Consider the following 57671-nt stretch of genomic DNA (forward strand, 5'->3'; position numbering starts at 1 on the left):
TCCTTCTATGGTGAGATGAAGTGGTCGGGAAACCAACTTTATCCTACCATGAAGTGAGGTTTTTTTATTACCACGCTATAAGCTCTCTGGAACCCCCGGCATAGCCAGGGGTTTTCTAAACCATTAATAAAAAACAGCTAAGCATAGCGCTTAGCTGTTAACATTTCATCCATTATTATTTGTTTCGATTGCGGTTTCTTAAAAATGTTGGGATATCTAATGTATCGCCAGTATCGTTTATTGAAGTTGAAAATTTGTTAGGTTGTTCATTTGAGGCCTGTTCTTCTTTTTGTCCACTGTTACTACCTTGAGATGAAGCTTGAGATGGTTTTGGCTGAAGTTTTGGCCTTACAGCATTTGCTTTTTGAGCATTTACATTTTCATTTTCATCAAAACCTGTTGCAATGACTGTTACGAGAATTTCCTCTTTTAACTCTTCATTAATAACGGAACCAAAAATCATATTTACTTCTTGATCGGAAGCAGAAGAAACAATATCAGCCGCTTCATTTACTTCATATAAACTTAAATTAGAACCACCTGTAATGTTCATTAATACGCCCTTTGCTCCGTCAATTGATGTTTCTAATAACGGACTGGAGATCGCCTTTTTTGCAGCCTCAGCAGCACGGTTTTCTCCAGTAGCAATACCAATCCCCATTAAAGCAGAACCTTTTTCTGTCATAATTGTTTTTACATCTGCAAAGTCTAAGTTAATAAGACCTGGAACTGCAATTAAATCGGAAATCCCTTGTACACCTTGACGAAGAACATTATCCGCTTCACGGAACGCCTCAAGCATTGGTGTGTTTTTATCGACAATTTCTAATAAGCGGTCATTAGGAATTACAATTAATGTGTCAACTTTTTCTTTTAACACACTAATACCGCCATTTGCTTGAGTTGATCTTTTTCGTCCTTCAAAAGTAAATGGTTTTGTCACAACACCAACAGTGAGTGCACCAATTTCTTTCGCAATTTGCGCAATAACCGGAGCGGCACCTGTTCCTGTTCCACCACCCATTCCAGCCGTAACAAAGACCATATCTGCCCCTTTTAATGCTTCTTCAATTTGTTCTTTACTTTCTTCAGCTGCTTTCTTACCAATTTCAGGATTAGCCCCTGCTCCAAGACCTCTTGTGAGCTTACCACCAATTTGTAATTTTGCTTCAGCCTTTGAAAGGTTAAGTGCCTGTGCATCTGTGTTTACAGCAATAAATTCAACACCCTGTACTCCATGTTCAATCATACGATTGACAGCATTGCTCCCTCCGCCACCAACACCAATGACTTTTATTTGAGCTAATTGTTCCATATCCATGTCAAACTCTAACATAATAAGATCCTCCTAATTTTCAAAATACGCTCTCATTTTAATCTTTAGTCAAAAAAATAGCCAAACCATTCTTTAACTTTTTTTACTACACCTGGATTATTATTTATCTCTTGTTTTGTTTGTTTCTTTGCAGGTTCTACTTTCTTCTTTTGAAATTGAGGTTCAGGTGCTGTTTCTTGAACAGAAGGTGCTACCTCTTTTCCTTGAATCTTTACATTTCGATAAGTAAATTGAATAAGACCGACACCTGTTGTATATTGAGGTTCACGTACCCCAATATAATCAGGAATCGCAATTCGCACATTATGACGCGTTACTTCCTGAGCTAATTCTAAAACACCAGGCATCGCCACAACACCTCCTGTTAACACATAACCACCAGGAATATCGTGGAAGCCTAACTTTTTTAACTCACCTTCTACTAATTCTAACATTTCAGCAGTACGTGCTTCTATAATATGAGCTAATTCAAATTGATTAAATTCTTCTTCAGAGGAACTGCCAATACGACTCACCGTAAATGACTCCTCTTCGGATGCCATTTCAATAAAAGCGTGTCCATGTTTTATTTTTACACGCTCAGCTTCCTCTGTTGTTGTTCGCAGACCAATTGAAATATCTTTAGTAATATGGTCTCCTCCAACTGGTATAACTGCTGTACCTTGTAATGTTCCATGTTGGAAAAACGATACGGTTGTAGAACCGCCTCCAATATTAACAAGGGCAACACCTAAATTCTTTTCATCTTTGGAAAGTGCTACCTCTCCTGCAGCAAGCGGCTGAAGACAAATATCAGCAATCTGCAGACCGGCTTTTTCAACACATCTCAATAGATTATGTAGAATTGTTTTAGATCCTGTGATAATGGTACCTTCCATTTCTAATCGAACACCAATCATTCCTCTTGGATCACTAATATCTTCTAGGCCATCTACAATAAACTGACGCGGAATTACATCAATAATTTCCCGTTCAGGAGGAATTGACACAACTTGGGCTGCATCAATAACTCTTGCAACATCCTCATTTCCAATTTCCCTATCCTCACTTGAAACCGCTACAACTCCATGACATCGTTGAAGCTGTATATGATTACCTGTTATTCCTACAATAACAGAGTTAATTTTTAACCCTACCATTCTTTCTGCTTGTTCAACAGCTTTTTTTATAGAACGAACAGTTTCATCTATGTCAACAATAGAACCTTTTTTTATTCCATCTGAGACCGCATTTCCCACTCCAATAATATTTAATGAGTCATTAACCATTTCTCCAATAATTACTTTAATATTGGACGTACCGATGTCTAGACTCACGTAAATTTCATTGCTGTTCATTCTTTGGCACCTCCTTTTATCTCAATCTTAATCTATGTAGTTTCATTATAGTTCCTTTCAAAATATTAGATGGACTAACAATTGTATTCAACACCTAAATTTCATTCCCTTTTTTTCAAAGTAAATTTCCGTCTTTTTTCTTATTTACAAACCACTTAGTTAGCAATTCGCGGCGAATGATGGCCATGTTATTAAACAGCCGAACCCCGAATGCAAAAATGGCCGCTAAATATAAGTCTACACCAAGATGCACACCGAGAAAAGCTAAACCTGCAGCTAATAATATATTAAAAATAAAACCTGTTACAAAAACACCTTCATCGAATATATTCTGCAGGTGTGCACGTATTCCTCCAAACAGTGTATCGAGCGTGGAAAGAACCGCAATTGACAAATAATTTGAGTACTCTTCAGGAATACTTAATTCCGTTGACAAGCCAAACAATATACCAATTAACAGACCAACAATTGGAAGCCACACTACGATTCCTCCTTTACTTGCTTCATATATTTAACAGTTACATGTTGTTCATATGCAGGCAGCTTTATCTCTTCTTTTTTTTCTGGAATTAAGCTTAAATTTTCTTTTGCGAAATCATCTGCTGATTGAGATCCAACCATTTTATTATACAATTTTTCAGGATTCTTTGTGATTACTTTCACTTTTAATGGAAACGGAGAAATCGGTCGATTATTTACATAAGTTTGTCCGTTCACTTCACGTATTGCTGATGTAGTAATAATTCGCTCATCTCCTACCGCAATGGCTTCTGCTTGATAGGCATTCACTTCATTAATTAACCTAGTTAAAAGCTGAGGACCTAACTGTGGCAGTGGTTGACCAACTAATTCCATATTAAACAGTGGTTCAATGGTTAAAATAATTCCAGATCCTTCTCGTTCAATTAATCCTGCCTCTTTTTTTAAGTCTTTCAATACTTTTTTCATCGTTTCGATGCGATCAGCTTCTTCACTTTGATAATATTGATTTAATAATGCTTCATACTTATTAATTTCTTCATTTAATTGTTGATGACGTTTTTTTTCTTTATCAAGATCGGTTCTTAACTGCCAAACATCCCTTGTATCTCGTACAACTGGCTGCTGTGTAGTATGGAACTGAATAGCAAGGATAATTCCTAAAGTAAATGTCACAACTGTAAACACAAGGATTCGAAGATTCAATGGACTCATCCTTCCTTACTTAAATAAGGGTTCATAATGATTTCGCTTTTTTTAGTAATCTTTACCTCTATCCCGTCCTGTACTAGTTGATCTTTTATGTTTCCTGTTAAATTAAGAGAAGCAGTCAATTTTTCAACATCTCCAATTGCAGAAACTTCAAACGGGGCAAAAAATTGCTTTCCATCTACTTCAACCACTGGACCTATACAATATATATAGGAATTATGAGAAATTCGCTGACCATTCACAGCGATTGCTTCGGCACCCGTTATTAATAATTCATAAATAACCTTTTGAATATCCTGTTCATGGACAATATAATTATTAGGATTATCCTCATTTGGAACATAAGAAGAATCTAAAAGAGACACAATAACACCTGGTCCTTGAACCTTTACATCCCCAGTTATCATCCTAAGCTTTTCAATATCCTCGACTAAGTTGTATGAAATTTGTTCTTGCTGTGCTTGTGATTGCTCAATTTTTTGTACCTGCTCTTGAATTGCTTTAAGCTCTTCTAGCAATTCTCTATTTTCCTGCTGTTCGTTAATAATTTCATTTCTTAATTTATTTTCCTTTTCCCACTGCTTTTCTCCCACCTGCACGGGTACTTTTTGTTTTAATGTAAATTGAAAGGAAAAAGCAACCAAAAAACCAATCCCCAAAAACACAAGTGAAAGCACGACATGATTACCCTTCACTTTCACGCTCTAATGCCTCCTCAGTTTCATAGGCTTTAAAATAAGACCCAACATTAATATAAATAATTCCCTGCTGCTCTGAACCTAACTCTTGAACGATTGCGGGATACGCTGTGATTTTATCGGCAAAATCTTGAATTGTAGAATGCACTTCAAAACCATCTGTCATATACAGTATTAGTCTTAACGGGTCACTTTCTAACGGTGCTAAGTGAATTTCTGAAATTCTTTGGATAATACTTTGTGGAACACGATTTAATTCATAGGCCATTTCTTGAAGTTCTTTTTCTTTGTCCTGCCAATTTAATAGAAGCGGCGCATTAATTGGGACTTCATGTTTTTTTAATGCCGGGAGTACTTTTCCATTTTCTAAAATAGGATAGTATTTTTCCCCACTATTTAAATACCCAACTCGATTATATTCATTAATAATGATGGTAATGGAGTTCGGAAATTTTTTTTCAATATCAGCAGAAGAGATTTGATCAATCTCTTCAATTTTTGAAATTACTTTTTCTTTATTTAAATTCCAAAAGCTTGTCTCATTTGTTAAACCGCTCGTGCTTATTATATTCTCTTGGTTTGCATAATGAGATCCTTGGACATGAATATTCTTAATACGGCTTAACGGGGACTGAAAATAAATAATAACTAAAATTAATAAGAAAAAGAATGACAAATAAATAACAAAGCGTCGATTTGCTTTACGTTTACGCTCTGTTTTTAACTTTGGGATTCTATCTTCCACTGTAACAATTTTTCCTTTTCCCATAACTTTTCCTCCGCTGTTTATCGCCTTAATAATTCCTTTATAACATTCGGAAAACGGCATAATATTATGCCGTTTCTGCTTTAAACTCTCTTTTATCCAGCCTAGCTATCTAGGCTTTCATTATAACACAATTATTTTTTAGAAAAATCCATTTTCAAGCAGTTTTTAATCTTTTTTTCCATGTAAAAACAACATTCAGCAGCAAGATGCTGAATGTTTAACAATTAAGCATTACTCTCCTATTATTTCCACTTCTGTTTTCAATTCAACGTTATATTTTTTAACAATTGTTGATTTAATAAACGCAATAAGGTCTAATACATTTTTTGCGGTCGCATTTCCCGTATTTACAATAAAATTGGCATGCATTTCTGAAATTTGCGCACCGCCAATCTGATGGCCTTTTAAACCAGCTTTTTCAATTAATGCTCCTGCATGGTTAGGAAGTGGATTGCGAAACACACTGCCGCAGCAAGGATAATTCCATGGCTGGGTCTCACGTCTATAGTCTTTATTTTTTTGCATTTCCGCGACAATTGTGTCTCGATCACCTTTTTTAAGTTCAATCTCCGCTTCTAAAACAACTGCTTGCTCATTTTGCAAAATAGAGGTTCGATAAGAAAATTGCATTTCCTCATTCGTAAGCCACTTCATCTCTCCATTATGAAATAAAATGTGAGCCCGTTTTAAAATTTTCGACATATCTGAACCATGGGCTCCTGCATTCATATAAACAGCGCCACCAACAGATCCAGGTATTCCACCAGCAAACTCTAAACCTGACAATCCTTGTCTGCTTAATAATGTTACAAGTTTAATTAATGAATATCCCCCGCCGACACGAACCGTTTCACCGTCCACTTCTAAGTGATCTGTTCCTTTTTCAAGTTTTATGACAATTCCCTTTACACCTTTATCTTTTACTAAAAGGTTAGATCCCCTGCCAATCACCCTCCAAGGAACACCTGTCTCTTTTACAATTTCCATCATTCTTTTTACTGCTTCTATATCTTTTGGCTCAACAAAAAGCTCAGCAGGACCACCGATTTTCATTGTTGTATGGTTTGCTAGTGGCTCATGCTGTTTTACAATACCAACATCTGATGCTTTCAGCTTTCTTGCTAATGTTTCCATAAAAAAACCTCCTCTTTTACCAAACACTTTAGGCTCTATTGTATTTATCATATGTTTTATATATTATAGTGGCTACATCTCTAATAAACTTAACGAGGGACTAAGGTCTTACATACGTTAAATAAGTCTTCAGCAGCATGTGGCATGCCCAGCTCTTTTGATGCCTTTTTCATTGCAGTGAAACAACTGTTGTCTAGTAATACCGTATCAATATCTTTTAATAAAAGTTGACTCGTTAATTCATTTTCTAATCGTACAATGCAGGCTCCATTCTTTTCAAGAGCACGAGCATTTTTCTCCTGGTGATTATTTGTTACATAAGGGCTTGGTATTAAAATGCTTGGCAAACCTAAAGCTGTAATTTCAGCAAGTGTTGTTGCGCCAGCACGCGCTACAACTAAGTCCATACCAGCAAGAACTTCAGGCATATTATGGATAAATGGTTTTATAATAATATTCTCTGGACTTCCTACCTTTTTAACTTCTTCCATCACTTTATCATAATGGACTTCCCCTGTTACATATAAAAATTGATAATTTCGTTTTCCCGCTTCCTTTAAACTTGAAAGAAAGGCATCATTAATAGGTTTAGCCCCTCGACTTCCACCCACAATTAATACAGCTTTTTCTTTTTCATTTAAGCCAACTGATCCTCTCCCTTTGCGAGCATCTTGATTTAATACTTCTGATGCTCTAGGATTTCCTGTTAAAATAACTTTCTTTTCTGGAAAATAGGATCTTGATTGTTCAAACGAAATTGCCACTTTATCGACATAACGACTTAAAAACTTATTTGTTAAACCCGGCACACTATTTTGCTCATGAATAATCGTCGGAATGCCTAATTTAGCTGCAGCGTACACTACGGGACCTGCAACATAACCACCCGTGCCAATTACAACGTCTGCTTTAAAAGACTTGATCATCTTTTTACAGTCGGATACTCCTTTTACAAAGCGCAAAACGGTTTTTACATTTTCAACCGAAATCTTTCTTCTAAAACCGGTGATCGTAATTGCTTGAAAAGGAATTCCCTCTCTTGGAACTAGTTTGCTTTCAAGTCCTTTCTTTGTTCCTATGTATAAAAATTCAGCTTCCGAATTTAACTTCTTAATTTCCTTAATTAGGGCGAGAGCAGGGTAAATATGGCCTCCTGTTCCGCCTCCACTCACTACTATTTTCATCGTGCACCTCCAATAGAATCATATAAAAGAGTATTAAAAGAACAAACCCTGTTAGGATAAGGAGAAATCACCTTGTTATCCTACAGGGCAGTTATGTTACAATTACACTAACCAATTGATATTATTAATATCTTGCATAACGACTGATATTTAATAAAACCCCGATTGCCACTAACATTAAGGTTAGTGAGGAACCACCATAGCTTAAAAATGGAAGGGTAATTCCTGTAACAGGCATGAGACCTGTTACTACGCCAATATTAATCATAACTTGAATGGCCACCATTCCAATAATGCCTACAGCTAATAGACTACCAAATAAATCTGGAGCACCAATTGCAATACGTATCCCCCGCCAAAGCAGAAGCGCAAATAATAATATAACAAAAGAACCTCCAATAAAGCCGAGTTCTTCAGACAAGATAGCAAAAATAAAGTCGGTCTGCGGTTCTGGCAAATAGTAAAACTTTTGTCTGCTTTGTCCTAACCCTAATCCCATCAAACCACCAGGGCCAATGGCATATAAAGATTGAATAATTTGAAATCCGCTTCCTAAAGGATCGCTCCAAGGATCAAGAAAAGAAGTGATACGCTTCATTCGATAAGGAGCTGAAATAATCAGCCCTGCAAAACCAATTAATCCGAGCACTCCTAAGCCAATAAAGTGTGATACCTTTGCTCCTGATATGTAAATCATAATCACACACGTACCAACCATCACTGCTCCTGTACCTAAATCCGGCTGCATCATAATCATCCCAAATGCTAAAAAGACAAGTGCCAGAGATGGCAGCAATCCTTTTTTAAACGATGTAATATATTTTTGCTTTTCTGATAAATATTTTGCTAAAAAGGCGATCATGGCAAGTTTCATAAATTCAGATGGCTGGATTGAAAAAGCACCAATTCCTAACCAACTTCTTGCCCCTCCACGAACAAGCCCAACTCCTGGAATTAACACAATAATCAATAAGAAAAAGCAAATTAACACGAGAACTTTTGACCATTTTCGCCATGTCCAATAGTCAATGTTCATAATAAAAAACATCGCCGCCACACCAACACCAGCAAAAAGAAATTGTCTTTTTGCAAAAAAGAACGAATCATCAAACTTGTAAGAAGCCCAAACAGCACTAGCACTATAAACCATAATCATTCCAACCGATAATAACAATAATGTTGTTAAAATAAGCCAAAAATCTGGAGCTGACTTTGCTTTTGGCATGCAGAACACCTCAATTGCATAATAATAGCACGTCCTATAGTACTAGCTTATGCACCTGGTTAACAAAGATGTCTCCTCTTTGCTCAAAAGATTTATACTGATCCCAGCTTGCACATGCTGGAGAAAGCAAAATCACATCACCGCTAGTGGAGTGCTGATAAGCAGATGAAACTGCTTGTTCCACATTATTGACTTTTTCAATCACATTAATTCCTGCTTTTTCTCCTGCTTCCTTTAATTTTTCTGCCGTCTGCCCATACGTAATTAATGCTTTTACTTTTTTATTTAATGATGAGACGAGATCATCAAACCCATTTCCTCGATCTAATCCGCCGGCAATTAAAACAACAGGTTCTGAAAATGCCTCGATTGCTGTTTTTGTTGCTAAGATATTTGTTGCTTTCGAATCATTATAAAACTTTCGCCCATTAATTTCAGTCACATATTGTAAACGATGCTTTACACCTGTAAATGTTGTCAACACTTGATGAATCCAGTCATTTGATACGTATAGAAGTTTAGCAACTGCCACAGCAGCAAGAATATTTTCTAAGTTGTGTTTACCTGGCAGTACAATATCGTTCACTTCTAGTACTGCTTCACCCTTAAAATAAACTTTTCCTTCTTTTACATAAACACCATTGTCTAAGGTTTTCATTCGCGAAAACGGAATCATTTGCGCTTTACTCGTTTTCACCATTTCACATACAAGCGAGTCATCAGCATTATAAACTGTATAATCCATGTTTGTTTGATTTGCAAACAATTTCGCCTTTGCTTTCATATACTCCTCTTTTGTGCCGTGGTAATCAAGATGGGCATCAAAAATATTAAGCAAAACTGAAATTTTAGGTTGAAATCTTCTTATACCTAACAGCTGAAAACTTGAAAGTTCGGTTACAATAATTTCATCCTCTGATGATGATGCTGCCACTTCGCATACAACCGTCCCAATATTTCCAGCTACAACTGGTTTTTTATTACTTCCTTTTAACATTTCACCAATTAATGTTGTAGTCGTTGTTTTTCCATTTGACCCTGTAATCCCGACAAACTCAGCTTTGGAAATAAGCCCAGCAATTTCAACTTCTGTAATAACTGGAATGTCTCTTTCAATTGCTCCGTTAACCAGCTGATTACTATAAGGAATCCCTGGATTTTTCACGACATAATCCAACTTGCGATCCAATAAAGACATTGGATGACTTCCTGTCACAACCTCGATGCCCTCTTTTTGAAGCTCTTGAGCACTTTCATTTTCCTCAAGCGGCTTTAAATCATTTACAACAACTTCAGCTCCTAATTTCTTAAGAAGTTTTGCAGCTGCATAACCGCTTTTAGCAATTCCTAACACTAATACATTTTTATTAGAAAAATCAGCATATTTTTTCAAATTAACTCCACACCTCTAAATAGATTCCAATTGCAGCAAAAAGTAAGCCCACAACCCAAAATGTTACAACTACACGCCATTCTGACCACCCTGACAACTCATAATGATGATGAATAGGGCTCATTTTAAATACCCGTTTTCCTCGCGTTTTAAACGAAATAACTTGAATCATAACAGATAATGTTTCAATTACAAATACTCCTCCAACAACGACAAGCAGCAATTCTAGTTTTGTTAAAATGGCAATCGCTGCAAGAGCCCCTCCTAATGCAAGAGATCCGGTATCACCCATAAATACTTTTGCAGGATGCGCATTGAAAACTAAGAAACCAAGAACGGCGCCGACAACAGCAACTGAAAAAATCGCAACCTCAAACTGAAACATATGCCAGCTTAATATCGCAAATGCACCAAATGATACAGCTGCAGAACCTGCTACAAGCCCATCAAGACCATCGGTTAAGTTAACAGCATTAGAAGTGCCAACCAACATAAAAATAATAAGGAAAATATAAAACCAACCTAGTTCAAAAGACAAAGCTGTTCCTGGTATGTGCAGCGATGTATCAAATCCAACTTGTGTTAAACCAAAATAAAAAATACCTGAAATAATAAGCTGTCCGAGCAGTTTCTGCTTTGATGTTAAACCAAGATTTCGTTTTAATACAACTTTAATAAAATCATCAATAAATCCAATAATTCCAAAACCAAGTGTTACTAAAAATAATAAATACGTTTGAGGCTTAAAACCTGAAAATTTTACTGTTAAAATGCTTGTTGCTGCAACAATTGCTATGACGATAATAATCCCCCCCATTGTTGGGGTACCGGATTTCTTTTGGTGGGATTTCGGTCCCTCGTCTCGAATACTTTGCCCAAATTTTAATCGGCGTAAAAAGGGAATAAAAATTGGTCCTAATAATACAGAAACTAAAAATGCAGTAACGAGCGTAAATAATAATACTTGTTCAAGCATAGTGGTGCCTCCTTTTTCAATCAACTAGTGCCTCGATTAGTGTCTCTAATTTTAGTCCTCTTGATGCTTTAAATAATACAACTGTGTTAGGAGATAGTAATGATTCAACTTTAGATTGTGCTTCTTCTTTTGTTGTGTAAAAGCTTATGGGAATATTGTTGTTATCTCGGTCTATAACTGCTTCTCCAATCCACCTGCCTTTTTTACCTACTGCAATCACATTGGTAATCGGTGATTCAATACTATCTGCAACACTGCGATGAAGCCGCTCTTCATCGCTGCCTAACTCATACATATCGCCTAAAACAAGCACTTTTTCTTTATAATCCTCTAAAAATTTTACTGCTTCAACCGCTGCTTTCATAGAAGTAGGGCTAGCATTGTATGCATCATTAATTAGTAATGCACCTTGTTTTCCTTTTAACTTTTCAAGACGCATATTCGTCATAACTAATGAGGACAATCCTTTGTATATTTCATCAAAGGATAGATTCATCTGCTGTGCTGCTGCTATTGCGTAAACCGCATTTTTAACATTATGTTTTCCGATAATTGGTAAAAAGAAACGTTCATTATTGTTAATTATAAAATAAAGGCCGTTCTCATTACCGGTTACTTCAGTTATCTGATACTTATTTTCATTGCCATAACCACAAGTAAGTACATTTTTATTAAGACGTAATTTTAATAAAGGCTCATCCCCGTCTATAATCACCGTTCCATTTCTTTTTAAGCCATCTACAATTTCCATTTTTGCTTTTGCAATTCCTTCACGGCTTTTTAGCTGTTCTAAGTGTGACTCTCCAATGTTCGTAATAATGGCTAAATCAGGAGAGGCTAGCTGACTTAAAAATGATATTTCTCCAAATCCACTCATTCCCATTTCTAAAATAAGTGCTTCACACGCTTCGTCCATTGCAAGAATTGTAAGTGGTAAACCAATATGATTGTTGTAATTTCCTTGTGTTTTAAACACGTTAAATCGCTGCTCCAGCACACCAGCCAATATATCTTTTGTCGTTGTCTTTCCATTACTTCCTGTAACAGCTAATACAATTGGCTTGACATGCTGCAAGTATTTCTTTGCCAGCTGCTGCAAAGCTTCTAACGTATCTTTTACATAAAAAAGCAGAAAATCATCTGGCAGCTCTTTTGGAACCTCTTTATCCTGCTGCCAAAATGCTGCACAAGCTCCATTCTTAACAGCATCTAAAAGAAATTCATGCCCATCAAACCGCTCTCCCACAATCGGAATAAACAAGCCGTTTTGAACATTCTTTCTGCTATCTATAAAAATCTCTTTAATAATAACGTTATTTGAACTATTTACTCTTTGACCTGTGCTTAACGATTCAAAAAATGAATAAGGTTGTTTCATGATTTTAACTCCTTTATTGCTTGTTCAGCAACGAGACGATCATCAAAGTCATGTACTTTATCTCCAATAATTTGATAAGTTTCATGCCCTTTTCCAGCAATTATGATTACATCGTCCTGCTTCGCATGGTGAATTGCTTCGCAGATCGCTTTTTTGCGGTCTACGATTACACTATATTCTCCTGTAAGGTTATTTGTCATATCGCGCAAAATCTGCTCTGGCTCTTCACTGCGCGGATTATCAGAGGTAAAGAACGCATAATCAGCATGTTCCACTGCGATATTAGCCATTAAAGGACGTTTTGTTCGATCACGGTCTCCTCCACAGCCTACGACAACATAAACTTTTCCAACCGCAAATTCTTTTGCCGTTAAAAGCACATTTTCTAAACTATCTGGCGTGTGTGCATAATCAACAATCACTGTAAAAGGTTGATCCGTTTTTACAACTTCAAAACGCCCTGGTACACCTTGTACTTTTTCTAAACTTGCTTTAATTTGTTGAAGTGAAACACCTGAGGCTAAACAAGCACTTGCTGCAGCTAAAGCATTGTAAATACTAAATTTCCCAACCATATGAAGGTTAATGTTTACTTTATCATTCTTCGTTTGTAAAACAAATTTTGTTTTATCTCCTGACAATACAATATTAACAGCCATTATATCTGCCTCATTTTCAATACCGTATGTTAAAACTTGTGCAGACGTTACCCTTTCAAGTGTTTTTGAAGCGGAATCGTCTACATTTAAGACAGCGACTTTTGACCTGTTTTTATCATATGTATTGCCAAGCTGTGAAAAAAGAAGCGCTTTTGCCTGCAAATAGGTTTCCATATTTTGATGGTAGTCAAGATGATCTTGTGTTAAATTTGTAAAAACAGCGACATCAAAATCACAGCCCCTTACTCGACCTAAATCTAAAGCATGTGAGGAAACTTCCATTACTGCTGTCTCAACATGTTCAGTAATCATATCATGAAAAGCTTTTTGGAGAAATAAGGATTCTGGTGTTGTATTTTTCATTTCAAATTCTTTATCGTTTATTTTCATATTAATTGTACCAATACGCCCCGTGTTCCGACCACTATCTTCCATAATTTGATCAATTAAATAAGTTGTTGTCGTTTTTCCATTTGTTCCAGTCACGCCAATTAGATGCATGTGATGTGTTGGGTGATTGTAATAGACATCAGCTAATAAGGCCATTGCACGCTTTGTATCACTTACTACAATAACCGGAATTTTTGCCTCAATTTCTTTTTCAGCAAGAATAGCTGCAGCACCTTTTTCAATCGCCTGATTCACAAAATTATGTCCGTCTACCGTAAAGCCTTTAATACAAATGAATAAACTGCCGGATTTCACTTCTCTTGAATCCATTTCAATGGATGTAATAGCTGGATTTCCTTCTCCAAGCACCTGATAGCTTAATAAATACTGAGTTAAATTATGTAGTTTCATGAAATTCATTCCCCCTTTTTTATATGAACGATCATCAGAAAAAGAAGCCAAAGCAGAACGCTTGGCTTTACGCATACAGCTTTATGTTCATTCTAATATGTTTATTTGTCACCTAAATATAATCGAATTGTTGAACCTTCTTTTATCTTTACTCCCGCCTTTGGAGATTGGTGTACAATAATGTCTCCTTCTCCTGCAGCATCAATTTTTAAATTATAGTAAGATTCACGAATATCCTGCTTCGTTTTACCAACTAAATTTGGCATTTCAATTAACTCTTCATCATTCCATGCTTTTTCTTTTTCAATTTGTGTTGTTCGTTTTTTAACTCCCATTGCTTGTAAACTATCACCGATAATCGTTCCAACAATCGGAGCTGCAACGACTCCACCAAATTGAAGGGTACCTTTTGGATTATCAATGGCTACATAAACGACAATTTGCGGATCATCACTTGGCGCTATCCCAATAAAAGAAACAATATGATTATCCTTTAAATACTGGCCATTCACTGCCTTCTGCGCTGTACCTGTTTTCCCGCCAACGCGATAACCATCCACAAAGGCATTTTTCCCCGTTCCTTTTGCTACCACACTTTCTAACGCTTCGCGTACTTTTTTAGAGGTTTCTTCTGAAATAACTTGTGTTTTCATGTTGGGCTGCACCCGCTCTACTATTTCTTCTGACTCAGGGTCCACCCATTCTTTTGCAAGATACGGCTCATACAAGTATCCACCATTCACGGCAGCTGATACAGCAGCAACTTGTTGAAGAGGCGTGACCGCAACACCTTGACCAAAAGCCGTAGTAGCTAGTTCAACCGCCCCTACCTTTTCTAAAGGAAATAAAATTCCAGTTCCCTCTCCTTGTAAATCAATCCCGGTTTTCTTGCCAAACCCAAATTTATCAATATACGAAAACAATGTCTCTTTACCTAAGCGCTGACCTAATACAACAAAGCCAGGATTACAGGAGTTTTCAACCACTTCTAAAAAAGTTTGATGACCATGTCCACCTTTCTTCCAACAGCGCAGTCTTGTTCCCGCAACTTCAATTGAGCCTGGATCATTAAACTCTTCTTCCTCTAAATCCACTTTTCCTTCTTCTAATGCCGCGGCAAGCGTAATTATCTTAAAGGTTGAGCCTGGTTCATACTGACTCCACACAGGCTTATTTTGATTGTATACTTCCGGAGGTACATTTCGAAAATCTTCAGGATTAAAATCTGGTCTGCTTGACATTCCGAGAATTTCTCCTGTGTTTGGGTTCATTGCAATTGCAATGGCTCCGTCCGGGTTATAAGTTGCTTCTGCAATATCAAGCTCTCTTTCCATAATCGTTTGAATATCAGTATCAATTGTTAACTTTAAATTCAAACCATCGACTGGAGGTGTATAATCATCTGATAAAAAAGGCATTCGATTTCCTTTTGCATCTGCATAAAACTCTACTCCGCCTTTTTCTCCTTTTAATCTTTCATCATAATACTTTTCAAGTCCTGTTAATCCTTGATTATCAATCCCCGCAAAACCAAGCACATGTGATAAATAACTACCAAAGGGATAGTGGCGTTTATTATCTTCTGCAATATAAACCCCCGGAATACGCAGACTTCTAATTTCATTCGCTTTTTCGTTTGTTAACTTCCGTCCTTCAGGATGAATCCATTGTGTGGAAGCTTTCTTCGTTAAAATAGTATACACTTTCTTCTGATCCATATTAAGGGCAGCAGCAAGTTTTTCACTAGCGGCGGCTGGATCTTCAATTTGCCTTGGGACGACTAATACAGAAGGAGCACTTATATTTGTTGCTAATGGTACGCCATTACGGTCTAATATCTCGCCTCTTTTCGCTTCAAAAGGGATATTTCGACTCCACGAATCTTTCGCCTTATCTGTTAACCAATCACCCATTACAAATTGAACATAACCGAGTCGTACAATTAGAACAAGAAAAAAGATAAAACCGATTAAGAACGCAAAAACTAACCGTTTCCGTACTGTTACATTTGAAACACGCACGATTGGGACCTCCCCTATCATAAACTCGTTTCATGTATATGCTTGTACAGAAACAGTTAGAACGCCGCTAATCCTTAACGACAGGCTCATCTGTTTGAATGGAAACATGCGGTTCTAAATCATTTGGATTTGGTGTTTCAAGTTCTACTACTAAATAATCTTCTTTCTTAACAAATTGTCCAGGTGCAATGCTTTGCTTTGTTGCATAACCTGAACCAATTAAACTGACTTTTACATCTAATGCAGAGGCTGCCTTCATCACATCTGCGATTGACCAATTTGTTAAATCTGGCATTGTCATTTTCCCATTAGACGTTAAGATAATTCGTTCTCCATCTAAAATTTTTGTCCCTGAAAAAGGAATTTGATTTATAATTTCTTTTCCATCTCCAATTATTTCAACTTTAAAACCTTGACTTATAAGCTCTTTCTTAGCACTTTGTACGGATTTCCCCTGATAATTTTTCAACTCGATTCCAAGACTTTTTTGAGCTGTGTTACTTGTTTTATTTTTTTCATTTGGCTTAATATTTAAGTACTGCAAACTATTTTTCATTACATACGTAAAAATTTGAGAGGTTACAGTAGAATCTACTTCATATGGCTCCAAATGAGGACGGTCCACTGCAACATACACAATCAGTTCAGGCTTATCCTTTGGTGCAAGACCTAAAAATGAATACACATAGTTCCCTTTTCCTGTTAAATATTTTCCATTTTCAGCAATTTGAGCTGTACCTGTTTTTCCTGCTACATCATATCCTTCAATTTCAAAGAGCGTTCCTGTTCCATCTGTTACAACCGTTCTAAGAATATCACGAACTTCTTGAGCTGTTTCTTTGGAAATTGGTTCACCTTTTACTGTTGGCTTACTTTCCTTTACTGCATCTCCGGTAACAGGATCAACTATTTTATCGATAACATAAGGCTGCATCATTTTCCCACCATTTGCAACGGCTGTAAAGGCTTGAACTTGCTGAATTGGTGTAATAATGGAGCCTTGTCCAAATCCTGTCGTCACTTTGTCTCTTGGCCACTTATCAAGAATGGTACTATTTTGTTCTCCTGGTAAGTCAATACCCGTTTTTTCTCGCAAACCAAACTTTTCAATATATTCATAATAACGGTCAACACCGAGTTTTTCATTAACTAAAATAGAGATCGCTACATTGGAAGAGTTTTGAATTCCTTCATTAAACGTAATGGTCCCCCATCCTCTTCCATAGTTGTGATCTTGAATTGGTTTTGTGTTAGGGATTTTATTATAGCTTCCCGATTGAAACTGCTCATTTCCATTATACACCCCTGCTTCAATAGCTGCGGCAAGCGTGAAAACTTTCATCGTAGAGCCAGGTTCAAAGGCCCATGATACACCATAGTTTGTATAATCGGTTATATTTCTTTGATTTGGATCAAAACTCGGATAACTGCTCATCCCTAAGATTTGACCAGTAGTTGGATCTGCTACAATTCCTATCATTCTTTCCGGTTTATATTGTTCGTCCGCTTTTTTTAGCGCTGTTTCTAAAAACAGCTGTATCTTTTCATCAAGCGTTAAATAGACGTCTTTTCCATTTTTCGGTTCGGTAATGGCTGCCTCTTCGTCTGGAAGAATAATTCCTTTTCGATCACTTTGAAAAGTAACAGATCCATTTTGCTCTGACAGGTGTTTATTTAAACTTTGTTCTAGTCCCATCACACCTTCTTCAATTTCTTTCTCAGTATTCGTATTCGTAAATCCAAGAATATGGGACGCAAATACTTGGTCTGGATAAAAACGTTTCTTCTCACGGATAAAACCAATTCCAGGTAACTTTAACTTTTCAATCGCTTCTTTTTGACTATGGGTAATTTTTCGCCCGCTCGAACCAAACTCAACTTGAAAGCGGTCTTGTTCTAAAATTTGTTTAAACTTTTCTTTAGAGCCTCCTAAAACTTTGGCAAGCTTTTCAGCTGTATCGTTAGGATCTTTTACATGGTTTGGATAATTTTCATCTAGAACAGCATAAACCGTATAAGCCGGAATATCCTGAGCAAGCGGCTGACCTGTACGGTCATAGATTGTTCCCCGATTTGCATCAATGATTTGTGTTTTCGTCCACTTATCTTCCGCCAGTTCCTCTAAGTACTCGCCTTCTATTTTTTTAGTAACCTGAATATAGAAAAATCTCCCTATTAATAAAAAAAAGAGCAGTATAAAAATAACCGATAAAACAGCTGCTCCTTTGTTTATGTTTGGATTTTTTTTAACTTCCATAACCATCACTCTCACGTTGTAAGCTTTCTATAACACCCTTTAACTAGAACCGTTTTACTGAATAACTTTTATGCTCTTCTCATTAATTGTCATTCCTAATTGCTCTTCTGCAATCTCTCTAATGCGTTCAGGTGCTTGAAGTTCAGCCACCTGCAGGCGCAAATCATTATTAATTTTCGATTGATTTTCAACCGTATTTTCTAATTGTACCAAACCATGGTTCACATTATAAATGGCAGCATAATTTGAAACCATTATAATAGCAGCAGCTAGGACTCCAATAAACATGCCGAACCATAACAATTTTTCACCTTTCGTAATTCTACCAGTTTGAATAATAACTTTCGGTTGTTTGTTAAGGTTTTGTTGAGACTGTTTCCTTACTTTTCTTTGAATTTGATACGCTAAATTACCCAACCGGTTTCCCTCCTTTGTTCTTTTTATTGTTTTTCGGCAACTCTTAATTTAGCTGAGCGTGCCCGACGATTTCCCTCTAACTCTTCATCGCTAGGAAGAATGGGCTTTCTCGTTACTAATTTTAAAATTGGTTTATACTCGTCAGGAATAACCGGTAAACCTGGCGGCAGTTCCGGTCCTGTACTTTCTTTTTTAAAAACTTGTTTACAAATTCGATCTTCTAATGAATGAAAAGTAATTACCGCAATACGGCCGCTTGATTTTGTGATAGAAATGGCATCTTGCAGTGCATCTTCAAAAGCCTTTAACTCATCATTTACAGCAATCCGAATCGCTTGGAAGATTCGCTTGGCAGGATGACCGCCTTTTCTTCTAGCAGGCGCAGGTATTCCTTCTTTAATCAAATCAACTAATTCACCAGTTGTTTCAATTGGGTTTTTTTCACGATACGCTTCAATCTTACGGGCCACTTGTTTCGAAAATTTTTCTTCTCCATAATGAAAAAAGATGGATACAAGCTGCTCATAGCTCCACTCATTGACAACTTCATATGCTGACAATGCTGATGTGCGATCCATCCTCATATCAAGAGGAGCATCATGTTGATAACTAAACCCTCTTTCACCTTCATCAAGCTGAGGTGAGGATACCCCTAGATCAAATAAAACACCATCTACTTTGTTAACACCAAGCTCTTCTAATTTAGAGCGAATATAGCGAAAATTGCTATGTATAATTGTAAATTTACCCTCATATGCTTTTAATTGTTGTACGGCATGATCAATGGCCGTTTGATCTTGATCAAATGCAAAAAGATGCCCAGTGTCTGATAGCTGCTTCACAATGTGCAAACTATGACCAGCACCTCCTAATGTACAATCAACATAAATACCATCTTTCTTTATATTTAAAGAATCAACTGCTTCTTGTTTTAATACTGTTTCATGTTCAAACATACTATCACTTCTCGTTCCTTTACATTGTAGTGAAAGTGGAGGTAAAAAGAAAACAAATGAACAATTCATATTCATGAGCGGTTTTGCCATATTCTTAAATGAATGCTCTGCTTTCTCCTCATACATTTCCCATCTGCTTTGACTCCAAACTTCAATTCGGTTTGATACGCCCATTATTACACATTTCTTTTCTAAAAAGCGTAATGTCTTCATGCTTGGTTAATAGTACGTTTCCCCTGCCTGTCGAGTTAACACTTTTTAAGCATTAGAAAAAAGAACCTTATAAACGCTTTTACATCCTTGTTCATAACCGATCATACTTTGCGCTTTTATTCTAATAGGTTCTATTCCTTTAAAGGATAACCAAAGACACAGTGATCTAACCTTCGAGTCAAACAAAACGAAGAGCCCAATTCATCGCGGAACTTAACAGGAATAATTAATCTTCCTTTATTCTCACTATTATGCCGATATTCCCCCATGAATAAGGCCCTTCACCACTTACCTCACATTCCTTTTTAAATTTACCACATCCCCCCACTTTTCACCACTAAAAATAGTATTCGTGTCCATAAAAAAAAATCCTGCCGTCAATGCAGGACTTTTTTTCTTATAAAAATATGATTTTATGTTTGTCGTTAAACTGATAATCCATTTCAAGAAGACGATCTATTAAATCGCTGCCATACTCATTTAAATAATAATAAATATTCCACTTGCGTTCCTGTAATCCGTTATCTGGATGAAGGGCCATTTCGACAGCATCAAATTTATTTAATTCATTTTTATAGCGCTTCTCAATTGTAGAGTGAATTTTTTTTTCAAGAAAACCTACTTGATTTTGAATAATCGTTATATTTTTCTCTGCCAATTTTTTTAACGAGGGATCGACATCAACCGCTAAAAGACGAAATGACTGATGAACCTCATCAATTTGCTGTTTTGTTTTTTCACTCACCTCTTCAACATCCCACTGCTTCTTTTGATTAAACCAATTTTGTTTTTTCGCTTTTGTTCCATGTACAAGGACTTCTTCTAACGGGATGTTTAATTCCTGCAGGTGCTTCTCAACTGTTCGATCAACAAAGGTAATATTTAAACGAGGCACAACAGGAGGTACCTTCATATTAAAAAGGTGAAAAGCTTTTTTTAATATTCCCCAATAAGCAATTTCTCCTGGACCTGCAACAAAAGCAACAGTAGGAAATAAATAATCCTGCATAAGCGGACGAGTAATCACGTTATTGCTTAATTTTTCTGGGAAATACAATGCCATATTTTTTAACTCTTTTTTACTAAATAAACACTCATTGTTTTTACCATAAAATTCACTGTTTTCATTTTGATATAGTAAGATCCGCTGCTCCTCATGATGATAGAACAAATGAGCATTGTTTTTATCTGTTTCAATTGGTTTTTCATAGCCTAAAGCTTTAACATAATCTAACTGCTCATTGACACATTGTTGAAGAGAGGGGTTATGCGTAATGATTTCATTAAATAAAGAGCTTTCAATTTTTCTTAAGTCTTTATCCCCTGAATCTACAAGAACTAATCCGAACTTACTAAAAAGTTCAGTCATAAGGTGAGCAAAAAAGTCAACAAATGTTTCCGACTGCTCTATTTTTATGTATAAACTGTCTGCTAGTCCATTCGTATAATTAGTTTCTCCAAAATAGTAAAGAACCATGTCGATCCATTTCCGGACCTTTATCTTATCCATTTTCATTTGCGACATTGTTTGTTTTGTTGTTTGTGTTTGGGAAATTGAAACTTTCTTATTTTTCATTTCATCTGATACAAAAATATGATTGATTTCATCAAAATCATGATCTTCTCCAGCAATCCAAAATACTGGAATAACAGGAATACCTAACTCTTTTTCTTGTTTCTTAGCAAGTTGGATAATCGATATTGCTTTATGTATCGTATAGAGCGGCCCTGTAAGAAGTCCTGCTTGCTGCCCCCCAATTACAACAAGAGAATTTTCATTTGTAAGTTTTTCAATATTTATTAATGTCTTCTCATGAGGAGCAAACTGTTTATTAAATTGTTTTAAGTGGGTAACAAGTTCCCTTCTTGGAAACTGCCGCTTTTGCAGCTCTTCCTGACGCTTTTTATACGTATCCTTTGTTCGGTAATGATAATCAAATAGTTCTCGAACGAGCTGTTTGTCAGCAAGATAGTCAAAAGCTAATCTATTAGTTTGAGGAAGAGTACATTCATACATTTTCATATCGTTCTTCCTTTCTTCTTTTGCAATCATTTTTCTCTCTGAGTAGTATAGCAAAATTTTACGGCTGCGGAAAAGAAGTTGCTTACAAATTTAAATAACGGAAATACGATGAGTTAACCCCAACATTAATAACAGCAGATAACTAATACTAAAAAGCAAAAAGTTAAACCGCCAAACCCCTTTCATTATTTTAAAGAATTTCAATTCCTCTTTTGTTTTCCAATGCAGGAAACTAAATAATACTCCAGTTAAAATAAGTGTAATAATAATAACCCATAAAAAAGATTTTCCGCTTATTTCATAAAGTAAATAATGGCAGGCAATAATTAATAAAAAGGTAGTAAAATCCACAGAAATTTTAAATGCTTTCTTTTTATCCTTTGTAATTTTTAGTGATAATGCATAACATACAATCCATCCTAATAATGGAAGTGTTACAAAAGTTGCAATTAAAGAAGCTATTATATTTCCCATCATTGTTTTCACCTCATTTCATTATTTCTATACCTTTAATGCTTTTGTAAAGAAAACTTGTTAAAGAAAGCGTCCTATTTTGTCTATTTGCTTCAGCAAGTATGTAGCCACTAATAGCATCAATTTCAGTTGTATAACCTTTTTCAATATCGCAAAGCATGGAAGAACGATTTTCTGCAGTTTTTTTACAAATCATTTCTACGGTGCTCCACAGCTGATGACGATTTACCTCAAGAACACTTACTGCTTCATTAAATAATAACTTCATATTATGAAGAAAATAGGGGTTTTTTAATAATTCGCCATTTTTTACGCGATATAAAGCTGTAAGAGGATTGATAACCGCATTTACAACTAGTTTATTTGCCATGATTTCATACCAATCCTCCACCTTTTCAATAGGAAATCCATTTTTATTAAATGTTTCCAGAGAGGTATTAAAATAAGGGTCTTTACCCCTATACAAAGCAACTTTCAATGTACCTTCTCCTGTATGAATTACTTCATAATCAGAAGTTTTCAAAGCGCCATGCTCTACAATACCAATTAATACATTATACTTTGTTAACTTGTCCAATAAGGAAAGATGTCCCATGCCATTTTGTAAAAACAGTAACGTTCCTTTTTCTAATTTAATACTTATCTCCTTTAATACTTCTTCAAGCTGATATTGCTTAACAGCTAATATTACGAGTCCCCCGTGTGAACGAAACTCTGAAATTGGTGAAGCATTGATTGAAAAATGATGACTCTCTCTATTTTTATAAAGGGTTAATCCCTTTGATACAATTTCACTTGCCTGCTCCTCTCTCCTTGTATACAAAGTAACCTCTTCTCCAAGTGAGCAAAAGTACGCACTGCACAGAAGCCCGATTGAACCTCCTCCTATAATAGATATTTTCAACAAAAAAACTCCTTTCCTCTAACCTGTTCACTTTTATTATAATTTTATATTAGACCAATTGGACTATATAAAACAACAAAATCCCTTTCATCATTTTAATGAAAGGGATGATATCATATCAGTAATCATCATGGATCTTTTCAGAAATGAAGATAAGAATGAAGAAATAATGCAGAAAAATTTAAAAATTTATTATATAATAAAGGTGAAGCGGTATTAGGGAGGGTATACAATGATTGAAGAAAATATTGTCCAAAGGTTACTAGTAAATTTCAAAACATTAGAAGAGTTTAAGAAATTTAAAGAATACGGTATTCAAGAACTTTCTATGCTTGATGAATTACAAGAGAATATTATTGAAAACGACAGTGAGTCTCCTTTTTATGGAATTTATTATGGAGATAAGCTTGTTGCAAGAATGAGCTTATATCGAATTGACCATAAATATGACCGTTACTTTGAGCCTGCCCAAGATTATTATGAATTATGGAAACTTGAAGTACTCCCTCAATATCGAGGACGTGGGTATGGAAGTTCACTCGTTAATTTTGCAAAAACACTCAACCTTCCAATCAAAACAAATGCTCGTCAAGGTTCAAAAGAATTTTGGGAAAAGCAAGGTTTTGAAGCGGTCACTTATAATCCAACACGTGACCGTGGTGAAAACCCTTATGTTTGGTATCCTGAAGGTGTTTCTGAACAAGATCCTTACTAAACTAACGTTCAATACAATCATATACTTATTTTTAAAGTCCTTCATTTCTTAGGGACTTTATTTTTTTACCTTCTCTAAGTTTCCGTTTAAATCCATATGAAAAGTAATATTTTCATTATCTTCTCCTTCAAACACAATCATTTTCCTGGCTCTTTCCATTATAGAAATTAATGCCTTATAATCTTCTCGAACAGTTTGATACTTTTCATTAATAAGCTGAAGCTCTTTGTTTAGGGCCCCGTTATTCGTTTTTAATTCTTCCACTTCTTTCGTTAATCTAGCATTTTCTTTTTTTATTATATCAAGCTGTTTTTGCTCTTTTTGTAGAAGTTTCAAATAAGAAATAACATCAACCATTTTAATTGCATTGTTATGATCGTTTTCGTTAGAGAAACTTTTTTGCTCTTCTTTTATTTCATTACTTATTTCATCCGTTACTTGCTGCTTTTTTAATTCTTTACGCTGCTGCTTAGCAATCTCAATTGCACTTTGATAGCTCTTCCGAATAAGGGAGTTCCATCGAAAGCCGCAAGCTGCAGGTGTTCTTGATAACTGTTCAGCCACTTCCTTAAATGCTTCAAGTTGGGTACTTCCTTCTCTAATATGACGCAGAACCATTTCAGCCAATACCATATCTTCATCTGAATTCCAAGCATCTTGACGTACTGAATTCACTCTAATCCCTCCTTTACATAAAGCATTGAACATTCTCTCGTTTATTAAATAAGTATGCATTTAATAGAAAACATAGAATACCTCATTTGCAATCGTAAAGAAAAAGAAAAAGATAAAGAACAATTATCTACACACTCTTTTTAGCTGTTTTAAACACAAAAAAGCAGAGAGAAACTTCTCTCTGCTCTTCCATTATTACTATTTGCTTACTACTTCTGAACCTTTGTATGATCCACACTCTTTACATACACGGTGAGCTAATTTGTACTCTCCGCAATTAGAGCATTTTACCATGCCAGGTACTTGTAATTTAAAATGAGTACGACGTTGTCTTTTAACTTTTTTAGATGTTCTTCTAAAAGGTACTGCCATCAGTTCCACCTCCTTAAAGAGTTTGAAATTATATGGAATGAAGGCCCTTAGGCGGATCTTCCATTATTAACGGTTTTCATTTTTCTCAAAAAACTTTGCTAAATCAGCGAGCCTTGGGTCGACTTGGTCTTTCTTTTGCTTTTCAGAAACAACTTCCCACCCTTTTCCTGATTGTGCTGCTTCTGCATTCGGACTAACAACTCTCATTGGAACTTCAAGTAGAATACTTTCCTTGATTGCCGGTAAAAGATCTACTGTATTTCCTTCCACTTGATGAATCTGTTCATCTGCTTCTTCTTCCCATTCTACATTTCCACTTTCTAATTGGAATGTCTCAATTGTTTGAATGGAAAACGGAAAATCCACATCTACTAATGTTTTGGAACATGGAAGAATCATACTTCCAACTATTTGTAAACGGAATGAGACAGCATTCGAATAAAAGTCTGCTTCCCCTGTAATATGGATAGGAGAAATACTGCGAATATCACGATTGACTTTTGTTAAGTCATTAACATCAACTGTTTCATCAAGTTTAATTCCTTGAGCTTTTAACCGTTTTAACTGCTCAATTGACCATTTCATACTATCACCTCAAAGCAACAAGTGTAATTATAGCGGTGAAAAACTAAAATGTCAATATTTTTTCTTTACACTTCATTTATTGACTTACTCTTTTCTTTCAACGCCTTTTATCGCTTATATTTCCCTGTATTTATTAATTTATAAAGCATATAGACTGTACAGCATTATTAAGATTAACTCAACAAAGCACTATATCACGTATCAAGCTATTAATTGATAATACTTTAACACATAACATTGTTTTAAACAAATTGCAAATGGATCATGATGTATATAAGACGAGTAATCTTGTATAATGATAGTATCTTTTAGCTATTCATAAAGGAGAGGTTTAATTAAGTGAAAGCAGTTGGCGTTATTGTCGAACATAATCCTTTTCATAATGGTCACTTTTATCATTTACAGCAATCAAAGAAGCAAACAGGGGCAAATGTTATTATTGCAGTAATGAGCGGCTATTTTCTTCAAAGGGGAGAACCAGCACTTGTTTCTAAATGGGCTCGAGCAGAAATGGCTTTAAGAGGAGGTGCTGATATTGTTATTGAACTTCCCTATGCATTTTCTACACAAAAAGCTGAGATTTTTGCACACGGTGCTGTCTCAATATTAAATAACCTATTTGTTGATGAATTATGCTTTGGCAGTGAAGACGGGGACATAGATTCTTTTAAACATACAATAAAGTTTCTAGACGAGCATACTATACTTTATAATGAAAAAATTAGAACCTTTATCAAACAAGGTCACAGCTACCCGAAAGCTGTTTCATTAGCTTTTCACACACTTAACCCAAATCCCGACGTATTAGATCTCAGTCAACCAAATAATATTTTAGGTTTTCATTATCTTAAAGCCATAAAGGAACAAAAAAGCTCAATGAAAGCAGCAGCAATTAAACGCATTCATGCAGGTTATCACGATAAGGAATCAACCCATGAATCCATTGCAAGCGCCACTTCAATTCGAAAACGTTTACTTGAAGATCAATCGCTGCATTCGATCTACCAATATGTTCCTGAAAGCACCTATCACATATTGAATTCTTATTTTAAAGAGTACAAGCAATTTCAGCATTGGGAGCATTATTTTTCTTATCTTAAATACAAATTGTTAACGGGTACAAATGAAGAATTTAAAGAAATATACGAGGTAGAAGAGGGGATTGAAAATCGCATGATTGAAATCGTAAAAGCTTCTCATACCTTCTATGATTTTATGGAAAAACTAAAAACAAAGCGTTATACATGGACACGTTTACAGCGGATATGTACGCATATTTTGACAAATGCAAAAAAAGAAGACATGCAATTTGCTCTAGAAACGAAAAAAGCCCCTTATTTAAGATTGTTAGGAATGAGTCAAAACGGGCAGCAATATTTAAATAAGATTAAAAAGGAGATTGATTTACCACTCATTTCAACTGTTGCAAAACTTAAAAATCCGTTATTATCCTTGGATCAAAAAGCTTCTCATACATACACCTTGGGATTACCCAGCCCTTTGCAAACAAAACAATTATATACTGAGTATTCTACTCCTCCCATTCGTCTAGATACTCCCCATTAACTAACCAAAAACAAGGCGGCTCAACTTAAGCGCCTTGTTTTTTTGAAAGCTGTTTTAAATAATTAAGCGCATCTTCAAATGTTTCTACAGGAACTATTTTCATATTTGTATCAATATCATTTTTTGCCTCTAATGCATCTTCATAATTTTGATTTTCAACAGGTGCAAAAAAAATATCAGCTCCTGACTGGTCGGCAGCTACGATCTTTTGCTGAATCCCCCCAATTGATCCTACTGATCCATCTTCATTCATTTCACCTGTTCCAGCGATTTTATATCCTTTTGTCCAATCTATTTCTGTTAATTGATTAAATATTTCAAGCGTAAACATAAGCCCTGCTGATGGACCTCCAATTCCATTCGTATCGAAATCTACTTCCGGCTTTGTTACAATGCTGCGCTTTGTTAACGTTGTAATTCCTACTCCCACTTTATCTTCAGGGATTGTTTGATAAGTATCTGGAAATGAAGCTACAGTTATCCATTTTTCTAATTTCTTCTTTTCTCTTTCAATGACTAGATTAATTTTTTCACCTTTTTCCTTATTTTTTAAGTAGTCAATTAATGTTTCTGCTTTGTTTATAGGCATTCCGTCAGCCTCAATAATAATATCACCTAATTTTAATTGTTCTGCAGCAGGCATTTCTGAAATTAGCCCTGTCACCATTACTCCCTCATATGTCACTTTTAAAGACTTACCTGCTTTTTCATACGCTACTATTTTTGCAGCATCTTGTGAACCTGTCATCATCTGGAGCTGTCTCTCATGGTATTCATCTTCATTTTCATCAGGGCGACGAATATGATTGAGCGGGATAAGTTCATGATAATCATTGAATGAGGCAAACATATATTGGATAATATTTGCTTCTCCAACACTCACTGTTGTGAGCATAAAGTCTCCCTCTTCCTTATAACCATTTGTTACTTCAATCATCTCGCCTAACACTTGGGCTTCACCAGGCTGCGTTATATAATAAGGGAGTTTTATAAAAGTAAGTGAAAGAAAGATGATTATCATGAAAACGAACCATAAACTTTGCTTCATATACTGATTTTTATTTGAATAAGTCACTACTACGTCCCCTTCCAACTTCTAATCGCTTTTTTTATGTGTACAAGCATTTGTTGTGCTTCATTTTCACCTGCTTTAATAATATCTGCTGTATTTGTAAAAGCCTTCGAACTATATTGTTTTACTAAAGGTCGAATCATAACATCAGCCTTAATTTCATGAAACCTTACCATCTCCTGCTGCATAATATCAATGCTTTGTAAAATTACATCAATAATTGATGTTAAAGAAGCGTCTGTATTTACATTTGATACATCCACCGCAATAACAATATCCGCTCCCATCTCTTTTACAACTGAAACAGGTACTCTGTCAATGACCCCTCCATCGATTAACAGTCGACCGTCCACTTTTTCAGGAACAAAAATGCCTGGTATCGATATGCTGGCTCTGACAGCATCACTAATAGACCCTTTATTCAAAATAACTTTTTCACCTTTTAACAAATCTGTTGTCACAATCGCAAGTGGAGGCGATAAGTCTTCAATCATTTTTCCATGTGTCAAAAGATGCACAAGCTCCTTTACTTTATTGCCTGAAATAAATCCCATTTTCGGTACTGTAAAATCTAAATAATATTTTCTTCTAAAGCTTAATGCCATTTTTTCTAATATATCAACTGAATGACCAACACTAAACAATGCTCCAATTAACGCTCCCATGCTGCTTCCGGCAATAAAATGTATCGGTATCTTTGCTTCAGTTAACGCTCTTAAAACCCCAATATGCGCAAATCCTCTTGCACCACCTGAGCCTAATGCTAATCCTATTTTCGGATCCATTCTCCCACCCCATTTGTTTAAACAAACTAACATTGCAAAAGTGTAAGAGCTCAAATTCCTATGGTCTAAATAAGACAACCTTTACGTATATTGTAATACGAAAACTGGATAAAAGAAAAAACCTTTTCTTTTAAGCTATATGCAAAAGAAAGGACTGTTATTTGTTAAGGGGGATCTTGCTTTGAATGCAGCCCATCGTAATACAATTTTTCTAGCCCTATTGGTAACGTTTATTGCTATCTCAATTATCATTTACCCTAAAGAAGTGTTTGGCGCTTCACTTCGAGGTCTTACAATGTGGTGGGAAATTGTATTTCCTTCACTGCTTCCATTTTTTATTGTGTCAGAAATGCTGATTGGACTAGGTGTAGTTAGTTTTATAGGAATTTTATTAGAGCCATTTATGAGACCAATTTTTCGTGTGCCTGGTGTGGGCGGGTTCGTTTGGGCTATGGGTCTTGCATCTGGATTTCCTGCTGGTGCTAAATTTACTGCTCGCCTTAGACAAGAAGGGCAATTATCAGTTATTGAAGCTGAAAGGCTTGTTTCATTTACGAATTCATCCAATCCATTATTTATGAGCGGCGCTATTGCTGTTGGATTTTTTGGAGATGCTGCACTTGGTTTATTATTAATGACTGCCCATTATTTAGGAAATATATGTGTTGGATTTATCATGCGTTTTCATGGAAAAGAAACGCAAAAGGCTCAACCCCATGACTACCATTTACCTTCAATTCGAAAGGCATTTTCTGCTCTTTATCAAACAAGAAGACGGGAATATCGACCGATTGGTAAACTTCTTGGTGATTCAGTGAACCACTCTATCCAAACATTGTTAATGATTGGTGGATTTATTATTATTTTTTCCGTTTTAAACAAAATTTTAAGTGTAGTCCATATTGCTCAGTCTCTTTCATATATTATCTCATTGCTTTTTATTCCATTTCATATCCCAACTGAGCTAAGCTTACCGTTTTTATCAGGATTATTTGAAATTACATTAGGAAGTCGAATGGCAAGTGAAACTGAAAGCAGTTCACTTCTTTCTCAAGTTATTATTACAAGCTTTATTCTCGCTTTCAGCGGTTTTTCTGTTCAAGCTCAAGTTGCCAGCATCCTCGCTGATACCGACATTCGTTTCCAACCATTTTTCATTGCAAGGATCTTTCACGGCTGTTTTGCAGCGCTTTTTACTTTGCTTTTTTGGAAACCTCTTTATATTCAAAAGCAGGCGCAAGAAATCCCTGTATTTTTAAATAGTAACCCCTCTTCCCTAATAGGTGAAATATGGCTGTTAGCTATTTCAATAGGGCCATTTATTACCCTGTTCTCTCTATTATTTTTTATTTATTATCAGACAAAATCACTCATAAAATAAAAAACAATACCCCATTAATCACGGGGTATTGCATATTTTTTGCGCAGTGCTTCTTCTACAACTTCCGGCACAAGGTCACTAACAATTGCTTCATATTTTGCTACTTCCTTTACAATACTAGAACTTAAAAAAGAGTATTGATTATTCGCCATCATAAAGAATGTTTCAATTTCTTCATCAAGCTTTCGGTTAATTGATGCGATTTGCATTTCATATTCAAAATCTGAAACTGCTCGGAGTCCGCGAATGACAGCTTGTGCGCCAACAGCCTTTGCATAATCAATTAGCAGCCCTTGATAGGCATCTACTTTTACATTAGGCAGATCTTTTGTTACTTCTTTTAACAGTTCAACACGTTCTTCCACCGTAAACAAAGGACTTTTACTTGAATGGTTAAACACACAAACAATAACTTCACTAAAAACCTTTGAGGCTCTTTTAATAATATCTAAATGTCCCCTTGTCACAGGATCAAAACTACCTGGACAGAGCGCAATCTTCCCCATGCTTAATAAATCCCCCTTTAATAAAATGGTTTCTTTTTTTACTCATTGCTAAACCGATAGATTGAAACGGCTGTTGTACCGCTGTAAGATTCATATTTCACCTTTTCTAGTGTTCCAATCTCTTCAGGAAGCTCTACTTCAACACCATGTTCAGCAACAAGCTGTCCATCCCTGTTTAGTAAGCCAAAATCTAAAATGGTTTCAATATCTCTTTCCAACTTTTGCTTATGATATGGTGGATCTAATAAAATTAATGAAAATGATAATTCGCGCTTCTTTAAGGCCTTAAGTGCTCGATAGGAGTCGTTGCGATAAACTTCACTTTTTTCATTGTAACCGAATTGTGCGAGGTTTTCTTTTATAACAGAAATTGCTTTCGCATCTCGGTCAACAAAAATCACCTTTTCTATTCCTCTACTGAGCGCCTCAATTCCTAATGCTCCACTTCCACCATAAAGATCTAAAGCAAAGCCACCTTCAAAAAAAGGACCCACCATATTAAAAATGGACTCTCTTACTTTATCAGTTGTCGGTCTTGTAGAATGACCTGGTACCGGTTTCAACATTCTTCCTTTACATTCTCCGGCAATTACACGCATAATAAACCCCAACCTTATTATGTAATATCAGTATATTTCTCATTTATCCTACCATAAAAAAAAGAAAAACTTAAACGAATTTTCAATTTATAACAAAGTTTCTCGTTTAAGTGCATATAACAGTCTATTTTTAACGTATAGAATTCCCTTTCATGGTGATAATAAAAATAACAACATCATAGGAGGTGTTGTTGCCAACCGCGGAGAAGGCTTACTTTTCCCCATAAGTTCTTCCTCCGGTTTCTCCTCTCCCATTGCCTGACGCATAATTTGCATGAGGGCCACCCGTAAGTAAATACTTACGGGTTTTTTTATATGTTAAGAAATAATAACTTAGCAGAAGCTTCATTTTCTTTATCCTTTTCATTTATGCTTATATTATGCTACATTATCAATGGATAAACAGAAAGGAGCAGAATATATGATTCAAAGGTTTATTGAGTTTGGAGAAGGATATTCAGATATTTACGAGCTTATCGAAATTGCACGCTCTAATCAGCATCGTCTAGCTAAATTGTTGGCATTACATACAATTAAAAATGAACAGCAGGTAACTTCTCTTGTTGTTATTTTAGAACCTGTCTCTCCAGGAAACTTTCAACCGTTATATATTTGTCGAGAAGGCATTCCTAATCCTCATGAAAAACCAAACCAACGCTATACTTTATTTGAACAGTTAAGCAAAGAATGCGGTAAAACAATTACAGAACTTGTTGTAAAGCCGTCAAACCAATTTAACGAAAATATTCTTTATTACCAATATTTAATTGGAATTTTAAGAATGAACCACTTCATTGCACCTCTTAGTTAAGGTGCGCAAACATAATAAAAAGCCTTCAATTGAAGGCTTACAATCCCATTTTATAATCATATTCCTTTGCTTTATCGGGTCTTGAATTTTCATATTCTGTCTTTATAAAAGGTTTTAATGATGGTTCAACCGCTTTTACAAAATGCAGGGACTCTAATTTCTGTATTAATTCTTCAGCACGTTCTATTTGACAATATAGAACAGCATATTTCGATTTTTTTGAAACATATAAGATATTCCCATATTTTCGTAACTGTTTTACTTGTTTAAGCGAATGAAGCCATACAGCCAAACCAATTCGGTTGCCAACCATAGCGCTTCCCCTTTACCGTATAAATTTAATTTTAGTCTAGCATGACTCCCTTACTTCTCACAATAACCATTCTTTATTCTTTTTTTAGAACCCCTTCCTTAAAAAGGAGCTATTTCTTATTTACAGCCGCACGATCCTCCAGACCCGCAGCCTCCGCTGCAGCTCCTATTATCAAAAAATGGATTACCCGTCGGTACTTTTATGGAAGAAGAAACACTGTGAGCTACAATTCCGCTAATTTCATTGAGCAGCATTTCTAATTCTTTTTCTGCTTTTTTAAAGTTAGCAATTGTTTCATTTAAATCAAGTTCTCTTTTCAGCACTCTTACTTTTGTGCTAACCTCCGAATAATTAGGATGATACTTTCCAAAGCGTTGTACTTCTTCATAGTGCTCCTTTAATTTCTGAAACTCTTGAATCCTTGTTTGTATCTCTTTATCTTGCTGTAATTTATTTTTACACTCCTGATAATAGTGCGCAATATCAGATTGTGAAATATACTTCCCTAGTTTTTCTGCATGTTCTAATACGTTAATTGTATCTAATGTGGCGAACATATGAACACCTCCACTTGTATTGTATCATTTTCGACTATTCATTCATAGTCGTTACGCTCTTCATTGACTTTAAAAAGGAAAATTAAATCAACAAACCTCTAAAACATTGCTTCCAAAAAAACTCTTATAAAAACAATAAAAAGAAGCCTTTATTTATGGCTTCTCTGTTATTTCAGCTGTAAATGTTTTAGATAGACCGTACGACGTATCTTCATTATGGACGATTTCTAATTTTATTTCATGCTTTCCTACCGGCAGTCCTCTCACAATAAATGCCGCTTTGTAAATATCAGTGACATGTGTACCATTTACAGATACTTTAATGTATCCTTCCCCATCTTTTAGCTTTCTGTCCTTTGGATCTTTAAATGAGAAATTCGGTACAAGACACTCTATATAAACATTATTGCTTTTTACCTTATGATGGACAGTTAATGTTCTTTCATTCGCTGAAACTTTTCCTATTTCTTTAAATATTGTTTCTTTAACAGGTAAAACCGTGATTCCTTCATCTTTATATTGCTGACAACCTGTTAAAACTGTTAGTAAATAGGCTAGTATCATTATTTTTTTCATCATTTCTACCCCCTTTTGCTATGATTAGTTTTCAACATTTGCTGATTTTTTATCCACAGCGATTGAAGGAGATAGAAAAAATAATGCTATTCTTCCTTTAAAATACTTAACATCCCTAAAAGCATTTGGGCCATTTGAATTTGCTCTTGAAAACGATTTACTTTTTGTAGGATTGTTCCTTTGTAATATTGTTTGGCCACACGCTCTAAAGCTTGTAAGTCATTAGGATTACGTGATAAACGCTTATACCATTCAGGATGAATACGGATAAAATACTTTAAATCTTGTCTTTGATCTAAATATTGAATGATTTCTTTTCTCATCCTTCTCTCCACCTATTAATCATGACGGTAATGAAATGGCTGCTGATAAGATTGAGAAGGGACTTTTGGTTTTTGTGGCTGAAATTGCTGCACGAGCTGTTGAATTTGATCGATTGCTGCACTAATTTGTGTAATATGTTTTTGGACTTCATTTAAATCCATATTTTTTAATTTTGAAAACACTCCATCCATCATGGCACTCTTTGTATCAGAGCTCTCTTTTTTTCCTTTATGTTCAGCTCCGCTTTGTTTATATGCTTTCCATTTTTCATCCTCTTCACCGAGAAAATACCATTCTTCATAAATTTCTTTCCACGTTTTATTACCGCCACGTACTTCTTTTATTAATTTTGGATGGCTTTTAACAAATTTTTTAAATGATTCAAGGGTCTCCTTGGACAAAGTTATTCCCTCCCGTTTCTATCACCTACTACATTGTACCGGGATGCCCATTGAAACGTTCGCCTATTTTTTATAAGATGAGAAGGAATTATTTCCTTTAACCTAAAAAAGAGAGCGTGAACGTATATGCAAAATCATTTATTAAAAGAAAAAACAGCAGCAAAGTTTAAAGAGTTCTTAACTAAAGCAACCGATGAAGAGTTAATATTAACAGAAAAAATATTAAATGGATTGCAGCAAAAACAGCAAAATCACTATGTTACTTATTTAGATGCACTGTGTCAAATGACCAGTCAAATATCGGATGATTCTTATGAAGTTATCATTCCTATTCAACCGTTAATTTATAATAAGCTGGATATTGTTCATGGCGGAATTACTGCAACACTCGCTGATACAGCTATGGGTTCGTACATTTCAAAACTTCTACCTGAAAATAAAAGCGGGGTTACGACAGAGCTTAAAATAAACTATCTTGCCCCAGGTAAAGGGAAGTTTCTCAAGTGTACGGCAGCTATTATTCATAAGGGAAAACAGCTCTGGGTAGCTGAAGCAAAAATATACAATGACTCAGGTAAACTTGCAGCAGTTGCCACTGGCAGCTTTTATATCGTCACTCGTACTGACTATTCAAAAAACACTAAAAATGACTAATGACCAGTCATTTTTAGTGTTTAATAAAATTTTGAGTATAATACTTTTCATATACTCCTACTCCTAAATGAGTAAATTCTTTATTTAATAATGTTTTGCGATGGCCTTCACTATTTAGCCATCCTACTACCGCAGAAAACCCGTCTTCATATCGGGCTGCAATATTTTCACCAGCTTGTATATAATGAATATTAGCGTGTTCAAGTCGTTCTTCAAGTCCTCCGTACAAAGGAGATAAATGAGAAAAGTAATCCAACTCTTTCATTTCTTTACTATGATTGAAAGCAGTATTGGCAGCAGCTTCATCCCACTGCAATTTTGTTAAGCCATACCGTTCTCTCAATATATTCGTATATTCTAAAATTTGTCCTTCTTCTCCCGATTCGATGCTTTTTCGTTGTTTTTCAGAAAGAAAAGGCGGCTCAATTAATTTACCTCTATATACTAACGAATAGGGGCGCTGCATTAACAATATATCCTTATTTAAATATCGTACACCAACAAGTTGATTTGTAACTGTGTCAAAATAAAATTGTCCCCAAATCCCATCGATTACCTGTAACAAGGGACGTTCCTTCATCTCCTCTTCAGTTAAATTAAAACGATAATAGCTAGCTTTTTCTTCTATTACTACTTTATTCGTTATTTTTAATTGTTCTTCAAAATCTAACCGACTTTCACCGATCTTAACAGGAAAAGTATTAACATCTTTCCCAACTGCCAATATCGTTACAATTTTGTTATTTATTACTCCGAATTGGATATAGCTATTATAGTTTTCATTATAGATCCACCATTCGTATTTATAAGTGGATAATAATTTTTTATGAGGAGGACCGTAACCCTTTAAAACTTTTTGCACATTTTTACCAATCAATAAATGAATAGATAAAGGCTGAAATTCCTCATCTGAAGAAACTGCATCTTTATTAATATCCTCTGCTTTATTTCCTCGTGCTTGTTGATGATCTAACATATTTAGTTTTGAAACTATGGAAGGAAACAAAAAGAGACTCCCTAAGACTAATGCAAAAAAAATATTTTTTCTTATCCTTCTCCCTCCCCTCTCTCTTTTTATTCGTGTTTCTCTCTATTTTCTCCTCTCTTCTTGAATAAATAGATACTGTTCAATAGTGAAATTGATGTTGATTTCCACATGCAAAGTAGTCTTTTCGTACGCTTTTAACCATGGATTGACAAACAAGTTGGCACGATGAAATCGACAAACCTCATAAATAAAAAGAGTCATTGAGTTTATCTCAATGACTCTTTTTATTATTGCTGCAGATGGGAAGTCTCAGAAATTTCTTCTAATGCATGACCAGCATCATCAGCTGAAGAACGATTAACTGCAAGATCACCTAATGATACAATGCCAACAAGGCGGTTATTTTCTACTATTGGCAACCTTCGAATTTGATGTTCTGCCATTATGTTTGCAGCTTCTTCAATACTCATATCCGGTGTTCCAGTAATAAGCTTTTCACTCATAACGTCTGTTACTTTTGTTGAGCCAGGATGACGTTCCGCTACACCGCGAACGACAATATCTCTATCCGTAATTACTCCAATAATTTGATCATTTTCACAAATTGGAATAATTCCAACATTATCATTTTTCATTTTAACTGCCACTTCATAAACATTATCAAGTGGTGTACAGTAATCAACTTCTTTTGTCATCATATCTTTTAAAACAGCCATGGTTTATCCTCCTTTTTATTGTGAAATAAACATTTGTGTCCAGTAATATCGACCGCTTCCACCTTTAGCATACCCCACACCAATATGATTATAATTTTGACTTAGAATATTTTTACGATGTCCTTCACTTCTCATCCATGCTTGTACAACTGCTTGGGCACTTGTTTGACCCATTGCAATATTTTCGCCAGCTGCACGATAGGAAATGCCAAAATTCTTAATCATCGTAAATGGTGATCCATAGGTGGGCGACGTATGAGAAAAATAATTTCTATCCCGCATGTCGTTTGATTTATAACGAGCTACCCTCGAAAGTTCCCAATGAGGTTTCAGAGCAGGCAAACCATATTTTGCTCTTTCTTGGTTTGTTAGTTGAATCACTTGATGTTCAATGTTTTTAACTTCATCAAAAAGCGGAATCGTTAACTTTTGTCCTGGATAAATGAGTCGAGGATTTTGAATGTGAGGATTGGCTTCGATGATTTCAGATAAACCCACTTGGTATCGAACCGCAATTTTCCACATGGAATCTCCTGACTGGACAGTATATGTAGTTTGTCCTTGAGCAGATGTTAGGTTAGGTAAACAAAACAAAGCAACGAGCATCACCGTGCCCAGTAAAAATTTTTGCATCTTCAAATCATTTCCCTCCTTTTCCTCATTAGTTTGAACCAATTTATTAAAAATAACTCATTCTTCTATGTAAAAGTTCACGAAATTGAAGAACTTCACTAATGACTTTTTCAAAAGTTTTTTTTACAATAATAGTTGGCTGACCTTTTTATAAAAACTTTATTGATACGTTGCATCTCACCCCCTTTCATACTATGATTATGAAAGGAATTACTTTGAGAATTGAGGAGGGAATATATTGAAATTTGAAAACATCGGTTTTGAAGGAAAGGTTGTTGAATTTTCATTATTAGAGCATATTATGGAATCCATTCGCTTTGTACGAGCTGGCCAATGGGACTATGAGCGTATTACATACGATTTTAAATTTGAAGATATGACAACTGGTTCTGTTTATTATTTACGTGTACCATGCGCAGCAGTAGAAGGTGTAGTAGAACAGCCTCACGCCCAAATCAAACTAGGAAGTCCATATGTTGGTAAACACTATTATCCACACGGTGTTGAATATGATGAAGATTTTCCGAGTAATATTGTAAATACGTGTAAACAAAAATTAAATCAGTTATATGAAGAAATTCAAAAAGCTGAATAGCAAAAAAACGCATGAATGCATTCATGCGTTTTTTTTTTTGCATGTTATTCAAAGAATACTTTTTCAACAAAAATATCAATTTTTTTCACTTGTAATCCTGTAATTTTTTCAACTTGTTTTTTAATAAACTTTTGCAGGGCATAAGAAACTTCTGCAATATTTTCTCCATATTGAATAGCCGTTCTAACTTTTATGTCTACATAACTAGACGCTGTGGAAACATAAATTCCTTTTGCAGCATACTTTTTATGAACAGCATTCATGATTTCTTCTCGAAAATTTCCGCTTGCTAACTGGATAGCCGGTATTTCTTTAATTACTTCTGCAGCAATCAATGCGATTACATAATCGGTGATTTGAATGGAGTCATTTAACAAATGTTTCACAACCATAAATTCACCTCCGCTTTTCCACGCCGCAGCGCTTCCGCCTTTAACAGTATTATATGCAGGAGAAAGGTGAAATTTCACTTCCCATTTTTATATTTATGATCTGTACTATTATAAAAAATATCACTGTTCAATCATTAAAGGACGTACTATAATGAGGGTAGTTGTTGTATTAGAAAGGGGTTCAACATTGTCCAAATATTTTTCTAAACGCTTATTTATTATTCTATTAATTCTAGCAGTTATCATTGCAGCTGCATTGATTATTTTACCTGTATCACTACCTCTTTTGATTGCTTTTTTTACAGCTTTATTCCTTGAACCTGCTGTTAAAATGTTTCAAAAACAATTAAAACTAAAACGCAACCTAGCTGTATTAATTACATTCCTACTTTTTTTATGTTTAATAGGTGTCTCAGGATACTTTATTGTAACAAAAGTTATTACGGAAGCCATTAATTTAATTGAAAATGCTCCACAATTAATTATTGAAATCAGCAATAAATGGTATGAACTTCAAGAAGATTTTGATTCCAGCTTGAAAGGCTTTCCTCCTGAATTTGTAAATGAAATTAATAATCAAGCCAACAGTTTCTTTAATAAAACGAGAACACAACTGCTGGAGCTTGATTATATAGGATATATTACAAAAATTGTAACCGATATTCCTAATTATCTTGTAAGCTTTATTGTATATTTAATTGCATTGTTTTTATTTTTACTTGAAATGCCATTGCTTAAAGAAAAATCTTTTGTTTATCTCCACACAAAAACGGCGGACAAAGTGCAGTTTATGGCATCTAGAATGTCATATGTTGTATTTGGCTTTTTTAAAGCACAGTTTTTAGTAAGTATTATTATTTTTATCGTATCTTTAGTAGGCTTATTTTTAATTGAACCAGAAGTAGCATTAGTGATGTCTTTTATTATTTGGATTATTGATTTTATTCCTATTGTAGGATCAATCGCCATCTTAGGCCCCTGGGCCATTTATGCGTTTATTATTGGAGATGTAGCAGTCGGGACAAAACTTTTAATTTTAGCATTTATACTCCTTACCATCCGTCGTACAGTAGAACCTAAAGTGATGGGTCAGCAAATTGGACTTTCCCCTCTCTCTACATTAATCTCGATGTATATTGGCTTAAAACTGCTTGGCATCCTTGGATTTGTTGTAGGACCATTACTGCTCATTATTTTTAATTCTGCTAAAGAAGCAGGGATTATTAAATTGAACTTTAAAATATAAAAGCACCATCTGCTTAAGCAGATGGTGCTTTTATATAACGCTATATTAGTGATTTCTATTGATTGTCACTCCTATCACCTGTCAAAACCCAAATGATTAAGAAAATGACGTTTAGCTTTCTTTTCTGCTCATAAATAAGAAAAAAAGGATTAGAAAGAAACCAATCAAAGCAAGCACTGGGATTGTTACAAAACCAAACCAATTAATATACACGCCGCTGCAGGGAACACCAGTCATACATGGAGAGGTAAAGGATGGTATTCGTTGAACAAGAATATGATAAATGGAAATAACACTTCCTATAATCGGAAAAGGCAAAGCATAACCGATAACCTTCTTGTCATTATAAAATGTAGCAATACCAAGAATAATAGCTAAAGGATACATAAAAATCCGCTGATACCAACAAAGCGTACAAGGGATAAATCCTGCTATTTCACTAAAAAACAAACTTCCTCCAACTGCAATTACAGATACAAGCCAGGCAAAATATAGCCCATATGTACTGACTAATTTATTCATTTTCCAATTCTGCTTCAATCATTGATTTGATCTCCTTATAATCAAAGGGGTTTTCGACTTCTTTTCCATTAATAAATAGAGTCGGTGTTCCTTTAAAACCATATTGATCAAGAATTTGTTTATCTGATTCCACTTCACCTTTAAATGTTTTCTTTTCAATATCCTTTTCTAATTTTTCTATATCAAGGTCTTTTGTAGAAGCTTCAGCCACTTCTAAAAGTCTTTCTTTTGTAGCCCAGCGTTGTTCCTCAGGACCTTGATTTTCAAAAAGTGCATGATGAAATGCCCAAAATTGTTCCTTATCCTGCTCATAGACAGCTTCACCCGCTAAAGCAGCTGTTTCAGAGTCAGCACCGATAAATGGATAGTTCATGAAATAAAAGGATACTTTTCCATTATCAATAAAATCTGTTTTTAACTGTGTAAAAATACTTTCATCAAACGCTTGACATGCTGGACATTTATAATCTCCGAACTCAACGATTTGGACTGACGCATCTTCTGCTCCTAATACTGGCTGGGTTTCATATGGAAGTTCAAGTTCTTCAGATTGGTTTGCATTAGGATTTTGCACTTGTGTGCCAATAAGTACCGCAATAACAATAATCGAAATTGCAGCAAGCGTAAAAATCATAATCGGCTTTATATTATTATTTTCTTTTTGTCTTTTCTGCTTACTCATAGATTTCCTTCCTTTTATCTTCATTTTTAACAGTAAAAAGACTGCAAATAGTGGTGTTAACCCTATCTTCGCAGTCTTTTTTACTTATTAAATTACCAAATCAATCCCATAAGAGCTGCTACTGTTAAAACAGCAACAAAAATCCCCATATAAATGCCCCATGTAGGATAATCATGGTCTTTTTGCCCTAAGTGCATAAAAACAAACAATTGAAAAACAACTTGAATCACTGCCAAGATGATGATAAACAGTACGGTGAATGAGTCAGCAATTGCATCACTTGCAACAGCGACAAACGCTATTAGCGTAAGTAAGATCATCATAATAAATGAAACGTGATGCTGACTCATTTCTCGTTTATAATCAACCTTTGCTTTTAAGCTGTTTGGAGTTTCTGAAGATGAGTGTTGTTGGTTTTGTGCCATTTGCTTAACCCACCTTTCCCATTAAGTAAACTACTGTAAAGATAAATACCCATACTACGTCTACAAAGTGCCAGTATAATGCCGCTAAATAATATTTTGGAGCATTATATGTCGTTAAACCGCGTTTTGCATTGCGAATGATTAATAATGTAATCCAAATACATCCAAAGGCAACGTGCGCTCCATGTGTTCCTAACAGAAAGTAGAAAGCTGATCCAAAGGCACTTGTTGTAAAACCATGTCCTTCATGAACATATTCCACGAACTCATAAATTTCTAAACCTAAGAACGCTAGACCGAATACTACTGTTACGCCCATCCACAACTGTAATTTTTTAAAATCATGACGCTTCATTGCCATTACGGCATATACAGACCATAAGCTGCTTATTAAAAGAATCATTGTTGCCGCAAATACCATTGGAAGCTTAAATAATTCTTCGGCTGTAGGACCGCCAGCTGTAGAGTGACGCAACCCTAGGTACGTACCAAATAATGTTGCGAATGTTACTGTTTCAGCACCTAGAAAAAGCCAAAACCCTAAAAATTTATTTTTTCCTTCTAAGGTAGCTTTTTCAGGGTGTGCAGGTAATACTTCTGGAGTATGTGCAGCCATTATTTCTTACCTCCCTTTTTCGCAGCAGCCTTTTCAGCAGCGACAAGTTCTTCTTTATGAATATGAAAACCGTGATCATCAATAACAGAACGTAAAAACATACATGCAAATGTTATTGCCATACCGCCAATTACTACGACTAAATTTTCATAAATAAAGCCGAAAGAAGCCAAAAACAAACCAAATGACATAATAATTGGTAAAATAGAACCATTTGGCATATGAATATCATCTAATGGTTCTGCAGGCGTTACTTTCGTATTGCCCTGCATTTTTTCAATCCACAATGTATCAAGTCCTTTTACTAAAGGAGATTGTGCAAAGTTATATTCTGGCGGAGGTGAAGAAATTGCCCACTCTAACGTACGACCATCCCAAGGATCTGCCGGTGCTGCAACACGTTTAACAGCTGACTGAATAATATTCCAAACTAAGAATATTGTAGCACCTCCCATTAATAATGCACCAATCGTACTTACAAAGTTCCCCATTTCAAGTTCTTGACCAGAAAGGTATGTAAATACTCGGCGCGGCATTCCCATTAAACCAAGGAAGTGCTGCGGGAAAAATGTTAAATGGAAGCCGATAAAGAATAACCAGAACTGCCATTTTCCTAATTTTTCGCTTAACATAACCCCAAACATTTTTGGCCACCAATAGAACAAACCGCTAAAGATGGAGAATACAACCCCACCCATGATTACATAGTGGAAGTGTGCTACTACAAAGTAGCTGTCATGATATTGATAGTCAGCAGGTGCAACTGAAAGCATAACACCTGTTACACCACCCATTAGGAATGTTGGGATGAAAGCAAGTGCCCAAAGGTTCGCTGTCGTAAATCGGATTTGTCCTCCCCACATTGTGAGCAGCCAGTTAAAAATTTTAACTCCTGTAGGTACTGCGATTGCCATTGTTGCAACAGCGAAAATAGCATTTGCTACTGGTCCTAAACCAACTGTAAACATGTGGTGTGCCCATACCATGAATCCTAAGAACCCAATTAACGCTGTCGCAAATACCATTGCACTGTAACCAAAAAGACGTTTTCTAGCAAATGTCGGAATAACTTCTGAAATAATACCGAAAGCAGGCAGTGCTAAGATATATACTTCAGGGTGTCCGAAAATCCAGAAAATATGCTCCCAAATTACAATGTTTCCTCCCATATCTGGTACAAAGAAGTTTGCACCAAAGAAACGGTCAAACATTAGTAAAAATAAACCAACTGTAAGCGGTGGGAATGCAAATAAGATAAGAGCAGAAGTAATAAATGTTGTCCAAGTAAACAGCGGCATACGCATAAAGGACATACCTGGTGCTCTCATATTAATAATTGTTACAAGAAAATTAACCCCTGCAATTAATGTACCAAAACCTGAAATTTGCAGTCCAAGTATATAGAAGTCAACACCTGAACCACCATATGCTGTTGATAATGGAGCATAAGCAGTCCAACCAGCATCAGGCGCTCCGCCTAAAAACCAGCTAAGATTTAATAAAATACCACCAAAAGCAAATAACCAAAAACCAAGTGAATTTAAAAATGGAAAAGCAACATCACGCGCTCCAATTTGGAGAGGTGAAATCATATTCATAAATCCCAGTAAAATTGGCATTGCTGCTAGGAAGATCATTGTTGTTCCATGCATTGTTAAAAGCTGATTAAATGTTTCAGCAGATACAAAATTATATTCAGGCTTAATCAATTGAATACGCATAAGAATTGCTTCAAGACCACCAATGAGAAAAAATGTAAAGCCTGAAAGAAGATACATAATTCCAATTTTTTTGTGATCAACGGTTGTTAACCAATCCCATAAAACACTTTTCTTTTTTTGATGGGATAGTTGATGCGAATAAGCACTCATATGTAAACCTCCTTTTCTACAACTATTCCGCTACTTTAAGACCTAATAAATAATCAGCAAGCGCATCTACTTCTTCATCGCTTAACTGTTCACCAAACGCAGGCATGTTGTTTCCTGGTTTCATTGATTGAGGATTTTTAATCCAGCTTACAAGATTTTCTTTTGACATTTCTTTAAAGCCGGCTAATGTTTGACGATCGCCAAAGCTTGTTAAGTTTGGTGCAGTATTTCCACCTTGATCACCAACTGCGTGACAGCCAATACAGCTTTGAGAGAAAATTTCTTCACCTTGCTGTGCTTTAGCCGTTTGAGGAGCTTCAGGACCCGCTTTCATTTTTTCAGTCCATGCGTCAAACTCGTCTTTTTCTAAAGCAATAACTTTAAAATCCATTAAAGCGTGAGATGGACCACAAAGCTCTGTACATTTCCCTTTATAAACACCAGGCTCATTTGCTTCAAGCCACATTGTATTTTCAAGACCTGGGTTTGTATCTGTTTTACCACCAAGGGCTGGTACCCAGAACGAGTGAATAACATCATTTGATGTTAGTTCAATATAAACTTTTTCACCTACTGGAATATACAAATCTTGTGAAGTACTAATCTCTTGGTCAGGATAATCAAACTGCCACCAATAGAGGTTTGCAGTAACTTGAACTTTAAGAGTATCATCACCCTCTTTTGGTTCTTCAGCAGCTAACGTAAACGTTGCCATTACTGTCGGAACCGCTAAAATAATTAATAATAAAATTGGGATGGCTGTCCATAAAATTTCAAGTGTTGTGTTTCCTTCTACCTGCTCAGGAATTTCATTTTCTTGTCCAGGACGCTTTCTAAACTTAATGAGAACATACGTATAGATAACTCCTACAACTAAAATGACCCCAATCATAATGTAGAGACTGAGCAGTATTAAATCAAGTTGTAATTCTGCCCCGGTACCTTTCGGCTGAATTGCCGATAAGTTTTCTTCACCGCAGCCCGCAAGAGCTAATAATATTAGTCCTAAAAGCGGGAATAAGCGCAGTACTTTTTGCCAATATCTCTTCATCCAACTAACCCCACTTTCTTGTTAATAATTTTTCTATTTTAAAAATAATAATAGAAACTTTTCAAAGTACATCAACTACATCTATAGTTTTTACATATTTACTGCGATCATGAGTACAAACATAATTGTTAAGTAATTAATGGAATAAACAAACATAGTGCGGGCCCATTTGATATCATCTTTCGTAAAAAAGCCTGCAATACCAACAGCAAGCCAACCAAACCCTAGTACAGCAGCTATTGTTGTATAAATGACTCCAAAGTTGTATAACAGCAGGGACACAGGAATAATGGCACCTACATATAATACCATTTGTCGTTTTGTCAATTTAAATCCAGCTACAACTGGAAGCATTGGAATACCCGCCGCACGGTAATCTTCACAGCGTTTCATCGCAATTGCAAAGAAGTGAGGCATTTGCCAAATAAACATCACTAAAAACATTGCCCATGCAACTGGACTTAAGTCTGGATCAATTGCAGCCCAACCAATAAGTGGAGGCATTGCTCCTGAAACAGCCCCTACAGCTGTATTAAACGAAGTTGTACGCTTTGTCCACATTGTATATAAAACGACATAAAAAAACAATCCCACTAACCCAAGCACAGCAGCCATTACCTCTGTCATAAGAAGAAATACTGTTCCTACTGCAGCTAACGTGTATCCAACCCATAATACCTGATTAGCTGGAATACGGCCATCAGCTGAAGGACGGTCCTTTGTTCTTGGCATTATTTTATCAATATCCCGATCAATATAATTATTTAATGATGTTCCACCCGCTACTACGAGGGCTGTACCGAGTATCGCAAAAATAACAATATTTAGATTTCCAAAAAAATCGAAATTTGAATATTGAGCAGCAATCCACAGACCTGCAAATGTAGTAATTAAGTTAGAAAGGACTATTCCCATCTTTGTAAGCGTAATAAAATCTTTCCATGTCCCTGTTCTTGGTTCTGATAATGGACCTGGTTCCATTACTTTACTTCTAACGTTATTGACTGTTCTCGTTCTCTCCATTCTTTCCACCTCCTTTAAATAGTTTGTATATATTCAAGAGTTTGAGCTCTTGTTTTAAAATTTATAACCGATTCAGTAATCTGGAAGATAGTTTGTTGAATATCTTGTATAAATTTCATGACAGGAAACCCTCCCTTGAAAAAATGATAAAATTGATTACTGTTCTTCTAATGTTCACATCTTGCAATGAATAATGATAGATCGTTATGTTACCATACATATGGTTACTCCGAATTCCTTTACCATTATATACGAATCTATTTATTTTGTATACTTCGTCTCAATACGACAAAGTATATAGTCTTTTGCCATATTTCATATAATAATTTGTTAAAAATCATTGGTATATTAGTATTTGTTTGTATTATAATGCGTAATGTACTATTTAAAGAAGGTGTTAATTGTGAATAAATTGTTAAAAATTTATGCTGTTCTTACGACACTTGGTATGTTTTTAATTGTCCTTATGGGGGCAATTGTAACAAAAACTGATTCAGGTGAAGGTTGTGGAAATTCATGGCCGTTATGTTATGGAGAAATTCTTCCGAGTCAACCAAAGCTAGAGACAATGATTGAATACAGCCACCGTGTCGTATCTGCTTTATTAGGTCTTATGGTCATTATTTTAGCAATTTGGACATGGCGAAAACTAAAAAGTGTCCGTGAAACAAAATTACTTGCATTTCTATCTGTATTTCTTATTGTCTTTCAAGGTCTATTAGGCGCTGCTGCTGTTATTTGGGGGCAGTCATCATTTGTTTTAGCTCTACATTTTGGAATTTCTCTTTTATCTTTAGCAAGTGTGTTTTTATTAACACTGCTTATTTTCGAAAAAGAGCGTTATGGTAGAGCCTTTACTCCTGCTATACCAAAACAGTGGCGAAAACAAATATATGCCCTCTCTGTGTATATTTATATCGTTGTTTATACAGGTGCCCTTGTAAGACATACAAAATCTAGTCTAGCTTGCAGTGCTTGGCCTATTTGTAACAATAATGAATGGATTCCATCACTTACTTCCCATGCCGGCATTCAATTTATCCACCGTATTGCCGCAGGATTAATTTTTATTTGGTTGTTATGGCTGTTTATTAAATCATTGCGCGCAAATTTGCACCGAGTAATTGCATTATCTTTTAAATGGTCACTAGCATTTGTAGCATTCCAAGTCATAAGCGGGGCTGCTGCTGTTTTATCTCGGTTAAACTTATTTATTGCTCTTGCTCATGGCTTTTTTATTGCCTGCCTTTTTTGTATTTTAAGCTATTTATTGATGCTTGCTGTAAGAAGCGGCTCTCTAGAGAAATAAAGGAAAACTTCTAAACAAAGCAAAAAAAGGCTGCTGACAAAATGATCAGCAGCCTTTTTTATTATAAAACAGTTGATGCTGGTTCCGTTCCAATCATGTCAACAATTTTATTATTTTCATCCATTATAGCAACTTTAGGTTGATATGCAGCTAATTTTTCTTCAGGAATCATTGCATACGAAATAATAATAACAACGTCCCCTTCCTGAACTAAACGTGCTGCTGCTCCATTCAAGCAAACAACACCGCTTCCCCTTGGTCCTGGAATAATATACGTTTCTAAACGTGCCCCATTGTTGTTGTTTACAATTTGAACTTTTTCATTTGGAAGCATATCCACTGCATCTAATATATCTTCATCTATCGTAATGCTTCCCACATAATTTAAATTTGCTTCTGTTACACGGGCACGGTGAATTTTCCCCTTCATCATTGTACGAAACATGGTTAGATTTTCCTCCTCAAATTCAATACCTCATGATGTATTTATGCTTCTGTAATAATTACATTATCAATTAACCTTGTGGTAGAATATTTCACTGCAACAGCTATAATAATTTGATTCTGTATTTCTGTCACTTCTCTTAACTGCGGATAAGATAAAATTTCCAAATACTCTACCTCTCCCGAAATATTCTCAGCTAAATAGTTTAAAAGATTTTGCTTAATTGTTTCTGAGTTACGCTCACCTAAATTAATTAACTCTTTCCCACGTTGTAATGCTTGATATATATGAGATGCTTCTTTACGTTCAACCTCTGATAAATTTACGTTCCTTGAACTTTTAGCCAATCCGTCTTCTTCACGAATAATTGGACATGGAATAAGTTCAATCGGTAAATGATAATCTGTAATAAGTCCATCAATAACAGCGACCTGCTGGGCATCTTTCATACCGAAATACGCTTTCGTTGGCTGAACAATCTGAAATAACTTCATAACGACTGTGACAACCCCATCAAAATGACCAGGACGATGCTTCCCACACAAAACGTCTACTCTTTGTTTAGCACGCATTTCTGTTGTCATTTCCTGTGGATACATTGCTGTTATAGAAGGATAAAATAATAGATCGACACCTTGTTGTTCGGCTAAGCGGTGATCTCGTTCAAAATTCCTTGGATAACGATCAAAATCTTCATTAGGACCAAACTGCAAAGGGTTGACAAAAATACTCATCACAACAAGGTCATTTTCTTTTTTTGCACGTTCAACTAATGACAAATGACCTTCATGTAAAAATCCCATTGTTGGTACAAATCCTACTGTATAACCTTTTTTCTTTTCATCTAAAATTGTTTGCTGCATTTCCTGAAGTGATTGAATAACTTTCATGTTCGGACTCCTCCATAAAGGGCCTCAATTTCTTCCTGTTTCATTGTAAAAGAGTGCTCATCCTGAGGAAACTGTTTTTTCTTTACTTCTCTAACATATGTTTTAACAGCATTTTGAACATCAGCTGACACATTGTAGTATTGTTTTACAAACTTTGGAACCCGATGTTCACCATAACCTATTACATCATGATAAACAAGAACTTGTCCATCTGTTTCTGCTCCTGCTCCAATGCCAATTGTTGGAATGGAAAGTTCTGATGAAACAATTGCAGCCACTTGTTTTGGCACACATTCTAGCACAATTGCAAAGGCACCCGCCTTTTCAATCTCTTTTGCATCTTCAATTAACTTTTTTGCTTCATCCGCTTCTTTTCCTTGGACTTTATAGCCGCCAAGAACTCCCACAGATTGAGGTGTTAATCCAAGATGGCCAACAACAGGTACACCGGCGCTTGTTAACTTGTCAATCATTTCAATTACCTCGCCTGCACCTTCTAATTTAACCGCATGCGCTCCTCCGCTTTGTACAAGGCGTTTTGCATTTTCCATCGTTTCTGAAACGGAACTATGATAGGTCATAAAAGGCATGTCTGTAACAATAAACGTATTTGGTGCTCCCCGCTTTACGGCTTTCGTATGAAGAATCATATCTTCTAATGTTACAAACACAGTTGATTCATATCCTAGAGCGACCATTCCAACTGAATCACCGACAAGAATTACATCCACATCCGCTTGTTCTGCAAATTTTCCAGACGGATAATCATAAGCGGTAACCATAGCAATGGGTTCTTTGTTCAATTTCATTTTTTGAAAATCTAAGCTCGTTTTCACTTTTAATATACCTCCTACTTTTCATTCAGAGGAATATGAAAATCAAAAAATCCTTTTTCCATAGGAAAGAAGGATTTTGTTAACATATTTACTGATTTTCATCCCTCTGTCCCAGTCCACACTAGTGGATCAAGGCAGAATTTTTTTGTATATAAAACTATTTTTTATAGGTGCAGCTCCAAAAAGGATACCGCCCAATCTAGTCGTAGTATAACAGATTTCTGCTAAGTTTGGGAAGAGATTTCAATATCAGCTGAATAAATTTGATGAATTTCTCCCTCTTTATCTTCAATTAATAAAACGCCTTCCTCGGTAATTCCCTTTGCATAGCCTTCAAATGAACCATTGATAGTCGTTGCTTTGATTTCTTTACCTAAGCTAACTGCATAGCTTTCCCAAAGTAATTTTATGATCGGAAAGCCTTCTTTTAAATATTGTTTGTAAATCCGTTCAGTTTGTTCTAATATCCTTTGCATAAGTGCTGCTCGATTAATTTCTTTGCCACTTTTTTCGATTAATAAGGAGGTTGCTTTATTTTGTAATTCTTCAGGAAACTCTTTAACGTTTACATTTATTCCAATTCCAATAATAACAGATTGAATACGATCTGCCTCAGCCTGCAGCTCTGTTAAAATCCCAACAACTTTTTTTCCATGAATTAAAATATCATTTGGCCACTTAATTTCACAATCCAACCCCACAGCTTCTTTAATTCCTTTTACAACCGCTACGGCAGCAAGCAGAGTTAATTGAGGAGCTTGCTGAGGTGGAATTTTCGGTCGAAGGATTAAACTCATCCATACACCCGTTCCTTTTGGGGAATGCCAGTCTCGACCTAAGCGCCCTTTGCCTTTTCCCTGTTCATCTGCGGCAACAAGGGTCCCTTCCTCTGCACCTTCATGTGCAAGCTGATGAGCAATAGTCTGTGTAGAAGAAACAGATTCATGATAAACAATATTTTGTCCAACAAATTCTGTCTTTAATCCTACATGAATATTATGAGAGCGAATATTATTTGGCTGCTGAATAATACGGTATCCTCGTCTTTGCATTGCTTCTAATTCATAACCTTCTTTTCGCAGTTCACTAATATGTTTCCAAATAGCAGTGCGTGAACAGCCAAGCTGTTCACTAATCTTTTGACCAGATACATACTCACCATTATGTTCAAGTAAAATGTGCAGCATTTGTTCTTTCATTGAGAGTTGCACCTGTCCACCCACTCCTTAATTGCATTTTTTTCATTTTTTACTTTTTTATCTATGACAGCTTGTTCAATCATTTGAAGCTCTTTACCAAGCCATGGTCCTGCTTTTTTATTTTTCCATTTCATTACATCATGTCCATTAACGGAAAGCTCTTTTTTATCTTTTATTGGAAGAGCATTATATTTTTTCACGATGTTCTCTATATTTTCAGCTGCATTTTCCTTATAAAGAATGGAACGAACAGCTTCTATAGACTTGGCTAATTCAACTCCTGTCTTAAACAGTTGATAATCGTCCCAGTTATTTTGCTTTAAATGCTCAAGCGTTTGCTGAATTATCTCTACTTCCTTTATTAACAAACTTGGTTGTTTCCATGCCTTTAAAATCATTTTTGCCGGGACTTGACAAAGATACGTAAGAAGTGCCCACATTTCTCTCACATGATACAGTTGATGAATTGGCAATTCCTTTAATGATAACAACCCATTTTTATAGGTTACAAAATGCGGAACATACTCATACAAACCTGTAGAAATAAACAACTCAATTCCCTTTTCTCTTGCTGAACCAAGCATTAACTTTTCCCATTCTTGCGCAATTCTTTCGATGGACAGATGAGATAAATGGGAAGCTAAACGCCTTATTTCCTGTTCGGTAGGTTCATCTAACTTAAAGTTTAATTGACTAACAAAGCGAACGGCTCGAAGCATTCTTAGCGGATCTTCATAAAATCTTTCCGCAGGATCTCCTACTGCTCTAATCGTACGATTTGTTAAATCATCTATCCCATTGTATAGATCGATAATATCGCCATCTACTGTCATCGCTAGTGCATTAATCGTAAAATCGCGCCGCTGTAAATCTTCTCCTAAATCGTCTACAAATTCAATGGATGATGGATGACGAAAATCTTCATATTCCGTTTCTTTACGGAAAGTTGTTACTTCATATGAAACACCTTTTTCATGTACCACAACTGTGCCATGCTCAATTCCAACCGGTATCACATTTTTAAACAATCCTACAACTTCTTGTGGAGAAGCAGATGTAGCAATATCAATGTCATGTATAGGGCGGTGCAGCAGCATATCTCTTACTGCACCCCCTACAAAATAAGCTTTAAACCCATATTCCTGTAAAGTTTCAAGAATGGGCACAGCCTTTACAAATACTGAATTCATTCTAGCGAACCGGGTATGAGCAGCTTTCTAAAAGCTGTTCATATATCTCTTCATATTGTTTAACAATTTTTGAAGAGTGGAAATGGGTTTGAACATGGTTAATTGCTTGCTTAGACATTGATTTTTGAAGCTGTTCATTTGATAAAATTGTAATAGCCTTTTCTGCCACATCCCTTACATCTCCTACATTACAAATAAACCCTGTCTCCCCATTTACAACGACTTCCGGTATACCTCCTGCATTAGAAACAACTGCCGGCACTCCGCATGCCATTGCTTCAAGGACGACTAAACCAAAACTTTCCTTTTCTGATAAAAGGAGCTTTAAATCACAGATTGATAAAATTTCAGCTACATTCTCTTTTTTCCCTAAAAATAATACACGGTCACTTAATCCCTTTTCTTTCACAAGTTTACATGCTACTGTTAATTCCGGTCCGTCGCCAATAAGCAGCAGCTTTGCCTGCAATGAATGAGAAATTTTTTCAAACGCTTTAATCACATCTGGTACACGTTTTACTTTTCGGAAGTTTGAAATATGTACAATCACTTTTTCGTTCGGTTTAATTCCGTATTCTTCCTTAAGTTCTTCACAGTGATGCTTATAATAGGTTGCTTCATCTACAAAATTATAGACCGTTTTAATAGGATGATTGGTTTCAAGAAGGTTATGGGTTTGCTTTACTAAGTCATTTGACACAGCTGTGACGACATCTGAATTTTCAATACCAAACCGTATCATCTCACTTAACGAAGGGTCCTCTCCTAACACTGTAATATCTGTTCCATGCAGGGTCGTTACAATTTTTAAATTTCCTCCAACCATTTGTTTTGCTAAATAAGCACAAATCGCATGTGGAACAGCATAATGAACATGAAGTAAATCAAGATTTTCTCGCTTTGCCACTTCAGCCATTTTACTAGCTAATGCTAAGTCATATGGAGGATATTGAAAAACAGCATATTGATTCACTTCTACTTCATGAAAATAAATGTTTGAATAATGCTTCTCTAATCGAAATGGAATACTTGAAGTAATAAAATGAACTTCATGTCCTTTTTTTGCAAGCAGTTTACCAAGCTCTGTAGCAACTACTCCTGAACCTCCGACTGTTGGATAACATGTAATGCCGATTTTTAGTTTTTTTCTCACAGCCTTCTAGTCTCCTAACAAATTGTTAATTAGCAATGGTTTTTTCGCCTTAAACCCTTCAGCATATTGCACATTTACTTCTTTACCATACATACGCTCTCTACTTATCACAGTATCGATATAACCGTTTGTAAGCGGCGTATCTACACTGCCTTCTGTTTTTATAAATTGACTTTCATAAGCTTGTAATGAGGCGATCTTAACATCCATTGTGCTGGTTATATCGATAAGAAAGTCGGGTTTATGAAATCCATTAATAAAATAATAATAAAAATCTTTAGCACGGTGGGCCTCATGCTGTTCATGAGTCTTATAATTATGCACTCCTGAAGAAAACAAAGCTTCTTCCACAAGTTTACCGCAATGCCCATGATCAGGATGTCTATCTTCAAAATATGGGGCAAAAACAATTGAAGGTTTATAACGGCGAATTGTATTAACAATAAGGTCAACAGCCTTTTTTTCTACCAACAATCCACGATCAGGCAATTGTAAATTTATTCGTAAATCAAGTGATAAAACCGAAGCAGCTTTTTGTGCTTCGGCTTGTCTTATTTCTACTGTTCCATTGGAAGATAACTCTGCTTTTGTAAGATCACAGATACCAACTTTATATCCTTGTTGTTTAAATACAACAATGGCACCGGCCATCCCAATTTCCACATCATCAGGGTGAGCCCCAAAAGCCAAAATATCCAGTTTTTCAACATGTTCCATTTCAATCATCCTTTTTATTGCGTATAATATTGCGCCATGCAAAATCACCACGCGATAATGCATGCATTAAAATTTCAGCACTTGCCATATTTGTTGCAAGCGGAATAGCGTAAACATCACACAAACGAATTAATGCAGAAATATCAGGCTCATGAGGCTGTGCAGTTAACGGATCACGGAAAAAAATAACCATATCCATATCATTATCAGCAATCAACGCGCCAATTTGCTGATCGCCTCCCAGTGGTCCTGATTGAAAGCGGTGAACATCAAGTCCTGTTGCTTCCCTAATCTTCATTCCTGTTGTTCCTGTTGCATATAATGTATGATTTTTAAGTACCGGTTGATATGCTGTTGTAAATTGAACCATGTCTTGTTTTTTCTTATCGTGCGCAATTAAAGAGATTTTCATTATTCTCACCCTATTCAATAATATTTTCTAATCCATATACAAGTAAATCTAATTTCATCACTGTTTCAACAGCAAGCTTAACACCTGGCATAAAAGAAGTTCTGTTAATGGAATCATGGCGAATTTTTAATGTTTGACCTTCGCCGCCAAATAATACTTCTTGGTGAGCAACAAGACCTGGGAGACGAACACTATGAATGCGCATGCCTTCAAAGTCTCCACCTCGCGCACCTTTTATCGTTTCTTCTTCCTGGGGATGCCCCTGTTGATTGGCTTTTCTTACTTCAGCAATAAGTTGAGCTGTTTTTACAGCTGTGCCAGATGGAGCATCTAATTTTTGATCATGATGCTGTTCGATAATTTCTACTTCAGGCATATATTTAGCTGCCATTTGGGAAAATTTCATCATTAAAATAGCACCAATTGCAAAGTTTGGGGCAATAATTGCGCCAATTTTCTTTTCTTCTGCCGTTTTTGATAGCTCTTCTAAATCGGCATCTGTAAAACCTGTTGTTCCCACTACAGGGCGCACTCCATAGTTAAAGGCAATTTCCATATGCTTTCTTCCTACTTCTGGAGTTGTTAAATCAACAAGTACATCACATTTATTCTCTTGAAAGCAAAGTTCCATATCTTCATAGATAGGAACATTAATCATTGGCATATCGTCAATATCGGAAAGCATTTTTCCACCATTTTTAGAATCGACAACAGCTGATAAATGAAAATGCTCCGTATTTTTAACCATATGTACTGCTTCACGTCCCATTTTACCCCGGGGTCCTGCTATGATGACATTAATTTTATTTTGAGCCATTATTGTTGTTCCTCCTTCGTTTCCTCTTTTCTTGTCCAACGATTATGATCGCGCTCATTAAATTTTTGCATGACGCGTGTAAACGCTTCTTCAAGATCAATATTTAATGAATTTGCAAAACAGATTAATACAAATAAAAGATCTCCCATTTCCTCTTCTACGGTACGTTCCTGTTCTGTGCTTTTTTTAGGCTTTTCTCCATAATAATGGTTGACTTCTCGCGCTAATTCACCAAGCTCCTCAGTCATCCTTGCGAGCATGGCTAACGGACTGAAATAGCCTTCTTTAAATTGACCTATATATTGATCGACTTCTGTTTGCATTTCTTTAATCTTTTTTTCACTCATACACATACACCTTTCCTAATTATCTCTTTTTCATGTTAGCTAAATCTACGAACTTTTACAAATATTTTAGCCAAATTGAAAATAGAAGTGACTTTTAGATATAATTAGAGCGCTGCAACACTTTATTTTAGGAGATGTTATTGTGAAACTTATTCGCTTAAAAAACCTTTTCTTTATTTTACTCGGTTCAGCTATTTTTGCGTTCGGCCTTGTTCACTTCAACATGGAAAATAATTTAGCTGAAGGCGGCTTTACTGGAATTACTCTTATTCTGTATTTTGTGTTTAATATAGACCCTTCTCTTTCAAATTTACTATTAAATATCCCCATATTCTTTGTTGGGTGGCGGTTGTTAAGTCGTTCTACATTTATTTATACCATTATTGGAACATTTGCACTATCCTTGTTTTTGTGGATCTTTCAACGATTTTCGTTTGTTTCCATCCCTCTTCATAATGATTTAACTCTTGCTGCACTATTTGCCGGTGCTTTCATTGGTATTGGCCTTGGGATTATTTTTCGGTACGGAGGGACAACCGGCGGAGTAGATATCATTGCACGACTAGGTCATAAATATTTAGGATGGAGTATGGGAAGAACAATGTTTCTGTTTGATGCTCTCGTTATTACAACTTCTCTTATTTACTTATCATACAAAGAGGCAATGTATACACTTGTAGCTGTATTTATTTCTGCCCGTGTCATTGATTTTATTCAAGAAGGGGCATATGCTGCCAAGGGTGCTACTATTATTTCAGATAAAACAAATGAGATTGCCGAAAAAATTTTTACAGACTTAGATCGTGGTGCTACTATCTTAAATGGTCGTGGAAGCTTTACTGGAAATAAAAAAGATGTTCTTTATTGTGTAGTAGGACGCAATGAACTTGTTCGATTAAAAAATGTCATTATGGTTGTTGATCCCCATGCTTTTGTGGCAGTAAGTGATGTTCATGATGTGCTTGGGGAAGGATTTACACTTGATGAAAATAAAAAACCAATAATTGAACAATAAGGGTTTACATAAAAAGCCAGTGTGCAGGATATCCTGCACACTGGCTTTTTAATCTTCTTGATTCATTCCAATAAACATTAAAATAAAACGAACTAACTCCAAAACTGCTACAAGGGCGGCAGCTACATATGTTAACGCTGCGGCATTTAATACTTTTCTTGTTTCGCGCTCTTCATCATTTCGGATCACTCCAAGTGCAACAACTTGATCCATCGCGCGATTGCTGGCATTAAATTCAACAGGCAATGTTACAAGTTGAAAAATTACAGCAGCTGCCATAAAAAGAATTCCAAGCAGTACTAGGTTAGCAAAACTTAATAAGATACCAGCTAAAATTAAAATAAATGAGAAATTTGAACCTAAGTTTGCAGCTGGAACAAGAGCATGCCGAAATCGTAAAAACGAATAATCCTGCTGATCTTGAATAGCATGACCAACTTCGTGAGCTGCCACTGCAGCACCAGCAACAGAATGCCCGTGATAATTTTGAGAAGATAAACGAACAACTTTTGAACGAGGATCATAATGATCTGAAAGTTTTCCAGGCACTTCTTCAACTCTCACGTTATATAATCCATTATGATCAAGAATTTTTCTTGCTACTTCAGCACCCGACAGACCAGAAGATGCGGGTACTTGTGAATATTTTTTATATGCACTTTTTACCTTCATTTGCGCCCAAATTGGAACCACTAATAAAAGAACAAAATAAAGTAAAAACCCCATTTGTTCACTCCTCCATTGTGTTGATTCTAAAAAGTTAGTTTATTAAAGTCAATTTTAGTCACATTAAACTTTCTTGTCAATTATATTGATTGAAGAAGTGAAACGATTTTAATAATCCCGATTTTTCTCGTTTCCCTTACGTCGTTCACCTTTATATTTTTGCCAGCCCACATAAAATAATGTAAAAATAATAATGCTTCCGATTGAAAGAATCATCCAAAATAACGAAGAAGGATCGGCAGCATCTTGTGTTGAATCCCCAAAGAGCTCATTCAATTCCTCTTCTATTACTGACAGGTGTTTTGCTCTTTCAGGTGTATGCAGAAGAGATGTTCGATTCTTTTCTAAAAATGATATATTAGAATTCAATCGAGTCATTTTCTCTTTGGAAAGAGTAATCGTTAAAGCTGGTCTTATTAATTCATATTGGCCAAAAAATTCATTTAAATAAAACTGAAAGTCTGCCTCATTACCTTCTTTTAAGGAAGTTTCCACCTTTATGAACGAATCCATTACTAATGATTGCGTATTTTTCCATAGCGGCTGAGCTGTTTCATTTACAGCATCCACAACTAATCGAAATGAAGTTAACTTTCGAATTCGCTCCTCTTCCCTCA

66 protein-coding genes (1 of these 66 running past the window's edge) are annotated in these 57671 nt (G+C 35.7%); 9 read left to right on the forward strand and 57 right to left on the reverse strand.

Going from position 1 to position 57671, the window contains the following annotated elements; all coding sequences use genetic code 11:
- Positions 1 to 175: 175 nt before the first annotated feature.
- The 21 genes from ftsZ to DS031_RS06525 all read right to left on the reverse strand — a co-directional run bounded on the left by ftsZ (position 176) and on the right by DS031_RS06525 (position 23346).
- Complete coding sequence (gene ftsZ / locus DS031_RS06425; protein ID WP_113805111.1) at positions 176 to 1336, reverse strand: cell division protein FtsZ; 1161 nt, start codon at positions 1334 to 1336, stop codon at positions 176 to 178.
- A 44-nt stretch (positions 1337 to 1380) separates the two neighbouring features.
- A complete protein-coding gene (ftsA, locus tag DS031_RS06430; protein WP_113805112.1) occupies positions 1381 to 2673 on the reverse strand; it encodes a cell division protein FtsA in 1293 nt (430 codons plus the stop codon).
- Between the two features lie 115 nt (positions 2674 to 2788).
- Positions 2789 to 3154 carry a small basic family protein gene (locus tag DS031_RS06435; protein WP_113805113.1) on the reverse strand — a complete coding sequence of 122 codons (366 nt, stop codon included), beginning with the start codon at positions 3152 to 3154 and terminating at the stop codon, positions 2789 to 2791.
- On the reverse strand, positions 3154 to 3858 hold the full coding sequence (locus DS031_RS06440; RefSeq protein WP_113805300.1) for a DUF881 domain-containing protein: 705 nt from the start codon (positions 3856 to 3858) through the stop codon (positions 3154 to 3156). The genes DS031_RS06435 and DS031_RS06440 overlap by 1 nt, the downstream gene beginning before the upstream one ends.
- 5 nt (positions 3859 to 3863) lie before the next feature.
- Positions 3864 to 4565 carry a DUF881 domain-containing protein gene (locus DS031_RS06445; RefSeq protein WP_113805114.1) on the reverse strand — a complete coding sequence of 234 codons (702 nt, stop codon included), beginning with the start codon at positions 4563 to 4565 and terminating at the stop codon, positions 3864 to 3866.
- Positions 4549 to 5331: a cell division protein FtsQ/DivIB gene (locus tag DS031_RS06450; protein ID WP_113805301.1), complete on the reverse strand. Its 783-nt coding sequence runs from the start codon at positions 5329 to 5331 to the stop codon at positions 4549 to 4551. Before DS031_RS06450 ends, DS031_RS06445 begins: the two co-directional genes overlap by 17 nt.
- A gap of 231 nt (positions 5332 to 5562) precedes the next feature.
- On the reverse strand, positions 5563 to 6465 hold the full coding sequence (gene murB, locus DS031_RS06455) for a UDP-N-acetylmuramate dehydrogenase (protein WP_113805115.1): 903 nt from the start codon (positions 6463 to 6465) through the stop codon (positions 5563 to 5565).
- A gap of 89 nt (positions 6466 to 6554) precedes the next feature.
- A complete protein-coding gene (gene murG, locus DS031_RS06460) occupies positions 6555 to 7649 on the reverse strand; it encodes an undecaprenyldiphospho-muramoylpentapeptide beta-N-acetylglucosaminyltransferase (protein ID WP_113805116.1) in 1095 nt (364 codons plus the stop codon).
- Between the two features lie 124 nt (positions 7650 to 7773).
- On the reverse strand, positions 7774 to 8874 hold the full coding sequence (spoVE, locus tag DS031_RS06465; RefSeq protein ID WP_113805117.1) for a stage V sporulation protein E: 1101 nt from the start codon (positions 8872 to 8874) through the stop codon (positions 7774 to 7776).
- A gap of 34 nt (positions 8875 to 8908) precedes the next feature.
- Positions 8909 to 10267 (reverse strand): UDP-N-acetylmuramoyl-L-alanine--D-glutamate ligase, encoded by a 1359-nt coding sequence (gene murD / locus DS031_RS06470; protein WP_113805118.1) that lies wholly within the window; start codon positions 10265 to 10267, stop codon positions 8909 to 8911.
- A gap of 1 nt (position 10268) precedes the next feature.
- Positions 10269 to 11243, reverse strand: coding sequence for a phospho-N-acetylmuramoyl-pentapeptide-transferase (gene mraY / locus DS031_RS06475; RefSeq protein ID WP_113805119.1), 975 nt, complete (start codon positions 11241 to 11243; stop codon positions 10269 to 10271).
- Between the two features lie 16 nt (positions 11244 to 11259).
- Positions 11260 to 12621, reverse strand: a complete 1362-nt coding sequence (locus DS031_RS06480) for a UDP-N-acetylmuramoyl-tripeptide--D-alanyl-D-alanine ligase (protein ID WP_113805120.1) — start codon at positions 12619 to 12621, stop codon at positions 11260 to 11262.
- Positions 12618 to 14081 (reverse strand): UDP-N-acetylmuramoyl-L-alanyl-D-glutamate--2,6-diaminopimelate ligase, encoded by a 1464-nt coding sequence (locus DS031_RS06485; protein ID WP_113805302.1) that lies wholly within the window; start codon positions 14079 to 14081, stop codon positions 12618 to 12620. Before DS031_RS06485 ends, DS031_RS06480 begins: the two co-directional genes overlap by 4 nt.
- Positions 14082 to 14182: 101 nt before the next feature.
- Positions 14183 to 16102: a stage V sporulation protein D gene (locus tag DS031_RS06490; RefSeq protein ID WP_113805121.1), complete on the reverse strand. Its 1920-nt coding sequence runs from the start codon at positions 16100 to 16102 to the stop codon at positions 14183 to 14185.
- 67 nt (positions 16103 to 16169) lie between these two features.
- Entirely contained in the window at positions 16170 to 18359 is a 2190-nt protein-coding gene (locus tag DS031_RS06495) for a penicillin-binding protein (protein ID WP_245947245.1), read from the reverse strand.
- Positions 18360 to 18413: 54 nt separating this feature from the next.
- On the reverse strand, positions 18414 to 18776 hold the full coding sequence (gene ftsL, locus DS031_RS06500; protein ID WP_113805123.1) for a cell division protein FtsL: 363 nt from the start codon (positions 18774 to 18776) through the stop codon (positions 18414 to 18416).
- Positions 18777 to 18799: 23 nt separating this feature from the next.
- Positions 18800 to 19906: a 16S rRNA (cytosine(1402)-N(4))-methyltransferase RsmH gene (gene rsmH, locus DS031_RS06505; RefSeq protein WP_245947247.1), complete on the reverse strand. Its 1107-nt coding sequence runs from the start codon at positions 19904 to 19906 to the stop codon at positions 18800 to 18802.
- A gap of 170 nt (positions 19907 to 20076) precedes the next feature.
- Complete coding sequence (locus DS031_RS24070) at positions 20077 to 20214, reverse strand: division/cell wall cluster transcriptional repressor MraZ (RefSeq protein ID WP_245947248.1); 138 nt, start codon at positions 20212 to 20214, stop codon at positions 20077 to 20079.
- 128 nt (positions 20215 to 20342) lie between these two features.
- Entirely contained in the window at positions 20343 to 21968 is a 1626-nt protein-coding gene (bshC, locus tag DS031_RS06515; RefSeq protein WP_181833047.1) for a bacillithiol biosynthesis cysteine-adding enzyme BshC, read from the reverse strand.
- 90 nt (positions 21969 to 22058) lie between these two features.
- Entirely contained in the window at positions 22059 to 22442 is a 384-nt protein-coding gene (locus DS031_RS06520; RefSeq protein ID WP_113805125.1) for a DUF3397 domain-containing protein, read from the reverse strand.
- 13 nt (positions 22443 to 22455) lie between these two features.
- A complete protein-coding gene (locus DS031_RS06525; RefSeq protein WP_181833048.1) occupies positions 22456 to 23346 on the reverse strand; it encodes a 2-dehydropantoate 2-reductase in 891 nt (296 codons plus the stop codon).
- A 232-nt stretch (positions 23347 to 23578) separates the two neighbouring features.
- Here DS031_RS06525 and DS031_RS06530 point away from each other — a divergent pair, with 232 nt between their 5' ends.
- On the forward strand, positions 23579 to 24061 hold the full coding sequence (locus DS031_RS06530; RefSeq protein ID WP_113805127.1) for an N-acetyltransferase: 483 nt from the start codon (positions 23579 to 23581) through the stop codon (positions 24059 to 24061).
- Between the two features lie 57 nt (positions 24062 to 24118).
- Here the strand turns inward: DS031_RS06530 and DS031_RS06535 are convergent, their stop codons facing one another.
- The 3 genes from DS031_RS06535 to DS031_RS06545 all read right to left on the reverse strand — a co-directional run bounded on the left by DS031_RS06535 (position 24119) and on the right by DS031_RS06545 (position 25693).
- Positions 24119 to 24736 (reverse strand): RsfA family transcriptional regulator, encoded by a 618-nt coding sequence (locus DS031_RS06535; RefSeq protein ID WP_181833049.1) that lies wholly within the window; start codon positions 24734 to 24736, stop codon positions 24119 to 24121.
- 198 nt (positions 24737 to 24934) lie between these two features.
- A complete protein-coding gene (gene rpmF, locus DS031_RS06540; RefSeq protein WP_113805129.1) occupies positions 24935 to 25108 on the reverse strand; it encodes a 50S ribosomal protein L32 in 174 nt (57 codons plus the stop codon).
- Positions 25109 to 25174: 66 nt separating this feature from the next.
- The gene (locus DS031_RS06545) at positions 25175 to 25693 is read right to left on the reverse strand and encodes a YceD family protein (protein WP_113805130.1); all 519 of its coding nucleotides are present in this window, start codon (positions 25691 to 25693) and stop codon (positions 25175 to 25177) included.
- A 339-nt stretch (positions 25694 to 26032) separates the two neighbouring features.
- Here DS031_RS06545 and DS031_RS06550 point away from each other — a divergent pair, with 339 nt between their 5' ends.
- Positions 26033 to 27259, forward strand: a complete 1227-nt coding sequence (locus tag DS031_RS06550; RefSeq protein ID WP_113805131.1) for a nucleotidyltransferase — start codon at positions 26033 to 26035, stop codon at positions 27257 to 27259.
- A gap of 25 nt (positions 27260 to 27284) precedes the next feature.
- Here the strand turns inward: DS031_RS06550 and DS031_RS06555 are convergent, their stop codons facing one another.
- Together DS031_RS06555 and DS031_RS06560 are read right to left on the reverse strand one after the other, a co-directional pair.
- Positions 27285 to 28334 (reverse strand): SepM family pheromone-processing serine protease, encoded by a 1050-nt coding sequence (locus DS031_RS06555; RefSeq protein ID WP_245947250.1) that lies wholly within the window; start codon positions 28332 to 28334, stop codon positions 27285 to 27287.
- 2 nt (positions 28335 to 28336) lie between these two features.
- Complete coding sequence (locus DS031_RS06560) at positions 28337 to 29116, reverse strand: patatin-like phospholipase family protein (RefSeq protein WP_113805132.1); 780 nt, start codon at positions 29114 to 29116, stop codon at positions 28337 to 28339.
- 181 nt (positions 29117 to 29297) lie between these two features.
- Here DS031_RS06560 and ylbJ point away from each other — a divergent pair, with 181 nt between their 5' ends.
- Positions 29298 to 30497 carry a sporulation integral membrane protein YlbJ gene (gene ylbJ, locus DS031_RS06565; RefSeq protein WP_181833050.1) on the forward strand — a complete coding sequence of 400 codons (1200 nt, stop codon included), beginning with the start codon at positions 29298 to 29300 and terminating at the stop codon, positions 30495 to 30497.
- Between the two features lie 14 nt (positions 30498 to 30511).
- Here the strand turns inward: ylbJ and coaD are convergent, their stop codons facing one another.
- The 3 genes from coaD to DS031_RS24410 form a co-directional block, all read right to left on the reverse strand.
- A complete protein-coding gene (gene coaD, locus DS031_RS06570) occupies positions 30512 to 31003 on the reverse strand; it encodes a pantetheine-phosphate adenylyltransferase (RefSeq protein WP_113805134.1) in 492 nt (163 codons plus the stop codon).
- A 38-nt stretch (positions 31004 to 31041) separates the two neighbouring features.
- Positions 31042 to 31602, reverse strand: coding sequence for a 16S rRNA (guanine(966)-N(2))-methyltransferase RsmD (rsmD, locus tag DS031_RS06575; RefSeq protein WP_113805135.1), 561 nt, complete (start codon positions 31600 to 31602; stop codon positions 31042 to 31044).
- A 150-nt stretch (positions 31603 to 31752) separates the two neighbouring features.
- Entirely contained in the window at positions 31753 to 31878 is a 126-nt protein-coding gene (locus tag DS031_RS24410; protein WP_281269106.1) for a hypothetical protein, read from the reverse strand.
- Positions 31879 to 32023: 145 nt separating this feature from the next.
- On the opposite strand from DS031_RS24410, the gene DS031_RS06580 reads away from it, so the two are divergent.
- The gene (locus tag DS031_RS06580) at positions 32024 to 32413 is read left to right on the forward strand and encodes a DUF7147 family protein (RefSeq protein WP_113805136.1); all 390 of its coding nucleotides are present in this window, start codon (positions 32024 to 32026) and stop codon (positions 32411 to 32413) included.
- 37 nt (positions 32414 to 32450) lie between these two features.
- On the opposite strand, the gene DS031_RS06585 is transcribed toward DS031_RS06580, so the two are convergent.
- The 5 genes from DS031_RS06585 to ylbD form a co-directional block, all read right to left on the reverse strand.
- Entirely contained in the window at positions 32451 to 32726 is a 276-nt protein-coding gene (locus DS031_RS06585) for a YlbG family protein (protein WP_113805137.1), read from the reverse strand.
- A gap of 116 nt (positions 32727 to 32842) precedes the next feature.
- Positions 32843 to 33283 carry a YlbF/YmcA family competence regulator gene (locus DS031_RS06590; protein ID WP_113805138.1) on the reverse strand — a complete coding sequence of 147 codons (441 nt, stop codon included), beginning with the start codon at positions 33281 to 33283 and terminating at the stop codon, positions 32843 to 32845.
- Between the two features lie 153 nt (positions 33284 to 33436).
- Entirely contained in the window at positions 33437 to 33859 is a 423-nt protein-coding gene (locus DS031_RS06595) for a hypothetical protein (RefSeq protein ID WP_113805139.1), read from the reverse strand.
- Between the two features lie 86 nt (positions 33860 to 33945).
- Positions 33946 to 34182, reverse strand: a complete 237-nt coding sequence (locus DS031_RS06600; RefSeq protein WP_113805140.1) for a YlbE-like family protein — start codon at positions 34180 to 34182, stop codon at positions 33946 to 33948.
- Between the two features lie 15 nt (positions 34183 to 34197).
- The gene (ylbD, locus tag DS031_RS06605) at positions 34198 to 34584 is read right to left on the reverse strand and encodes a YlbD family protein (RefSeq protein WP_245947252.1); all 387 of its coding nucleotides are present in this window, start codon (positions 34582 to 34584) and stop codon (positions 34198 to 34200) included.
- 126 nt (positions 34585 to 34710) lie between these two features.
- On the opposite strand from ylbD, the gene DS031_RS06610 reads away from it, so the two are divergent.
- Complete coding sequence (locus DS031_RS06610) at positions 34711 to 35238, forward strand: PaaI family thioesterase (protein WP_113805142.1); 528 nt, start codon at positions 34711 to 34713, stop codon at positions 35236 to 35238.
- A gap of 13 nt (positions 35239 to 35251) precedes the next feature.
- Here DS031_RS06610 and DS031_RS06615 read toward each other — a convergent pair whose 3' ends face one another.
- The 3 genes from DS031_RS06615 to safA form a co-directional block, all read right to left on the reverse strand.
- The gene (locus tag DS031_RS06615; protein ID WP_113805143.1) at positions 35252 to 36244 is read right to left on the reverse strand and encodes a CAP domain-containing protein; all 993 of its coding nucleotides are present in this window, start codon (positions 36242 to 36244) and stop codon (positions 35252 to 35254) included.
- A 269-nt stretch (positions 36245 to 36513) separates the two neighbouring features.
- On the reverse strand, positions 36514 to 36942 hold the full coding sequence (locus DS031_RS06620) for a CBS domain-containing protein (RefSeq protein ID WP_113805144.1): 429 nt from the start codon (positions 36940 to 36942) through the stop codon (positions 36514 to 36516).
- A 15-nt stretch (positions 36943 to 36957) separates the two neighbouring features.
- A complete protein-coding gene (safA, locus tag DS031_RS06625; RefSeq protein ID WP_425451937.1) occupies positions 36958 to 37548 on the reverse strand; it encodes a SafA/ExsA family spore coat assembly protein in 591 nt (196 codons plus the stop codon).
- Positions 37549 to 37813: 265 nt separating this feature from the next.
- Here safA and DS031_RS06630 point away from each other — a divergent pair, with 265 nt between their 5' ends.
- Positions 37814 to 38170 (forward strand): YugN family protein, encoded by a 357-nt coding sequence (locus tag DS031_RS06630; RefSeq protein ID WP_113805145.1) that lies wholly within the window; start codon positions 37814 to 37816, stop codon positions 38168 to 38170.
- A 44-nt stretch (positions 38171 to 38214) separates the two neighbouring features.
- On the opposite strand, the gene DS031_RS06635 is transcribed toward DS031_RS06630, so the two are convergent.
- Positions 38215 to 38562 carry an Asp23/Gls24 family envelope stress response protein gene (locus DS031_RS06635; protein ID WP_181833051.1) on the reverse strand — a complete coding sequence of 116 codons (348 nt, stop codon included), beginning with the start codon at positions 38560 to 38562 and terminating at the stop codon, positions 38215 to 38217.
- Between the two features lie 187 nt (positions 38563 to 38749).
- Here DS031_RS06635 and ytvI point away from each other — a divergent pair, with 187 nt between their 5' ends.
- Positions 38750 to 39808 (forward strand): sporulation integral membrane protein YtvI, encoded by a 1059-nt coding sequence (ytvI, locus tag DS031_RS06640; protein ID WP_113805147.1) that lies wholly within the window; start codon positions 38750 to 38752, stop codon positions 39806 to 39808.
- Between the two features lie 111 nt (positions 39809 to 39919).
- On the opposite strand, the gene DS031_RS06645 is transcribed toward ytvI, so the two are convergent.
- The 7 genes from DS031_RS06645 to cyoE form a co-directional block, all read right to left on the reverse strand.
- Positions 39920 to 40330, reverse strand: coding sequence for a disulfide oxidoreductase (locus tag DS031_RS06645; protein ID WP_113805148.1), 411 nt, complete (start codon positions 40328 to 40330; stop codon positions 39920 to 39922).
- Positions 40323 to 41012: a DsbA family protein gene (locus DS031_RS06650; protein ID WP_181833052.1), complete on the reverse strand. Its 690-nt coding sequence runs from the start codon at positions 41010 to 41012 to the stop codon at positions 40323 to 40325. Before DS031_RS06650 ends, DS031_RS06645 begins: the two co-directional genes overlap by 8 nt.
- 92 nt (positions 41013 to 41104) lie before the next feature.
- A complete protein-coding gene (locus DS031_RS06655; protein WP_113805150.1) occupies positions 41105 to 41437 on the reverse strand; it encodes a cytochrome C oxidase subunit IV family protein in 333 nt (110 codons plus the stop codon).
- 4 nt (positions 41438 to 41441) lie between these two features.
- Positions 41442 to 42053 (reverse strand): cytochrome (ubi)quinol oxidase subunit III, encoded by a 612-nt coding sequence (locus tag DS031_RS06660; RefSeq protein WP_113805151.1) that lies wholly within the window; start codon positions 42051 to 42053, stop codon positions 41442 to 41444.
- Positions 42053 to 43924, reverse strand: a complete 1872-nt coding sequence (gene ctaD, locus DS031_RS06665) for a cytochrome c oxidase subunit I (protein ID WP_113805152.1) — start codon at positions 43922 to 43924, stop codon at positions 42053 to 42055. The genes DS031_RS06660 and ctaD overlap by 1 nt, the downstream gene beginning before the upstream one ends.
- Positions 43925 to 43946: 22 nt before the next feature.
- Positions 43947 to 44975 (reverse strand): cytochrome c oxidase subunit II, encoded by a 1029-nt coding sequence (gene coxB / locus DS031_RS06670; protein WP_113805153.1) that lies wholly within the window; start codon positions 44973 to 44975, stop codon positions 43947 to 43949.
- Between the two features lie 90 nt (positions 44976 to 45065).
- Complete coding sequence (gene cyoE, locus DS031_RS06675; RefSeq protein ID WP_113805154.1) at positions 45066 to 45998, reverse strand: heme o synthase; 933 nt, start codon at positions 45996 to 45998, stop codon at positions 45066 to 45068.
- A gap of 403 nt (positions 45999 to 46401) precedes the next feature.
- Between cyoE and DS031_RS06680 the strand changes: the two genes are divergently transcribed.
- The gene (locus DS031_RS06680) at positions 46402 to 47307 is read left to right on the forward strand and encodes a COX15/CtaA family protein (RefSeq protein ID WP_181833053.1); all 906 of its coding nucleotides are present in this window, start codon (positions 46402 to 46404) and stop codon (positions 47305 to 47307) included.
- A 61-nt stretch (positions 47308 to 47368) separates the two neighbouring features.
- On the opposite strand, the gene panD is transcribed toward DS031_RS06680, so the two are convergent.
- From panD to DS031_RS06730, 10 genes are all read right to left on the reverse strand, one after another.
- On the reverse strand, positions 47369 to 47752 hold the full coding sequence (gene panD, locus DS031_RS06685; RefSeq protein WP_113805156.1) for an aspartate 1-decarboxylase: 384 nt from the start codon (positions 47750 to 47752) through the stop codon (positions 47369 to 47371).
- Positions 47753 to 47793: 41 nt separating this feature from the next.
- On the reverse strand, positions 47794 to 48642 hold the full coding sequence (panC, locus tag DS031_RS06690) for a pantoate--beta-alanine ligase (RefSeq protein WP_113805157.1): 849 nt from the start codon (positions 48640 to 48642) through the stop codon (positions 47794 to 47796).
- Positions 48639 to 49478, reverse strand: a complete 840-nt coding sequence (gene panB, locus DS031_RS06695) for a 3-methyl-2-oxobutanoate hydroxymethyltransferase (protein WP_113805158.1) — start codon at positions 49476 to 49478, stop codon at positions 48639 to 48641. The genes panC and panB overlap by 4 nt, the downstream gene beginning before the upstream one ends.
- 224 nt (positions 49479 to 49702) lie before the next feature.
- Positions 49703 to 50689 carry a biotin--[acetyl-CoA-carboxylase] ligase gene (locus DS031_RS06700; protein ID WP_181833054.1) on the reverse strand — a complete coding sequence of 329 codons (987 nt, stop codon included), beginning with the start codon at positions 50687 to 50689 and terminating at the stop codon, positions 49703 to 49705.
- Complete coding sequence (locus tag DS031_RS06705) at positions 50674 to 51867, reverse strand: CCA tRNA nucleotidyltransferase (protein ID WP_113805160.1); 1194 nt, start codon at positions 51865 to 51867, stop codon at positions 50674 to 50676. The genes DS031_RS06700 and DS031_RS06705 overlap by 16 nt, the downstream gene beginning before the upstream one ends.
- Before the next feature lies 1 nt (position 51868).
- The gene (bshA, locus tag DS031_RS06710; protein ID WP_113805161.1) at positions 51869 to 53020 is read right to left on the reverse strand and encodes an N-acetyl-alpha-D-glucosaminyl L-malate synthase BshA; all 1152 of its coding nucleotides are present in this window, start codon (positions 53018 to 53020) and stop codon (positions 51869 to 51871) included.
- A gap of 6 nt (positions 53021 to 53026) precedes the next feature.
- Positions 53027 to 53737, reverse strand: a complete 711-nt coding sequence (gene bshB1 / locus DS031_RS06715) for a bacillithiol biosynthesis deacetylase BshB1 (RefSeq protein ID WP_113805162.1) — start codon at positions 53735 to 53737, stop codon at positions 53027 to 53029.
- Position 53738: 1 nt separating this feature from the next.
- Complete coding sequence (gene mgsA, locus DS031_RS06720; protein ID WP_113805163.1) at positions 53739 to 54149, reverse strand: methylglyoxal synthase; 411 nt, start codon at positions 54147 to 54149, stop codon at positions 53739 to 53741.
- 10 nt (positions 54150 to 54159) lie between these two features.
- Complete coding sequence (dapB, locus tag DS031_RS06725) at positions 54160 to 54966, reverse strand: 4-hydroxy-tetrahydrodipicolinate reductase (protein WP_113805164.1); 807 nt, start codon at positions 54964 to 54966, stop codon at positions 54160 to 54162.
- Positions 54966 to 55313, reverse strand: a complete 348-nt coding sequence (locus DS031_RS06730; protein WP_113805165.1) for a nucleotide pyrophosphohydrolase — start codon at positions 55311 to 55313, stop codon at positions 54966 to 54968. The genes dapB and DS031_RS06730 overlap by 1 nt, the downstream gene beginning before the upstream one ends.
- A 142-nt stretch (positions 55314 to 55455) precedes the next feature.
- Between DS031_RS06730 and DS031_RS06735 the strand changes: the two genes are divergently transcribed.
- The gene (locus DS031_RS06735; protein WP_425451936.1) at positions 55456 to 56328 is read left to right on the forward strand and encodes a YitT family protein; all 873 of its coding nucleotides are present in this window, start codon (positions 55456 to 55458) and stop codon (positions 56326 to 56328) included.
- 48 nt (positions 56329 to 56376) lie between these two features.
- On the opposite strand, the gene DS031_RS06740 is transcribed toward DS031_RS06735, so the two are convergent.
- Together DS031_RS06740 and ypjB are read right to left on the reverse strand one after the other, a co-directional pair.
- The gene (locus DS031_RS06740; RefSeq protein ID WP_113805167.1) at positions 56377 to 57054 is read right to left on the reverse strand and encodes a zinc metallopeptidase; all 678 of its coding nucleotides are present in this window, start codon (positions 57052 to 57054) and stop codon (positions 56377 to 56379) included.
- A gap of 108 nt (positions 57055 to 57162) precedes the next feature.
- Positions 57163 to 57671, reverse strand: the 3' portion of a protein-coding gene (ypjB, locus tag DS031_RS06745; RefSeq protein WP_181833055.1) for a sporulation protein YpjB. The gene runs 286 nt beyond the window's last position; 509 of the gene's 795 nt are visible here — the last part of the coding sequence; its start codon lies beyond the right edge, outside the window; the stop codon is at positions 57163 to 57165.

The organism is Bacillus taeanensis, from assembly GCF_003318295.1.
GTDB lineage: Bacteria > Bacillota > Bacilli > Bacillales > UBA6769 > Maribacillus > Maribacillus taeanensis.

Excerpts from the sequence above, each read along its gene's own strand:
- ftsZ (WP_113805111.1), bottom strand. The coding sequence starts at position 1,336 with ATGTTAGAGTTTGACATGGATATGGAACAATTAGCTCAAATAAAAGTC.
- ftsA (WP_113805112.1), bottom strand. The coding sequence starts at position 2,673 with ATGAACAGCAATGAAATTTACGTGAGTCTAGACATCGGTACGTCCAAT.
- DS031_RS06450 (WP_113805301.1), bottom strand. The coding sequence starts at position 5,331 with ATGGGAAAAGGAAAAATTGTTACAGTGGAAGATAGAATCCCAAAGTTA.
- murB (WP_113805115.1), bottom strand. The coding sequence starts at position 6,465 with ATGGAAACATTAGCAAGAAAGCTGAAAGCATCAGATGTTGGTATTGTA.
- murG (WP_113805116.1), bottom strand. The coding sequence starts at position 7,649 with ATGAAAATAGTAGTGAGTGGAGGCGGAACAGGAGGCCATATTTACCCT.
- spoVE (WP_113805117.1), bottom strand. The coding sequence starts at position 8,874 with ATGCCAAAAGCAAAGTCAGCTCCAGATTTTTGGCTTATTTTAACAACA.
- mraY (WP_113805119.1), bottom strand. The coding sequence starts at position 11,243 with ATGCTTGAACAAGTATTATTATTTACGCTCGTTACTGCATTTTTAGTT.
- DS031_RS06480 (WP_113805120.1), bottom strand. The coding sequence starts at position 12,621 with ATGAAACAACCTTATTCATTTTTTGAATCGTTAAGCACAGGTCAAAGA.
- DS031_RS06485 (WP_113805302.1), bottom strand. The coding sequence starts at position 14,081 with ATGAAACTACATAATTTAACTCAGTATTTATTAAGCTATCAGGTGCTT.
- DS031_RS06495 (WP_245947245.1), bottom strand. The coding sequence starts at position 18,359 with ATGGAAGTTAAAAAAAATCCAAACATAAACAAAGGAGCAGCTGTTTTA.
- rsmH (WP_245947247.1), bottom strand. The coding sequence starts at position 19,906 with ATGGGCGTATCAAACCGAATTGAAGTTTGGAGTCAAAGCAGATGGGAA.
- DS031_RS24070 (WP_245947248.1), bottom strand. The coding sequence starts at position 20,214 with ATGGGGGAATATCGGCATAATAGTGAGAATAAAGGAAGATTAATTATT.
- bshC (WP_181833047.1), bottom strand. The coding sequence starts at position 21,968 with ATGAAAATGTATGAATGTACTCTTCCTCAAACTAATAGATTAGCTTTT.
- DS031_RS06520 (WP_113805125.1), bottom strand. The coding sequence starts at position 22,442 with ATGGGAAATATAATAGCTTCTTTAATTGCAACTTTTGTAACACTTCCA.
- DS031_RS06530 (WP_113805127.1), top strand. The coding sequence starts at position 23,579 with ATGATTGAAGAAAATATTGTCCAAAGGTTACTAGTAAATTTCAAAACA.
- rpmF (WP_113805129.1), bottom strand. The coding sequence starts at position 25,108 with ATGGCAGTACCTTTTAGAAGAACATCTAAAAAAGTTAAAAGACAACGT.
- DS031_RS06545 (WP_113805130.1), bottom strand. The coding sequence starts at position 25,693 with ATGAAATGGTCAATTGAGCAGTTAAAACGGTTAAAAGCTCAAGGAATT.
- DS031_RS06560 (WP_113805132.1), bottom strand. The coding sequence starts at position 29,116 with ATGGATCCGAAAATAGGATTAGCATTAGGCTCAGGTGGTGCAAGAGGA.
- coaD (WP_113805134.1), bottom strand. The coding sequence starts at position 31,003 with ATGGGGAAGATTGCGCTCTGTCCAGGTAGTTTTGATCCTGTGACAAGG.
- rsmD (WP_113805135.1), bottom strand. The coding sequence starts at position 31,602 with ATGCGTGTAATTGCCGGAGAATGTAAAGGAAGAATGTTGAAACCGGTA.
- DS031_RS24410 (WP_281269106.1), bottom strand. The coding sequence starts at position 31,878 with ATGCAAATTATGCGTCAGGCAATGGGAGAGGAGAAACCGGAGGAAGAA.
- DS031_RS06580 (WP_113805136.1), top strand. The coding sequence starts at position 32,024 with ATGATTCAAAGGTTTATTGAGTTTGGAGAAGGATATTCAGATATTTAC.
- DS031_RS06585 (WP_113805137.1), bottom strand. The coding sequence starts at position 32,726 with ATGGTTGGCAACCGAATTGGTTTGGCTGTATGGCTTCATTCGCTTAAA.
- DS031_RS06590 (WP_113805138.1), bottom strand. The coding sequence starts at position 33,283 with ATGTTCGCCACATTAGATACAATTAACGTATTAGAACATGCAGAAAAA.
- DS031_RS06595 (WP_113805139.1), bottom strand. The coding sequence starts at position 33,859 with ATGAAAAAAATAATGATACTAGCCTATTTACTAACAGTTTTAACAGGT.
- DS031_RS06600 (WP_113805140.1), bottom strand. The coding sequence starts at position 34,182 with ATGAGAAAAGAAATCATTCAATATTTAGATCAAAGACAAGATTTAAAG.
- DS031_RS06610 (WP_113805142.1), top strand. The coding sequence starts at position 34,711 with ATGCAAAATCATTTATTAAAAGAAAAAACAGCAGCAAAGTTTAAAGAG.
- DS031_RS06620 (WP_113805144.1), bottom strand. The coding sequence starts at position 36,942 with ATGGCTGTTTTAAAAGATATGATGACAAAAGAAGTTGATTACTGTACA.
- safA (WP_425451937.1), bottom strand. The coding sequence starts at position 37,548 with ATGCTCGTTGCTTTGTTTTGTTTACCTAACCTAACATCTGCTCAAGGA.
- DS031_RS06635 (WP_181833051.1), bottom strand. The coding sequence starts at position 38,562 with ATGGTTGTGAAACATTTGTTAAATGACTCCATTCAAATCACCGATTAT.
- DS031_RS06645 (WP_113805148.1), bottom strand. The coding sequence starts at position 40,330 with ATGAATAAATTAGTCAGTACATATGGGCTATATTTTGCCTGGCTTGTA.
- DS031_RS06650 (WP_181833052.1), bottom strand. The coding sequence starts at position 41,012 with ATGAGTAAGCAGAAAAGACAAAAAGAAAATAATAATATAAAGCCGATT.
- DS031_RS06655 (WP_113805150.1), bottom strand. The coding sequence starts at position 41,437 with ATGGCACAAAACCAACAACACTCATCTTCAGAAACTCCAAACAGCTTA.
- DS031_RS06660 (WP_113805151.1), bottom strand. The coding sequence starts at position 42,053 with ATGGCTGCACATACTCCAGAAGTATTACCTGCACACCCTGAAAAAGCT.
- ctaD (WP_113805152.1), bottom strand. The coding sequence starts at position 43,924 with ATGAGTGCTTATTCGCATCAACTATCCCATCAAAAAAAGAAAAGTGTT.
- coxB (WP_113805153.1), bottom strand. The coding sequence starts at position 44,975 with ATGAAGAGATATTGGCAAAAAGTACTGCGCTTATTCCCGCTTTTAGGA.
- cyoE (WP_113805154.1), bottom strand. The coding sequence starts at position 45,998 with ATGGAGAGAACGAGAACAGTCAATAACGTTAGAAGTAAAGTAATGGAA.
- panD (WP_113805156.1), bottom strand. The coding sequence starts at position 47,752 with ATGTTTCGTACAATGATGAAGGGGAAAATTCACCGTGCCCGTGTAACA.
- panC (WP_113805157.1), bottom strand. The coding sequence starts at position 48,642 with ATGAAAGTTATTCAATCACTTCAGGAAATGCAGCAAACAATTTTAGAT.
- DS031_RS06705 (WP_113805160.1), bottom strand. The coding sequence starts at position 51,867 with ATGAATTCAGTATTTGTAAAGGCTGTGCCCATTCTTGAAACTTTACAG.
- bshB1 (WP_113805162.1), bottom strand. The coding sequence starts at position 53,737 with ATGGAACATGTTGAAAAACTGGATATTTTGGCTTTTGGGGCTCACCCT.
- mgsA (WP_113805163.1), bottom strand. The coding sequence starts at position 54,149 with ATGAAAATCTCTTTAATTGCGCACGATAAGAAAAAACAAGACATGGTT.
- dapB (WP_113805164.1), bottom strand. The coding sequence starts at position 54,966 with ATGGCTCAAAATAAAATTAATGTCATCATAGCAGGACCCCGGGGTAAA.
- DS031_RS06730 (WP_113805165.1), bottom strand. The coding sequence starts at position 55,313 with ATGAGTGAAAAAAAGATTAAAGAAATGCAAACAGAAGTCGATCAATAT.
- DS031_RS06740 (WP_113805167.1), bottom strand. The coding sequence starts at position 57,054 with ATGGGGTTTTTACTTTATTTTGTTCTTTTATTAGTGGTTCCAATTTGG.